49 protein-coding genes, 1 other RNA gene and 1 pseudogene (2 of these 51 cut by a window edge) are annotated in these 57,487 nt (G+C 57.1%); 28 read left to right on the plus strand and 23 right to left on the minus strand.

Annotated elements, in window-relative coordinates; all coding sequences use genetic code 11:
- From KI235_RS30315 to KI235_RS03870, 3 genes are all read left to right on the plus strand, one after another.
- A protein-coding gene (locus KI235_RS30315) for a DUF637 domain-containing protein (RefSeq protein ID WP_258559837.1) crosses the window boundary here: on the plus strand, window positions 1-627 show its 3' portion. Its footprint begins 612 nt before the window's first position; 627 of the gene's 1,239 nt are visible here — the last part of the coding sequence; its start codon lies beyond the left edge, outside the window; its stop codon occupies window positions 625-627.
- A complete protein-coding gene (locus KI235_RS03865; protein ID WP_235582563.1) occupies window positions 620-943 on the plus strand; it encodes a hypothetical protein in 324 nt (107 codons plus the stop codon). The genes KI235_RS30315 and KI235_RS03865 overlap by 8 nt, the downstream gene beginning before the upstream one ends.
- 165 nt (window positions 944-1,108) lie before the next feature.
- A complete protein-coding gene (locus KI235_RS03870; RefSeq protein ID WP_060613273.1) occupies window positions 1,109-1,552 on the plus strand; it encodes a hypothetical protein in 444 nt (147 codons plus the stop codon).
- A gap of 169 nt (window positions 1,553-1,721) precedes the next feature.
- Here the strand turns inward: KI235_RS03870 and KI235_RS03875 are convergent, their stop codons facing one another.
- From KI235_RS03875 to KI235_RS03885, 3 genes are all read right to left on the minus strand, one after another.
- Complete coding sequence (locus KI235_RS03875) at window positions 1,722-2,159, minus strand: hypothetical protein (protein ID WP_060613274.1); 438 nt, start codon at window positions 2,157-2,159, stop codon at window positions 1,722-1,724.
- 197 nt (window positions 2,160-2,356) lie between these two features.
- The gene (locus KI235_RS03880) at window positions 2,357-3,718 is read right to left on the minus strand and encodes a Fic family protein (protein WP_114731534.1); all 1,362 of its coding nucleotides are present in this window, start codon (window positions 3,716-3,718) and stop codon (window positions 2,357-2,359) included.
- 183 nt (window positions 3,719-3,901) lie between these two features.
- Window positions 3,902-4,174 (minus strand): hypothetical protein, encoded by a 273-nt coding sequence (locus tag KI235_RS03885; protein ID WP_039010463.1) that lies wholly within the window; start codon window positions 4,172-4,174, stop codon window positions 3,902-3,904.
- A 446-nt stretch (window positions 4,175-4,620) separates the two neighbouring features.
- Here KI235_RS03885 and KI235_RS03890 point away from each other — a divergent pair, with 446 nt between their 5' ends.
- From KI235_RS03890 to KI235_RS30665, 5 genes and pseudogenes are all read left to right on the plus strand, one after another.
- Window positions 4,621-6,102: a leucine-rich repeat domain-containing protein gene (locus tag KI235_RS03890; RefSeq protein ID WP_212795500.1), complete on the plus strand. Its 1,482-nt coding sequence runs from the start codon at window positions 4,621-4,623 to the stop codon at window positions 6,100-6,102.
- Window positions 6,103-6,201: 99 nt separating this feature from the next.
- Window positions 6,202-7,035 carry an oxidoreductase gene (locus KI235_RS03895; protein ID WP_212795501.1) on the plus strand — a complete coding sequence of 278 codons (834 nt, stop codon included), beginning with the start codon at window positions 6,202-6,204 and terminating at the stop codon, window positions 7,033-7,035.
- Window positions 7,036-7,056: 21 nt separating this feature from the next.
- On the plus strand, window positions 7,057-7,992 hold the full coding sequence (locus KI235_RS03900) for an AraC family transcriptional regulator (RefSeq protein ID WP_003197621.1): 936 nt from the start codon (window positions 7,057-7,059) through the stop codon (window positions 7,990-7,992).
- Window positions 7,993-8,216: 224 nt separating this feature from the next.
- Window positions 8,217-9,911 (plus strand): 2-isopropylmalate synthase, encoded by a 1,695-nt coding sequence (leuA, locus tag KI235_RS03905; RefSeq protein ID WP_212795850.1) that lies wholly within the window; start codon window positions 8,217-8,219, stop codon window positions 9,909-9,911.
- A 19-nt stretch (window positions 9,912-9,930) separates the two neighbouring features.
- Window positions 9,931-10,083, plus strand: a pseudogene (locus tag KI235_RS30665) (AraC family transcriptional regulator); the annotation flags it as partial.
- A gap of 251 nt (window positions 10,084-10,334) precedes the next feature.
- Here KI235_RS30665 and KI235_RS03910 read toward each other — a convergent pair.
- From KI235_RS03910 to KI235_RS03920, 3 genes are all read right to left on the minus strand, one after another.
- Window positions 10,335-12,698 carry a restriction endonuclease subunit S gene (locus KI235_RS03910; protein WP_212795502.1) on the minus strand — a complete coding sequence of 788 codons (2,364 nt, stop codon included), beginning with the start codon at window positions 12,696-12,698 and terminating at the stop codon, window positions 10,335-10,337.
- Window positions 12,695-14,164 (minus strand): class I SAM-dependent DNA methyltransferase, encoded by a 1,470-nt coding sequence (locus tag KI235_RS03915; RefSeq protein ID WP_212795503.1) that lies wholly within the window; start codon window positions 14,162-14,164, stop codon window positions 12,695-12,697. The genes KI235_RS03910 and KI235_RS03915 overlap by 4 nt, the downstream gene beginning before the upstream one ends.
- A gap of 88 nt (window positions 14,165-14,252) precedes the next feature.
- Window positions 14,253-16,622 (minus strand): DEAD/DEAH box helicase family protein, encoded by a 2,370-nt coding sequence (locus tag KI235_RS03920; RefSeq protein ID WP_212795504.1) that lies wholly within the window; start codon window positions 16,620-16,622, stop codon window positions 14,253-14,255.
- A 498-nt stretch (window positions 16,623-17,120) separates the two neighbouring features.
- Here KI235_RS03920 and KI235_RS03925 point away from each other — a divergent pair, with 498 nt between their 5' ends.
- The 3 genes from KI235_RS03925 to KI235_RS03935 all read left to right on the plus strand — a co-directional run bounded on the left by KI235_RS03925 (window position 17,121) and on the right by KI235_RS03935 (window position 19,772).
- Window positions 17,121-18,365 (plus strand): tetratricopeptide repeat-containing protein, encoded by a 1,245-nt coding sequence (locus KI235_RS03925; RefSeq protein WP_212795505.1) that lies wholly within the window; start codon window positions 17,121-17,123, stop codon window positions 18,363-18,365.
- 64 nt (window positions 18,366-18,429) lie between these two features.
- Window positions 18,430-18,909: a TIR domain-containing protein gene (locus KI235_RS03930; RefSeq protein WP_212795506.1), complete on the plus strand. Its 480-nt coding sequence runs from the start codon at window positions 18,430-18,432 to the stop codon at window positions 18,907-18,909.
- A complete protein-coding gene (locus tag KI235_RS03935) occupies window positions 18,909-19,772 on the plus strand; it encodes a DUF4231 domain-containing protein (protein WP_212795507.1) in 864 nt (287 codons plus the stop codon). The genes KI235_RS03930 and KI235_RS03935 overlap by 1 nt, the downstream gene beginning before the upstream one ends.
- A gap of 115 nt (window positions 19,773-19,887) precedes the next feature.
- Here KI235_RS03935 and KI235_RS03940 read toward each other — a convergent pair whose 3' ends face one another.
- From KI235_RS03940 to KI235_RS03965, 6 genes are all read right to left on the minus strand, one after another.
- A complete protein-coding gene (locus KI235_RS03940; protein WP_177063800.1) occupies window positions 19,888-20,355 on the minus strand; it encodes a TIR domain-containing protein in 468 nt (155 codons plus the stop codon).
- Window positions 20,345-20,947: a 7-cyano-7-deazaguanine synthase gene (locus KI235_RS03945; protein WP_177063801.1), complete on the minus strand. Its 603-nt coding sequence runs from the start codon at window positions 20,945-20,947 to the stop codon at window positions 20,345-20,347. Before KI235_RS03945 ends, KI235_RS03940 begins: the two co-directional genes overlap by 11 nt.
- Window positions 20,944-21,642 (minus strand): DNA lyase, encoded by a 699-nt coding sequence (locus KI235_RS03950; RefSeq protein ID WP_212795508.1) that lies wholly within the window; start codon window positions 21,640-21,642, stop codon window positions 20,944-20,946. Before KI235_RS03950 ends, KI235_RS03945 begins: the two co-directional genes overlap by 4 nt.
- A complete protein-coding gene (locus KI235_RS03955; protein ID WP_212795509.1) occupies window positions 21,639-23,021 on the minus strand; it encodes a toll/interleukin-1 receptor domain-containing protein in 1,383 nt (460 codons plus the stop codon). Before KI235_RS03955 ends, KI235_RS03950 begins: the two co-directional genes overlap by 4 nt.
- A 72-nt stretch (window positions 23,022-23,093) precedes the next feature.
- A complete protein-coding gene (locus KI235_RS03960; protein WP_244864280.1) occupies window positions 23,094-24,245 on the minus strand; it encodes a carbohydrate kinase family protein in 1,152 nt (383 codons plus the stop codon).
- Window positions 24,246-24,773: 528 nt separating this feature from the next.
- On the minus strand, window positions 24,774-25,622 hold the full coding sequence (locus KI235_RS03965) for a hypothetical protein (protein WP_212795510.1): 849 nt from the start codon (window positions 25,620-25,622) through the stop codon (window positions 24,774-24,776).
- A gap of 559 nt (window positions 25,623-26,181) precedes the next feature.
- On the opposite strand from KI235_RS03965, the gene KI235_RS03970 reads away from it, so the two are divergent.
- From KI235_RS03970 to KI235_RS03990, 5 genes are all read left to right on the plus strand, one after another.
- The gene (locus KI235_RS03970; protein ID WP_212795511.1) at window positions 26,182-26,718 is read left to right on the plus strand and encodes a LasR-specific antiactivator QslA; all 537 of its coding nucleotides are present in this window, start codon (window positions 26,182-26,184) and stop codon (window positions 26,716-26,718) included.
- 1,067 nt (window positions 26,719-27,785) lie between these two features.
- A complete protein-coding gene (locus tag KI235_RS03975; RefSeq protein ID WP_212795512.1) occupies window positions 27,786-29,186 on the plus strand; it encodes a YfjI family protein in 1,401 nt (466 codons plus the stop codon).
- Window positions 29,179-29,532: a hypothetical protein gene (locus KI235_RS03980; protein WP_011332380.1), complete on the plus strand. Its 354-nt coding sequence runs from the start codon at window positions 29,179-29,181 to the stop codon at window positions 29,530-29,532. The genes KI235_RS03975 and KI235_RS03980 overlap by 8 nt, the downstream gene beginning before the upstream one ends.
- Window positions 29,516-30,496, plus strand: coding sequence for an integrase domain-containing protein (locus KI235_RS03985; protein ID WP_212795513.1), 981 nt, complete (start codon window positions 29,516-29,518; stop codon window positions 30,494-30,496). Before KI235_RS03980 ends, KI235_RS03985 begins: the two co-directional genes overlap by 17 nt.
- Window positions 30,493-30,762: a hypothetical protein gene (locus KI235_RS03990; protein WP_093202012.1), complete on the plus strand. Its 270-nt coding sequence runs from the start codon at window positions 30,493-30,495 to the stop codon at window positions 30,760-30,762. Before KI235_RS03985 ends, KI235_RS03990 begins: the two co-directional genes overlap by 4 nt.
- Before the next feature lie 134 nt (window positions 30,763-30,896).
- On the opposite strand, the gene KI235_RS03995 is transcribed toward KI235_RS03990, so the two are convergent.
- From KI235_RS03995 to KI235_RS04030, 8 genes are all read right to left on the minus strand, one after another.
- Window positions 30,897-32,153, minus strand: a complete 1,257-nt coding sequence (locus KI235_RS03995) for an integrase domain-containing protein (protein WP_177033317.1) — start codon at window positions 32,151-32,153, stop codon at window positions 30,897-30,899.
- Between the two features lie 187 nt (window positions 32,154-32,340).
- Window positions 32,341-32,736: a transfer-messenger RNA gene (gene ssrA, locus KI235_RS04000) on the minus strand.
- A 96-nt stretch (window positions 32,737-32,832) separates the two neighbouring features.
- Complete coding sequence (locus tag KI235_RS04005) at window positions 32,833-33,123, minus strand: hypothetical protein (protein WP_003197648.1); 291 nt, start codon at window positions 33,121-33,123, stop codon at window positions 32,833-32,835.
- Between the two features lie 96 nt (window positions 33,124-33,219).
- Entirely contained in the window at window positions 33,220-36,087 is a 2,868-nt protein-coding gene (locus tag KI235_RS04010) for an FAD-binding and (Fe-S)-binding domain-containing protein (RefSeq protein WP_212795514.1), read from the minus strand.
- Window positions 36,084-36,755, minus strand: coding sequence for a lactate utilization protein (locus KI235_RS04015; protein ID WP_027911991.1), 672 nt, complete (start codon window positions 36,753-36,755; stop codon window positions 36,084-36,086). Before KI235_RS04015 ends, KI235_RS04010 begins: the two co-directional genes overlap by 4 nt.
- On the minus strand, window positions 36,752-38,209 hold the full coding sequence (locus KI235_RS04020; RefSeq protein WP_003197654.1) for a LutB/LldF family L-lactate oxidation iron-sulfur protein: 1,458 nt from the start codon (window positions 38,207-38,209) through the stop codon (window positions 36,752-36,754). Before KI235_RS04020 ends, KI235_RS04015 begins: the two co-directional genes overlap by 4 nt.
- A complete protein-coding gene (locus tag KI235_RS04025) occupies window positions 38,206-39,030 on the minus strand; it encodes a (Fe-S)-binding protein (RefSeq protein WP_003197656.1) in 825 nt (274 codons plus the stop codon). The genes KI235_RS04020 and KI235_RS04025 overlap by 4 nt, the downstream gene beginning before the upstream one ends.
- A gap of 150 nt (window positions 39,031-39,180) precedes the next feature.
- Window positions 39,181-40,875 (minus strand): lactate permease LctP family transporter, encoded by a 1,695-nt coding sequence (locus KI235_RS04030; RefSeq protein ID WP_003197659.1) that lies wholly within the window; start codon window positions 40,873-40,875, stop codon window positions 39,181-39,183.
- A 262-nt stretch (window positions 40,876-41,137) separates the two neighbouring features.
- On the opposite strand from KI235_RS04030, the gene KI235_RS04035 reads away from it, so the two are divergent.
- Window positions 41,138-41,905: an FCD domain-containing protein gene (locus KI235_RS04035; RefSeq protein WP_003197662.1), complete on the plus strand. Its 768-nt coding sequence runs from the start codon at window positions 41,138-41,140 to the stop codon at window positions 41,903-41,905.
- Between the two features lie 118 nt (window positions 41,906-42,023).
- On the opposite strand, the gene smpB is transcribed toward KI235_RS04035, so the two are convergent.
- On the minus strand, window positions 42,024-42,506 hold the full coding sequence (smpB, locus tag KI235_RS04040) for an SsrA-binding protein SmpB (protein ID WP_003197663.1): 483 nt from the start codon (window positions 42,504-42,506) through the stop codon (window positions 42,024-42,026).
- 118 nt (window positions 42,507-42,624) lie between these two features.
- Here smpB and KI235_RS04045 point away from each other — a divergent pair, with 118 nt between their 5' ends.
- Genes KI235_RS04045 through KI235_RS04055 form a run of 3 tightly spaced genes read left to right on the plus strand, consistent with a single transcriptional unit; the run spans window position 42,625 to window position 44,778 of the window.
- Window positions 42,625-44,028: a sodium-dependent transporter gene (locus KI235_RS04045; protein WP_038856078.1), complete on the plus strand. Its 1,404-nt coding sequence runs from the start codon at window positions 42,625-42,627 to the stop codon at window positions 44,026-44,028.
- Between the two features lie 7 nt (window positions 44,029-44,035).
- Window positions 44,036-44,479, plus strand: coding sequence for a type II toxin-antitoxin system RatA family toxin (locus KI235_RS04050; RefSeq protein WP_003197666.1), 444 nt, complete (start codon window positions 44,036-44,038; stop codon window positions 44,477-44,479).
- Window positions 44,476-44,778, plus strand: a complete 303-nt coding sequence (locus tag KI235_RS04055; RefSeq protein WP_003197669.1) for an RnfH family protein — start codon at window positions 44,476-44,478, stop codon at window positions 44,776-44,778. Before KI235_RS04050 ends, KI235_RS04055 begins: the two co-directional genes overlap by 4 nt.
- A 59-nt stretch (window positions 44,779-44,837) precedes the next feature.
- On the opposite strand, the gene KI235_RS04060 is transcribed toward KI235_RS04055, so the two are convergent.
- A complete protein-coding gene (locus tag KI235_RS04060; protein WP_003197671.1) occupies window positions 44,838-45,365 on the minus strand; it encodes an outer membrane protein assembly factor BamE in 528 nt (175 codons plus the stop codon).
- Between the two features lie 97 nt (window positions 45,366-45,462).
- On the opposite strand from KI235_RS04060, the gene fur reads away from it, so the two are divergent.
- Window positions 45,463-45,867 (plus strand): ferric iron uptake transcriptional regulator, encoded by a 405-nt coding sequence (gene fur / locus KI235_RS04065; RefSeq protein WP_003197684.1) that lies wholly within the window; start codon window positions 45,463-45,465, stop codon window positions 45,865-45,867.
- A gap of 77 nt (window positions 45,868-45,944) precedes the next feature.
- Here the strand turns inward: fur and recN are convergent, their stop codons facing one another.
- On the minus strand, window positions 45,945-47,618 hold the full coding sequence (gene recN / locus KI235_RS04070; protein ID WP_003197686.1) for a DNA repair protein RecN: 1,674 nt from the start codon (window positions 47,616-47,618) through the stop codon (window positions 45,945-45,947).
- 241 nt (window positions 47,619-47,859) lie between these two features.
- On the opposite strand from recN, the gene grpE reads away from it, so the two are divergent.
- The 7 genes from grpE to greA form a co-directional block, all read left to right on the plus strand.
- A complete protein-coding gene (grpE, locus tag KI235_RS04075) occupies window positions 47,860-48,426 on the plus strand; it encodes a nucleotide exchange factor GrpE (RefSeq protein WP_013692249.1) in 567 nt (188 codons plus the stop codon).
- A 101-nt stretch (window positions 48,427-48,527) separates the two neighbouring features.
- The gene (gene dnaK / locus KI235_RS04080; RefSeq protein ID WP_003197691.1) at window positions 48,528-50,444 is read left to right on the plus strand and encodes a molecular chaperone DnaK; all 1,917 of its coding nucleotides are present in this window, start codon (window positions 48,528-48,530) and stop codon (window positions 50,442-50,444) included.
- A 325-nt stretch (window positions 50,445-50,769) separates the two neighbouring features.
- Window positions 50,770-51,894, plus strand: a complete 1,125-nt coding sequence (gene dnaJ, locus KI235_RS04085) for a molecular chaperone DnaJ (protein WP_003197693.1) — start codon at window positions 50,770-50,772, stop codon at window positions 51,892-51,894.
- Between the two features lie 9 nt (window positions 51,895-51,903).
- Window positions 51,904-52,710, plus strand: coding sequence for a 4-hydroxy-tetrahydrodipicolinate reductase (gene dapB, locus KI235_RS04090; protein ID WP_013692250.1), 807 nt, complete (start codon window positions 51,904-51,906; stop codon window positions 52,708-52,710).
- A gap of 255 nt (window positions 52,711-52,965) precedes the next feature.
- Entirely contained in the window at window positions 52,966-54,102 is a 1,137-nt protein-coding gene (carA, locus tag KI235_RS04095) for a glutamine-hydrolyzing carbamoyl-phosphate synthase small subunit (RefSeq protein WP_003197697.1), read from the plus strand.
- 105 nt (window positions 54,103-54,207) lie between these two features.
- Entirely contained in the window at window positions 54,208-57,429 is a 3,222-nt protein-coding gene (gene carB / locus KI235_RS04100) for a carbamoyl-phosphate synthase large subunit (RefSeq protein WP_003197699.1), read from the plus strand.
- A gap of 2 nt (window positions 57,430-57,431) precedes the next feature.
- Window positions 57,432-57,487, plus strand: the start of a protein-coding gene (gene greA, locus KI235_RS04105) for a transcription elongation factor GreA (protein ID WP_027911987.1). Its footprint extends 421 nt past the window's final position; the window shows 56 of its 477 coding nt (coding positions 1-56); the start codon lies at window positions 57,432-57,434; its stop codon lies off the right edge, out of view.

A 57,487-nucleotide genomic window follows, 5' to 3' on the forward strand; every position in this document is an offset into this window, starting at 1 on the left:
GTGACCAAACAGCTGGTGGATGAGATTCCGGCTAATGAGAAGATGCTGCATGACGGCAGGAGCGCCGGGCTCGATCGTTCGGCAGCGCTTTGGGTAATTACCCGAGGTAACGAGCGGGCCATCAATACCGGCATCATCGAGAATACGCGCACCGAAAAAGGCGAGGGTGCTGCATTACTGGCGGAGCTTGCGTCGGATGGATTGAATCAGGACCGGGGGCTGTTCTCGTCGACGGCTGGGGGTAAGGGTGGTACAACCGGGGTTAAGGTTGGGGCCGATGGTGCAAAAGAGGTAGCAGGTACAGCTGCGCCGGGCAGGACGAAAGTTGCTGCAACGGAAGGAACGTTTCCAGACGAGGTATTTACCGGGAAGAAACCGCATCAGACGACTCCTGGAATAGGGAGTGTGACACAGGAGAGGTACAACCCCGCGACTGGGAAACTGGAAAAATCTGTGATCGAGTACGACCAGTATGGCCGGCAGGTTAAAAGAACGGATTACACTAATCACGGATATGGGAACCAAGAAAAGCCTGCGGAATATCATTCCGACCCCCACACGCATACCTATGAATATGGTCCAGGCTATGGTTCCAATGGGAAAGAGACGAGGATCAATAATGATTAGTCTTCCAGAGTTGAATGAATTGCTTGTTGCTCACAACTGCTTGCATGCAATTAGTATTCAGTTGAATGTTGACGGGATGGCTTATGATTTATCTCTATCGATTTCGGCCTCTGAAAAGGTAGGGGCTGATGTCGTGAATATCAGATTCATTGATATTTGCCAATTTACGTCCCATGATTTTGGCGGCGGATTAACTCAGTTGATGCACATGAACGTTAATAAGCTGGATTCCGGCTTTGATAGGATGCGTTATCAATTGAGTGATCTTGAGGATAAAAAATTGTCGTTCTACTTCTCATCATTCTCGCTTGATTAGCTGGTGCAAAAGCAACTGGGTAATGAGACTGAAAAGGGGACAGATTTATTTTGTGAGGCGCAGAGGGTCAGGCTCATTGCTTTTCTTGGTTTATAAATAGATCTGTCCCTTTTCTCTCCTTCTTTTCTCTGAGTCGAGATAAAAGCGTGCCTTGGAGGGCCATTGATGCGACACGATGTTGTTTTACGCTTTGTAGTGATGACTTTATTCTGCTTCACGCTGACCGGGTGCATTCATTACGAACATAAAAGCGCAGAAGGAAAACCCTGGGACGAGGTCGCGACAATTCGGCAGTTCGACAAGCATCTGTCGATAGACGAGATCGATGACGATACGTCGCTATATTGGCTAGCCCGCCAAACCGAGTATCGAGTCGGAGCAGGACGGCATAAACTTTCCGTGCAGTACGCTATTGGAACCGGATACTCACGTCCAATTGAAATGACCGTGGATTTGGTCGGTGGCCGTACCTATGGGCTTTATGGCGTTTCTTCGATGAAATGGTGGTATTACGAAGTTCGTGATGTCGAGACAGGGCGTTCCGCGAAAGTTATAGAGCCGGCGGTCACAACGACGCCTTCTGAATCAGCCGGGCAGGCGGTCCAATAATATTATCGTGTAAAGGGCGTTTGCTCTCTGTCGGTTGGCGTAGCCGTTGGCGATGAATAGCGAGGGCTGCTTCGCAGCCCAGCGGGAGCAAGCTCCCTCGCCACAGAAGCCGGATTGTTGATCGCTCGCCCATGACGCAGTTTTATTTTGCTATCCCTTTCTTTTGTGGTTACAGCGGGCACCACGGGTCTTCCCCCTTCGCGCTTTCCAGAATCTTCGGAAAGTTTCGCTCAAAGGCCCAGCCTGAAGCCACGGCAGTCATGGTGGTTTTGCAGGCGGGGTTCTTTTCCGAGACGATCACGTTCATATAGAACTGGCTGCCGTAGATTGTCGGCGCCCATAGCACCATGTCGCTTCTCTTGGCATTGCTGTCGACTTTCAATTGGATGGTATTGACGAGTCTCCCACCCGTTGTGAGCTCGGTCACTTGCGGGTGAAAGCAGTGGTTCAGGTAGCCTTGCACCCGCTCTTCGACCACCGCCCGCTCTTGCGTCAGGCAGTACTCGGGGCTGGTTACGCCAGTGTTCAGCAGCTCGTCCTTGGTATACGGATGCAGTGAGCAGCCGCTCAATAGCAGAAAAACGATCCCTGTAAATTTCTTGTACAAAACTCAAGCTCCATCTGAAAAAGGAAATATTTTCCATCTATTTAAGAGGTGGATGGCCGTGTGGCTGGATAGGTGACTGGCCCAAGGGCCGTCAACTTGTCTATCGTGAAGGTGCTCATCAACACTTTGATGAGTACACCGATGGTGGCGTTCAGCGCGGCGATGCAGAAGGCAAACATCACCTCAGTGATCATCCATCAGTGGCCATGGCGCGACTTCCAGGACATGAACTCCGATGGCCGTAACCCGTAGCGCGCGAGCACCCCTTCGTGCAGTCGACGGAGTTCTTCGACGATCAGTGCTTGCACCTCCGGCTGCTCTCTTTCCGAAACATATTCCGCTACCGAGCGTTGAATACAGAACAACGGGTCAAGTTCTGGGTGAGTGATGATTTCCCGAATGGTCTTCTTGATGAAGTCTCGCCATGCCAGGCGTAAAGGGTCCGGCTCCGCAGGGTCTTGCTTGATTGCCAGATATTCCTGTGTTGAGCGTTCGTAGGCCCAGATATACAGGTCGCGAAGCAGCTCTACCCGAGTCATTTCGTACACGCCCAATGTGGCTCGGCTGTAGGCCTGCTCCGGTACATCCAGAAAGGTCAGCGGACAAAGGTTGGCTCGGAACAAGGGGAGATTCGCTGCCAGTCGGGATGTGCGTTTATTGATGTCGGCAAAGGGCTGCAAGTAGGGCAGGTGCACCATCATGAAGAAAGACTGCTCGAACGGATCAGCGATCTGATTGGCTTTGCCAAGCAGGACATCCAGTGCTTCTTCAATTTGCTGTAGCGTTGAGAGCGGGCGATAGGTGCTTTTCCCGATGTCGACGGCGTGCTGGCGAATTCGGCCCTCGTCTGCTGGGTTGGGTAGCAGGTTTTCGGCCAAGGCGCTATGCAGGTTCATCAATGTGTAACGGTTGAACTCCGCACTCTCGATGTTCTCGACCAAAAGCTCGATAGCTGTTTTATGGTTCAAGATCATCTGCGTTTCTATAGCGGCCTTGCCCTGTGCTGCCTTACCTTGCTCGATGAGTTGTCGCGTGTCGAGCCGTGAGTAGGTGTTCCCTTCCAGATGGCTTGATGCCCACGACAGATCAATCAACAAGCGATTCAGGACCGCCCGGCTGTAAGTGCCTGCTGGCTCCGTCGCATCTGCGGTTTTGCCCATCCTGTGCAATTGGCGCCGCAACGACTCAGGTAAGTACCCTGTCTCGTTAGGACGATAGGCGTCCAGAAAGTCACGTTGGTAGCCCACCGGCTTGCGCGCTTCTGTGGGCTGGTTGATATAGGCGAGTATGTCCCGGCTGTCTGCAGATAATGGAATGAAGGCAGGGAAGGCATCGGTGTCAGTATTCAGGGCGTGGGTTTCGGCCTGGTGTTCTATTGCGAAATAACGTCGTGCCCTGCCTTCTCCCTGTGCAGTGATTTGGCTGCTTTCGACCAGGTTTGCAAGGATGCGCTGCGCCGTTCGCCGGGCGATTTCCGGGTGCTTGGTCAAAAGCTCTGAGAGGCTCGCCCCGCTCCTGGATGCCAGGATACTGTTCAGTATGTCGGTGGTCGAAGGCATGGTTATGTTGGCGCTGTTAGAGAAGATTTGGCGCGATTATGGCGCAGTTCTCAGAATCGCGCCATTTTGGATTGAAAATGTGGCGCAGTTCTTGGCGAACTGCGCCACAGCTCATCGGAGCAGATAAATGTAGTTGCTTCCGACGGTTGGGGCTACGTTATGGCCATAGTCGCCCGTCTTCACTTACTCCGCCGCCTGCGACCGCAATCGTCTGCCAATCACATCCATCACATCACACCCATCGCGCAACGCGATCGTCAGCATTTTGCAGAAGTCGGAAAGCACCAGCGTGTCGGAACTGATCTCCGAGCGGAACGCGATGTTTTCCAGCAGTTGGGTCACGGTGCGGATGCGGTAGTCGGCGGTTTCGAAGAGGACGTCGAGTGGGGCTTGGGTGTCGATCAGCAGGGTAGCGGGGATGCAGTCGATGCCGGTGATGGGCATGTATCGGTTCATTGGTAGGACCTCATTCAGTTGAAAGGAGCTACCTCGTTGCCGGGTCGCCAAACCCGAGTCGCCATTGGGGCGACGAGGAACTATAGGCCGCTCCGCTCAAGCGCCACAAGACACCGCTTTCCGAGCTTCATGTAGGAGCTTTGGCCTTTCAGCGGCGGTATTTCCCTACATCGCTTTGTGGCTATCAACAAGGTCGAAACCAGTCGTCCATTAGGCACATCGTCATGGCTGAGAGAGGACTGTGGCGAGGGAGCTTGCTCCCGCTCGGTTGCGCAGCGACCGCAAAATCGTGGGGCCGCTTCGCAGCCCAGCGGGAGCAAGCTCCCTCGCCACAGGGTGAAAGCATATGGCGCTACCCAGCCCTGACAGCCTCTTCAGCAAGACTCCTTTTTATGCTTCCCTAACGCTCATATTCCCTTTCAATCCCTTTCGCAGACTCCTAGACCGTGCACACCCCCAACCGCAACACTCTAATCGCCCAACTCGCCACCAACCCCGATGACACCACCACGCGTGCTTCGCTCTATCGCGATCTGCTCGATACCGGGGAGGCATCACTGGAAGGTTTACGCATCGCGGCGGGCCTGGGCGATCCGGCGGCTAAGGTGGTGATGACTCAACTGAACACCATGGCCCACACAAACCGCCCCGGCCCTTTGCTGTCGCACCTGCGTGGCCTGCCGGTCGACCATCTGGAGTTGAACAACGCCGAACCCCAGTGGTGTGACGCCCTGGCCGGGCTGCCCTTGCGCACCTTGGTGCTCAACAGCCCGAGGTTTATCTGCGGGCCGGAGACGTGGCAGCGTTTGCCCGCCAATGCCCTCGAAACCTTGGAGGTCAGCAATTTTTCCCGCGACGATAACGCCAATTGCCTCCCGTCGCCCGCACGCTTGCGCCGGCTGAAATTGCAAACCTACGGCGAAGACTTCGACGACAGTTTCCTCCGTCAACTGAGCGACAGCCCGTTGCAGGAATTGTCGTTGAACCGTTGCGATGAGATGACCGACGACGGCCTTCCTGCACTGTCGCGCCTCAAGCTGCGCTCCCTGACCTTGCAACGCGTGGGCGAGCTGACGTCTCGTGGCATGGCGCACTTGGCAAGTCATCCCCTTGAACAGTTGTCCCTCAGTGGCAGCGGCGCGATCCTCGACGATCCGTCCTGGCTTCGCGACCTGACGGGATTACGCTCGTTGAGTCTGGATGACTGTTATGCAAGCGAGAACGTGTTGCAGGCGATTCGGGGGCTGCCCCTGGAAAAGCTTTCGCTGCACTCTGCGTTCATCTGCGAAGACGATCTTGAAGTGCTGGAGGGAATGCCGCTCACAGACCTGGACCTCAAGTGCCTACGGCAAGTGATCGAGCGGCTCGATTTGCTGCACGAGTTTCCCCTGAAGCGCTTGGGACTCTCCGATGTGCAGGGCGTCTGCGCCAGTACGTTGAGTGATCTGCGCGGGTTGCAGTTGGAGTCCCTGGACCTGTCCTTGAACGACATCACGTCGAAGGCGCTGAAACAACTGGCCGGGCTGCCGCTGAAACGGCTCGATCTGAGTTATTGCCAGGGCATTGATGGCAAAGTCTTGCGCAAACTCGTTGAGTTGGGATTGCCGTTGGAGCAACTTGAAATAAGTGGTCTGAACCTGCGCGACGCCGACTTGGCCTGTTTGCGGGACCTGCCGCTGCAGCGCCTGGGCTTGCTTGACAGCTCATGGCTGACTGACGCCGGGGTGGCTCATCTTGCGCGTATGCCGCTGCGGGACCTGACACTCGGCGCTGATCCAGGGCAATCGCGGATCACGTCGGCCGTGGTGCCTGTGTTGGAGCAACTTCCGCTGCAAACACTGTGGTTGCCCAACTGCGCGGGGATCGATGCAAACGGTTGGGATCGTTTGGCCAGGTTGCCAGCCCACGTGACCGGTCCGGGAATCTGACGCGCTGATAGGAATAGGCAATGCCCCAAGGCAAACCGGCATAGGTGGGCCATTTTTCGATCGTTACCATGGCCTCCTGTTTATCCAGTGGAGTTCGCCATGCACAACAGAAAAACCCTCTTCATCACCGGCGTGAGCAGCGGCTTGGGCAACGCCCTGGCGCAAGAGGCGCTCGCAGCAGGCCATCGTGTCATCGGCACCGTGCGCAGTGAGGCGGCGTTGCAGGCCTTCGAAGCGCTCTCCACGGAGCGTGCCCATGGCGTGATCCTGGACGTCACCGAGTTCGAGCGAATCGATAGCGCAGTAGCGGAGATCGAAGCCGCTCACGGCCCGGTCGATGTGCTGGTCAACAATGCCGGCTACGGCCATGAAGGCATTTTCGAAGAATCGCCGCTGGAGGAGATGCGTCGCCAGTTCGACGTCAACGTGTTTGGCGCGGTGGCGGTGACCAAGGCCTTCGTGCCGTACTTTCGCCAGCGCCGTGCCGGTCATATCCTCAATATCACTTCCATGGGCGGCACCATTACGATGCCGGGCATTTCTTATTATTGCGCGAGCAAGTTTGCCCTCGAAGGCCTCTCCGATACGCTGAGCAAGGAGCTGCTACCGTTCAACATCTTCGTGACCGCAGTGGCGCCTGGTTCGTTTCGCACCGACTGGGCGGGGCGTTCGATGCAGCGTACGGCACGGAGCATTGCCGACTACGACGCCAGTTTCGATCCGATACGTAAAGCGCGCGTGGAAAAAAGCGGCAAGCAACTGGGCGATCCACGGAAAGCGGCGCAAGCGATGTTGCAGATCATTGCCAGCCCGACGCCACCCGCGCATTTGCTGTTGGGCAGCGATGCACTGAACCTGGTGCGCGACAAACTCAGTCGTGCGGCCAGTGAGATCGATCAATGGGAAGCGCTGAGCCGTTCGACCGACGGTTGAGCAGCCAGCAAAGGGGCATCAATGACTCAGGCCTCAAACACCTCGCGCATGGTGCAGTTGATGGAACAGCTTGCGCCGGTCGAGGGCTACAACCTCAGCGCGCTGGAGGACATCCGTTTTCTGCGTTCGAACCGGCCGCTGACGCGCACGCCGGTGTTGTATGAGCCCGGTATCGTGATCCTGTGCCAGGGGCGCAAGCGCGGTTATCTGGGGGAGGACGTCTACGTGTATGACGCCCAGCACTATCTGGTGGTGTCTGTCCCTGTTCCATTCACCATGGAGACCGACGCCACCGAAGCTGAGCCCATGCTGGCGGTCTACATGCGCCTCGACTTACAGCTGGCCAGCGAGTTGATGCTGCAAGTCGACGAGACCCTCGGCCCCAGTGATGCCCAACCCAAAGGCATGTACGCCTCGCCCATGGACGATTTGCTGCGCAGCTCGACGCTGCGTCTGCTGGAAGCCATGAGTCGCCCGGGTGAAGCGCAAATACTGGGACCGTCGCTGGTACGGGAAATCTACTACCGGATCCTGACCGGCGAGCAGGGCGGCTCGATGCGCGCCGCGCTCAGTCGCCAGGGGCACTTCGGCAAGATCACCCGGGCGATCCGCAAGATCCACAGCTGCTACCACGAGCACCTGGACGTCGAAACGCTCGCCCATGAAGCCAACATGAGCATCCCCAACTTTCACCTGCACTTTCGCAGCGTGACGGACTCCACGCCCATGCAGTACTTGAAATCGACACGCCTGCACCAGGCGCGATTATTGATGCTGCGCAACACCATGAGCGCCTCGACGGCCGCGTTCAACGTCGGCTACGAAAGCGCCTCGCAATTCAGCCGCGAATTCAAGCGGATGTTCGGGCGAACGCCTCAGGCGGAGATTGAATGGATGAAGGCGACTTATGCGTTGCCTGCGCCTGTTGCGCCGTCTGTTTATGTTTCGTCGCATTAGGGGTGGGCTGGATCCTGTTAGAGCTGAAATTGTTCAAATATTTAGAGTTTGAGCATAAATAACCAAGGTGTTAAATTTTATTGGTTATTTTTTGTTGTTTTATCCTTCTGTTGATGTGAAAACGCAATTTGCATCAAGTTATGTTCATTTATGATTGGATCCAATGTTCGGTGGTCTCAGATGCCGAGCCTGCCCCCTATGGACGTATCAAAAGGATAAGCACCATGATGCTGAAGGATCCTTCCAGCAAATATCGACATTTCACCACCGTGGATCTGCCGGACCGCACATGGCCCGGTAAGGTCCAGTCCGTTGCGCCCAGCTGGTGCAGCGTCGATATGCGCGATGGCAATCAGGCCTTGATCGAGCCGATGAATGCCGAACGCAAGCGTCGTTTCTTCGACCTGTTGGTCAAGGTCGGTTTCAAGGAAATCGAAGTAGGTTTTCCAGCCGCTTCGCAGACCGATTTCGATTACGTGCGCGAACTTATCGAAACGGGAGCGATTCCCGATGACGTGACGATTCAGGTCATGACGCAAGCCCGCAGCCATCTCATCGAGCGCACGTTCGAGGCATTGAAGGGCGTTCCCCGCGCTATCGTGCATGTGTACAACGCGACCGCCCCGGTGTTTCGAGACGTGGTATTCGGTGTTGACCGCGCCGGGTGCATCGAGATTGCCACCCAGGCCACTCGCGAAATCAAACAGCACATGGACAACAATCCCGAGACGCAGTGGACGTTCCAGTATTCCCCCGAGACCTTTTGTTTCACCGAGTTGGATTTTGCATTGCAAGTCTGCGAGGCGGTGACGGATGTCTTTGCACCAACGCCTTCCAACAAGATGATCCTGAACCTACCGACTACCGTCGAAGTCTCCACGGCCAATGTCTTCGCCGATCAGATCGAATGGTTCTGCCGGCATTTCAGCCGTCGTGACAGCGTGATCATCAGCGTTCATCCGCACAATGACCGGGGCACCGGGGTTTCCACCGCCGAGCAGGCCTGCCTGGCCGGTGCCGAACGGGTCGAGGGCACGCTGTTCGGTAACGGCGAGCGAACCGGCAATGTCGATATCCTCACCCTAGCCATGAATCTCTACACCAGCGGTATCGATCCGCAGCTGGATTTCTCGGACATCATCCACGTCCAGCGCGAGGTGGAACACTGTAATCAGCTGCCCACGCATCCTCGCCATCCTTACGCGGGCGAGCTGGTGTTCACGGCCTTTTCAGGGTCGCATCAGGACGCGATCAAGAAAGGTTTTGCAGTGCGCCAGGCCAATCCCGATGGCTTCTGGGAAGTGCCTTATCTGCCTATTGATCCGGCGGATATGGGGCGCAGTTATGAGGCGGTCATCCGCGTCAATAGCCAATCGGGCAAAGGCGGCGTGGCCTATCTGCTTGAACAGCATGGGGTCGTGATGCCGCGCCGGTTGCAGATGGAGTTCAGCAACCTGGTCCAGCAAGAGGCGGATGGATCGGGCCAGGAGATCAGTAGCGAGATGATCCTTGCGTGCTTTACCCGGCACTATCTGGATGAGGGCACGCCCTACACGTTGTTGCAGCCTAAATTGGTCAGTGAAGGCGCTGTGACTTACCTGGAGGGTGTGCTTGACATGGGGGGCACCAAGTTCGACCTCAGCGGTGAGGGCAACGGTCCGCTGGCGGCGCTGGTCGATGCATTTGCCCAGCGTGGCGTTCACTTCGATATCGCCGATTATCATGAGCACGCTGCTCGCGATGGGGCTCAGGCCGAAGCACTGGCCTATGTCGAGATTCGCGTGAATAACCGGCTGCTATTTGGCGCCGCGCGCGACGGCAGTAGTTTGCTGGCGTCCCTCAAGGCGGTGACAAGCGCCGTCAATCACGCATCGCGCCTGGGGCTGCTCAGCGTGATGAGCGCTGCGGTGCCTTGCTGACAGGGCTGCGTGTACAGCCCTGGCGACGTTGGCCGGTAACTACGGTCATGGGGACATAGTGGCTTCGCATTGGCATGCCGAAGGGCAACTGGTGTATGCCATCAATGGCGTGATGTTGGTCTCGGTGGCCGGTACGACGTGGGTCGTTCCCTCCGGCCATACTCTTGGGTTGGAGACGCGCAGGGGCGGGAGCAGGCGTGGGAGAGTTTTGGTATGGCACAAAAAAAGACGTCCGTGGACGTCTTTAGATGATGAAGTGGTGGCCGGGGTAATCTGAACTGGGTTTTTAGCTATTTGATTTAATTGATAAATGTGAGTTCGTAATTTTCTTTGGAATACCAACTGGAATACCGCGAGAAGTTGGATTGAGCGATATGTGTCGTATCCATATCTTGCAGAGGACGGCCAAAAAGGATCATCTGTTTACTCGAAACCGGGCAAGCTGAGCATGCCGCCTGTGGTGCGTTTGCCAAAGCCGGTGGGCATCAGGATTTTGTGCTTCTTCATCTCTGCGAGTACCGCCAACCATTCGGTTTCGCCAAAGCGCAGTTTGGTGTCGTTCCAGCTATGCATGACTTCGTTCACGATGGCTTCATCGGAAACCGGGCGGCCCTCGAGAATAAAGTCGTTCCATGCGGCATAGAGCGTCACTGTCATTTCGCAACGATCCGTATCCCAGTCCCGCATTAACTCGATGACCTGCTCAATGGTGGTACGTTCAGCGGCCGACCAGGCGCTGCTATACGCCAGCCGATGCTGTCCTGCATGGGAAAGCGGGCGGTAAGCATGGCCAACAGTCTCGCGCTCGATGCGCTCATACCACTGATGGATTTGCATCTCACCTTCGACCTTAGTCATCAACTGGCGATCGTGGGGGCCAGCGGCGTCGCGCAGGTAGTTACCTTGGATCGCGGCGAGCCTGGCCGTGTGTTCGGCCAAGTAAATCACCTTCTGCAGCTTGCGTTGGCCGAAGGTGCGAAGGCTATGTAGCTGATGAGTGATTTCTGCGGCGAGCAGGGTGCGGGCTACTTGCCGATCCGTGGCGATGGAACCCTGCTGGGCATCTTCAGCGAGGGAGCGTTCGACCAGGGTGCTAGCCAACTGTTCGTTCAACTGGCGGACCTGGGTGAGACGGGTTTTGAGTTGGTCGCAGAGGGCCATTAGTTGGTCGACTTTGGCGACGATGCGCAGTTGTTCTCCGAGCGGTGGTAATGGGAACGCGCATGCTCGAAGTTGGGTCATGTTGATGGAAGCAAGGTTGGTGGTCTGCTTTGATGAGCCCGCGAAATACTTTCTTGCTGAGGCCGAGTTCAGATACATCTCTGCCCAGCGTGGCTCCCAATCCTTAACCACGGCACGCGCCCGGAAAACATGGTTTTGGTTAAGGCACTCGGGCAACTCATCACGCCAAATTGCCGTACGTCCGACTTTATCCCAATCACCACCTTCTGTAATCAACAGGTCACCGTTCCGAAGTAGGTACTTTTCGACTTCGTCTTCTGGGACTTCGACTTCCTTAATCTGCTCCATTTCCAAGCGTCCACGCTGGACATTTGCCACGCGGAGGTAAGGCTTGGATAGCAGCTTGCGGCCGCTAAGTTTTCGTCCAAGTGTGATACCGCCGGATACATGCAAAACATCATCAATGGTTTGCCACTCCCAGCAGGTAGGGACTTCAAAAGGCGGCTCCGATCGCAAATCAGCAGCCAGATCCTTTTGTTTACGAGCCTTTGATTTTGCCAGATAGTGTTGTTTTTCGGCTTGGATGCGTTTTACAAACTCACTCGCCGGTTCATCGCTGGGATCTTGCGAAACCAATTTACCCATCACGGCCAGTTGCAGCAGAGTTTGTTTGAGGGCGTCGATGCTGGGTTCGGTGGTGAATAGGGTGTGAAAGTGTTCGGCCAGGCGCTGCCAGTTGGTGGTGAACTCGGCGGCGTCGCTAGCTTGGGTCAGACTGTCGAGCAGCGCTTGCACGAGTTGGGCGTGGGCGTTTCCTGCGTTGGCCTGCTCGGCTTCCAGTCGATCGCATAGGTCCATCAGTTCATCGACTTTAGCGACGATACGATATTGCTCGTTGAGTGGCGGAACCGGAACAAACAGGCGGGGTATGTCACCCAGATTCAGCTTATTTGTATGGCTGCCTCCAGCCTTAATCTGATCATACTGACGGTACATCAAGGGACTTGATAGCACGCAATGAAAATACCGAGAAAACTCCGTTTTCTTTGGCAGTTTCAATAGTCCCACGCTCACGAATAAGCTGAAAGGAACTTCGGTATCCACAATGGTTGGCCGTCCAAGAGTGCCAATCCGACATAGCAAAATGTCGCCCTGTTCAGGGTTGCAGCGTGCATTAATCGCTGTGTGCTCTTCCTGCGAAATGTATTTGCAGTTACTAAAAGAAATAGTTGTCCCATCAATGTCTTTCACAGAAATGAACGGGACGCCGGAGCTTATATACGTGGGCGTATGATGGGTTCCATCAGTGATAAGCAATGTGAGCGTCGCTGTACTGGCCCACTCCCATCCGGCAGGTAACTCAAAGAGTTGCTTCTCTTCAGCTATCGTCGACGGTGTTTTTTGCTTCTTTATTTGGCCCTCAGCCACAAGTTCTGCCTTTTCCTCGGCAATGCGCTTAAGGAATGCGCTGGCTGGTTCATCATTCGGATCTTGCTGCACCAACTTACCGCGCACTGCCAGTTCCAGGATTAACCCACGCAGTTTCTTTATACCATTGGGCGCACCGGCCAGCAGCGGCAGATTGTCAGTAAGCAATGTTGTCATTCCTGACGCTCCAGAGCTTCGGCCAATACGGCTTTAATCTGGTCGCGCAGGTCGCCGATTTCGTGTTGCAGGCTGGCGTAGTTGCGCAACAGTTCGTCAGGGGCGTGACTGGTTTGCTCACCGATATAAGGGTTTTTGCAGTCTAGGTTCCAATTGCTCGCCTCCAGTTCCGCAACGTTGACCTTCCATGCGAATTGGTTCCCCACCCGCGCGGCAAAGCCATCGGTTTCTTCGCCCCACCAGGCTTCTTCCACAGCGAATTCTTCGATACGCATGGGACGAGTTTTGGAGTAGTTTTTCACCCCAGCAGGATACTGGTGCTCGTAAAACCACACCTGCTTGGTCGGCGTACCTTTGGTGAAAAACAGCAGGTTGGTCTTGATACTGGTGTAGGGATTGAACACGCCCTTGGGTAAACGAACGATCGTGTGCAGATTGCACTCGGTCAGCAGCTTTTCCTTGATCCGCCTCTTGATGCCGTCGCCAAATAGAAAGCCATCAGGAAGAACCACAGCGGCGCGGCCACCGTCTTTCAGCAGTTGCATGATCAGCACCAAAAACAGATCTGCGGTCTCTCGAGTTCGGAAGGCAGCAGGGAAGTTTGTCTCAATGCCGTCTTCTTCCATTCCGCCAAATGGTGGGTTGGCAACGATGCAATGCACGCGCTCACTCGGCCCCCAACTGATCAACGGTTTGCTCAGCGTGTTGTCGTGGCGGATCTGGTGGGGTACCTCGATGCCGTGTAGGATCATATTGGTAGTGGCCAACAGGTGCGGCAGCGGCTTTTTCTCAACACCGAAGATGCTGGTTTGCAGGATGCGTTCGTCTTCGGCGGTTTCTACATAGCGGCTGCGCTTGTGCTCGATGGCACAAGTGAGGAAGCCGCCTGTCCCGCAGGCCGGATCCATAACCTTTTCGTTCAGCTTAGGATCGACCATGCGCACCATAAACTCGGTGACCGGACGCGGGGTGTAGAACTCGCCGGCGTTGCCAGCGTTCTGCAGGTCTCGCAGCAGTTGCTCGTAGAGGTTGCCGAACTCGTGGCGTTCCTGTGCCTTGTTGAAGTCCACACCTTCCTGAATTTTGTTGATCACCTGGCGCAGTAGCTGGCCGGACTTCATGTAGTTGTAGGCGTCTTCAAACACGCTGCGCACCACAAAGGCAGAAGGCGTGTTGCTGTACTCATTCAGGTTCTGCAACTGGGGGAATAGGTTGTTGTCGATAAAGTCCTTGAGCGCCTCGCCGGTCATGCCTTCCGGATCGGCGGCCCAGGTACGCCAGCGGCAACTGTCGGGAATGGGCGAACGGTAGTTGTCATCCATTACCTCCCATTCCAGCTCGCGGTCATCGAAGATCTTCAGGAACAGCAGCCAAACCAGCTGGCCGATACGCTGGGCGTCGCCGTCTACGCCAACGTCTTTGCGCATGATGTCCTGGATGGACTTGATGGTGGAGCTAATGGACATGAAGTTCTCTCAACGCGTACCGCAAGGGGGGCGAAATTCTACAGGATAGTGTGGACGGCTGCTTTGGCAGGTCGCCGGCAGTTGGCCGTTAGCTTGCGTAAAGTTCGTCTTCCAGTTCGTGGATAGCTTTGTTGTAGCCAGCCTTGCCGCCAAAGGCTTTGACCAGCTCGATGGGCGCACCGAACTGGCTGAAAGGGTCAAGCTGCAGGATTTTGATATCCTCAATATGCTCGATGCCGGTATCGGCGTATTTATCTAGTAAAGCCTCCAGTACCTGGCGGGCTGCGCCAGAATACTTGGCGAAATAGTTGCGCTTTTTTACCTGCTCAGCACGTTCGCGGCGTGATAGGGCAGGTTGATCGAAGGCGACGTGGCAGATCAAGTCGAACGGATCGAGGGGCTTGCCCTGTTTCTTTTCCACTTCCTCCGCCAAGGCCTCCCACATCACTCCCTGGACGGCCATCTCCTCGATGATGACTTTCTTTTGCTCGGAATCACTCCAACGCCGAAGGAAGTCATCCAATGAGGCGAACTGCTTTTGTACGCAGGTGCGGGTGTAGTCGTGCAACGATTCGGTGATCAGTCGGCCATCCGGGCCGTAATACTGCACACGCTCGGCGATGACATAAATCTGGACATTGTCGATGACGTACTTGATGCGTTTTTTGCCCTCATCTTCGCCGGTAAAATCCAGATCATCGCCCTCGTTATCGTTGCCTGCGGTGATGTCATCTTCGTCGGCAAGCGGGTCATCCGGTGGTGGTACGGGAGAGTCATCACCTTCTGGGGCGTAGATAACCACCGGGTCGCCGTCGAAGGCAGGGTCGGCAAACAGCTCGGTGGCCTTTTTGAAGTCCATGATAGTGAACCAGTACTTGCCGTAGTCTTCGTTGATGCGAGTGCCGCGACCGATAATTTGTTTGAACTCTGTCATCGATTTAATGTGCTGGTCGAGCACGATCAGCTTGCAGGTCTGAGCGTCGACGCCCGTGGTCATCAGCTTGCTGGTGGTGGCAATCACCGGGTAGCGCTCTTCCGGGTTGATGAAGTTGTCCAGCTCGGCCTTGCCTTCCTGGTCATCGCCGGTGATGCGCATGACGAACTTGCGATTCTCGGCCACACGCTCGGGGTTGAGGTTGACCAGTGCCTGGCGCATGCGCTCGGCGTGGTTGATGTCGTCGCAGAAGACGATGGTTTTCTGAAACGGATCGGTGGCCTTGAGGAGTTCGGTAACTTTTTGCGCCACCAGTTGGGTGCGCGCCTCGATAACCAGGGAGCGGTCCATGTCTTTGAGGTTGTAGATGCGGTCTTCGATCAGCTCGCCATTCTTATCGAGCATTCCTTTGGGTGGCCGCCAGCCTTGAAGGTCTTTATCGAAGTCAATACGCACCACTTTGTAGGGGGCGAGGAAGCCGTCTTCGATGCCCTGCTTCAAGGTGTAGCTGTAAATTGGCTCACCGAAGTAGGTGATACTGGAGACCTCTTTGGTTTCCTTCGGTGTGGCGGTGAGGCCGACATGGGTGGCGCTGGAGAAGTAGTCGAGGATTTCACGCCAGGCGGAATCCTCGGCGGCGCTGCCACGGTGGCATTCGTCGATCACGATCAGGTCGAAGAAGTCGCGGGAGAACTGCTTGTAGATGTTCATCTCTTCTTCAGTGCCGGTGACGGCCTGATAGAGCGACAGGTAGATCTCGTAGGAGGTATCGATCTGACGTTTGGCGATCTTGGTCATCGCCTGGCCGAAAGGCTTGAAGTCGTTGTTCTTAGTCTGGTCGACCAGGATGTTGCGGTCGGCCAGAAACAGGATGCGTTTCTTCTGTTTCGATTTCCACAGCCGCCAGATGATTTGGAAGGCGGTGTAGGTCTTGCCGGTCCCCGTGGCCATCACTAGTAAGATACGGTCTTGGCCACGCGCTACGGCTTCGACGGTGCGGTTGATGGCATTCATCTGGTAATAGCGCGGCATGCGCCCGGAGCCGTCGTCGTAGTAGGGAGCTTCGATCTTGTGTTGGGCTGTAGTATCCAGCCCCTTCCACTGGCAGTAGCGGTGCCATAGTTCGGCAGGGCTGGGGAATTGATCAAGGGTGAGTTCGGTTTCTACCTGGCTGCCTGTGCCACTGCGGTCGTGAAACAGGAAGCCATCGCCATTGCTGGAGAACACGAACGGTACGTCCAGGGCCTCTGCATAGCCCAGGGCTTGCTGCATGCCGGAGCCAACGGTGTGCTTGTTGTCCTTCGCCTCGATTACAGCGATAGGTAGGTTGGCCTGATGGTAGAGGATGAAGTCTGCGCGGCGTGCTTCGCCGCGGCTGTGAAGTTTGCCTCGGACGATAATGCGGCCTTTGGTAAAGCTGACTTCCTCGCGCACCTGCTTGTGCATGTCCCATCCAGCTTGCTGAACGGCTGGGGCGATGTACTTGCTGCAGATGTCCCGCTCGGAAAGCGACTTTTTGTCCATAACCCCAATTCCCTTTCAAGCCGGCCTGGTCGCTCCATTCCGGCACAGCTGATCGTGCTCGATGGGCGTAAATGTACCTTGTTTGATGGTGGCTAGGGGAATGATCAGATTTTTGTGGTTTATGCCCTTCCGTACAAAATGTACATCGATCGCGGTTCGTCAGGGTTAACGTGTATGGTTGAGTCGAATCATTCACGTTGAGCAATTTTTCACCCGTTGACCGAAAGAGTTTTGGCTATCTCATCAGGCCGCAGAAGACTTACAGTTAAGCTACCTGGGGCTGTTCGGCAAGCCAGCTGCTAGACGCCCAAGTCACTTACGATTGAAAAAGCCATGTCTTGGGGGGGCGAAGAGTCTTTGGGGCGCTTTTTGTCGTGATATCATAAAGCCTGCTATGCGAGTGTCGCTGGATAGATCCAGGAGTGGACTCCTACCTGATCTCCTCAACCCTGTATCCATCACGCCTTGACTGTTGTGTTGTTAAAAGGAATTGCACAGATGCAGGTTTGCTTCGTCGTGATGGGATTTGGCAAGAAAACGGATTACGAAAGCGGTCGCACACTGGATCTGAATGCCACCTACGAGACTATCATTCAGCCCGCCGTTACCAGCAAAGGCCTGCGTTGCGTAAGAGCAGATGAAATCACGCAGTCGGGAATTATCGACGTCCAGATGTACGAGATGCTCCTGCGAGCAGACCTTGTCATTGCTGACATTTCTACCGGAAACGTGAATGCTGTTTATGAGCTCGGTGTTCGGCATGCCCTGCGCCCGAACTCAACGATCATCATGAATGAAGACCAGGGCAAGCTTCATTTTGATCTCAACCATGTCAGCACTCTTCGATATGCTCATTTTGGCGAAGACATAATGGGTCGCGAGGTAATCAGGGCGAAGAAGGCCTTGGAAGACCTTATTGACGCCGCGATGAAGGGGGCTGTCGATAGTCCTGTCTACACTTTCCTTCCTAAACTCGTTTCTCCTCGGATGTCGGATGATCAATACGAGGAAATGATTGATGAGGCGGAGGCGGCTCAGAAAAAATTATCGCATCATATGCATGCCGGTGAAAAATTCATGCGGCAAAGCGATCACGTTGCCGCTGTCGCAGAGTTTAGCGCTGCGCGGGAGATGAAACCTGAGGAGCCCGACATCCTGCAAAAACTCGCATTAAGCACCTACAAATCAAAATTACCAGACGAGATTTCGGCGTTGCATGCAGGATTGGTTGTTCTAGAGCCTCTTAAGCCTGAACTCTCCAATGACCCGGAAACTTTGGGTATAGCCGGTGCCATCTATAAGCGACTTTGGTTATTTCAAAACGATAGGGCCGCTTTAGATCTCGCCATACGACTCTACGGCAGGGGGTTTGAGGTCCGGCGTGACTATTACAATGGTGAGAACTTTGCCCTGTGCTTTGAGTATCGAGCACAAGAGCATGCCGAGCATACAGAAAAAGTCTATGACTTCATGAGTGCTCAGAAGATTCGTCGATCAATCATGAAATCGCTGTCAGCTGTGGAAGCATCCCCTGATTTTTTTGACAGGCCGGATAAACGCTGGGTTTATGCCACATTGGCAAATTGCTACTTTGCTTGCGAAGAGCCCGCAACGGGGATGACGTACGAGCAAAAATTTATAGGGGCGGCCACTGCTCAATGGGAGTTGGACACCTATTACATGGGGAAAGAGGAGCTGATGGCTATCCAGCCTGAAAGGCTATCCGCACTGACGCGCGTATAGATATAGCCTTTAACTTTCAGGGGTTGCCTAAAAATTTTAGCCGTTTTGAAAGGGAAAAGTAAACATGGGGTTGCCAAGGACGTTTGTCAGCTTTAGTAGTACGGATCTTCATATGTACAATATTATGTGTGCATGGAAAAAAAATAAACACATTGATTTTAATTTTGCAGACTGTCAGCTTGAAGTTGCACTCAGGTCTGAAGATGAAGCTTATATCAAACGCAAATGCCGTGAGCGTATAGATATGGCGGGTACATTTGCGCTCTTGATAGGCGATGATACGCGCTACAAATTCAAATATGTGGGCTGGGAGATTGAAGTTGCCCTCGAGAAAGAGTGCCGAATTATAGGCGTTAATCTCGACGGTAGTCGCAAAATGAATCCCAACTCTTGCCCTGCGGCGATGCGAGACATTGGGGCTGTCTTCGTACCTTGCAGGGCCCGGATCCTTGCCCACGCGCTGGATAATTTTACGAAGCAAGATCACGGAGATTGGTCCTATGGGGACGCGATGTATACAAAACTTGGTTATGAGGCCCAGTGATGAAAGAGTCAGATTTTCCGGGAATTTATCAGGCGGCTGACACTCTTTCTGGCAATGCCCAGGCCCATTTCTTCACCGCGTTGGTTTTGAATTTGCTGTCCTTGGTTTTGGCTGCAGTGGTGTCAGTGGTCAATTACCCGCACTGGGTCTCAGCCGTTGTACAGGCGTTACTCCTGGCAGGGGCTATGGCAAGCTCCGTATACCTTGCTTTGGTCAGGCCGGAGCGTCTGTGGTACTCCGGTCGCGCTGTAGCCGAGTCCATCAAGACGCTAGTCTGGCGCTACGTCTCGCGGGCGGAGCCTTTTCACGAGGCGGATGACGTCTCTAAGACGCTGCTGCTCGAAAAGCTCAAACAGGTTGTGAAACAAAATAAAGCTATCTCAGATAAGCTCATCACCCATCTCAAGGAAAAACAAATTTCTGACATGATGGTGCAGTTGAGGTCTGGCTCTTTCGATGAACGACGAAATACCTATATCCAGCATCGGATCAACGATCAGTTGGCTTGGTATGAGAAAAAAGCGACGTTCAACAAGCGAGCGTCTTCAAGATTTTTCGCAACATTAGTGCTGATCAATGCAATCGCTCTGCTATGTGCATTGATCAAGATTGCCAACGTGCAATATCAGTATTTTCCAACGGACATATTGATCGCCATCGCGGCGAGCCTGTTAACTTGGATGCAGGCTAAGCGCTTCTCGGAGCTTTCCGCATCCTACGCGCTTACCGCCAATGAGATTGGCATCGTTCGCGAGCAAGCTGATGATTTGGTGTCTGATGGTGCCTTATCGTCATTCGTTGGAGATTCGGAGAACGCGTTTTCGCGCGAGCATACGCAGTGGGTAGCGCGTAAAGACAACTGAAGCGAGTTACTGGGACCGGGCGGAAGGTGGTTGCGGCTTAAGGCAACGGTCTTTATCTGGTGAGCGGGTCAAGGCTCGTCTGTTCAAGACGATGCCTTGTTTCGCTGGTGTGATGCTATTTTAACTCTGCTGCCAGGTTAGACCAGGGTACTGTTTTAATGCCGTAATCCGATACCCATTTCGGTGGGGGAGCTCCTAAATGCTGTCCTGAATGCACAGCGACAACCTTCTTTCCTAACTCAAGGCTTTTTTCGACTTCCCATTTCACCCAGTGGCTTTGGGCAGTAGAGTCCGAGATGAAAACGACCGTCACTGACGCTCGGTTGATCCGCTCCGCAATCTTGCGTTTGATGTACTCCGCCTGTTCACTGTTGTAGGCCTCACGAACGGAGTGGTCATTGAACTCAAGGTCATTATTTTCATTTTTCGCTTGAGCCCTGAGCAGATTGACCTCATTCATGTCTTCGGTAGCGAAGCTGATGAATACGTTCCGTTTACCTTCTTGAAGCGCTTCTTTAGCCTTCTGCTCCAGTGATCTCACATCACCCAGCCGACTCCATCCTCCAGAGCTGCTACCGCCCATCGCTGATCACCTCGAACTTAAACTCATTGCAAGAAATACAATTTCCGCAAGGTACCTCGTCACCTATGTGGCAAGAGTAGGTGCCTGAAATTCCCTTTTCTGCAGCCAAAGCCACCACATCTGGTTTAGTAAAAACAGATAGTGGTGCAAGCACTTTTATTGTTCTGCCCATGCACAGCGATATCATTCGTTCCGCTTCGGCAAGAAAGCCAGAGGTCTGATCAGGGAACAAGCTGGTGCTTTCGTGCAACAGCCCAATCGAAATCGCGTCAGCGTTTTTCTGATGCGCGTAAGCGGCTGCGGTCAGCAGAAAAAGCATGTTGCGCCCTGGCGTGAATGCATCATCAATGATGTGTAATGAGGTATCGGTCAGGCCTGAACGTATCAATTTGCCAAAACCGCCCAAACTCGCAATCTCGGGCTCTGGGAGGCCCAGAGTCTTCATCGCGACCCGGCAAGCTGCCAGTTCTCGATCGCGTGCACGCTGACCATAATCGACAAATAGAGGGAAAATTTGGAGCCCTTCCTCCTGCGCAAGTTTTGCAACCAGCGTGGAGTCCAGCCCGCCGGAAACGAGAGTAACGATGCTCATACTAAAACAGCCTCCTGCTTTCTGTTTGCGACTCGCATGACGATCCAAATTGCCCAGTCTAGTAGGCCCACGGAGCAATCCAGCTGTCGCGCGTGATCCCGAAGCTTTTTTTCGTGCTTACCGTATTGATTCAAGCCAGATATTGATGTCTGTGCGCCCGAGTAAATCCCTTGGGCAGACATGTAATTGAGCACATGACGATCCAGTATCGCCAAGTCGTAAGTCACCCCGCAGTTGCGCAGAAACATACTGGCCTGTTTCGGCCCGACACCGTTGGCATGAGCAACCAGCCAAGTACGAGCATCATTGGCATCACCACTGATCAATGACTTGAGCGAACCTCCTGCGTTGCTGACAGCTGCTCGGGTAGCAGCTAGCTGTTCGGCTCTTGCCTTGGGAAACCGGTAGTTGCGCTTCTTACCGTCGACATCCAGCGGCTCACGAAGGAGCTCATACAGGCAAAGGCTTAAGCGATCAACGTCCTGATCACCGTCATGAAGCAGCCCCTGCTGATCGATTGCATCTGCGGCAGCCATCGCTAGGGAATATGGGACTTGACTGCTCAGGATGCAGCATGAGAGCTCCCACCAAAGGTGGCGTTCATTGGAGACCGCGCCCACCTCAATACGCGAGCGAATGTCTGGGCAGACCGCAGAGACTGCCCTCGACAGCGCTTCAGGGGAATAGGTGGTCATGTAAAAATCTCCGGGAACAGCTTTTTCAGGTCTTCTGAGGTGAAGGAGTTCATGACGCCCAGTGCAAACAATCGTGCGTCGTTTGTCGAGATGAAGTCACGCATGTCCCGGCCAAACTCTTTATAGTACTCCAGATTATAAAGGGCGACCCGACCTGCATATTCAATCTCAGGTGTAGCGTCCACCAGATCGAGGAATTGCGTGCGGGTAGCTTTATCTTGAAAGAAATCGAAATGCTGAAAGTGGTGCAGACGGCCTTGGACGGGATCCACCGCAAATCGGCACCACTCGAGGCCGTCGAATGTATCGGCGCCGGCGGCCACCAGTACTGCGATGCTCCACGGGTTCCCTGTTCCCAACAAATGGATCGGTTGGTAGTAGGGTAGGCAATCTAGCTCCTTTCGGAGCTTTTTCATCGTTTTAGCCCGCATTGCCAGGCCTGCGCCCAGCTCCCTCTCTGGAAGTGCGATGACCTGCGGGCGAAGTTGTTTGGACACTTCTCTGACGATTTCAGGAAGCCTCGCCAGGCCTTCCTCGCCCTGATCTACATGGATGATGGGAAATACAGGAGCAGGAGTGCATTTTGAATCCCGCTTTACAGCAGAGATGATTTGCTCAATCGCTTCTCGTGGATCGCTGCTAGGGTTCATTTCATCAAAGCTGAACGCCCAGTCATGCGGAGTGTCCTTCAACGCCTTGTGGAAGTCTTTTGGCTTCCATTGCTCGTCCTCCAAGCGCTGAGCCTCATAATTCCCTGAATCGATTAGCACAAGTCCTCCATTGTCACGGTAGGATTTGATCTGGCTGATCATCTGGGCGCGGTTGGCCGAGTTCACGAGATCATAGGCTGAAACGAGAATCGAGGAAGTGCTATGTGCTTTAAGCACCTTCAGCGCGTCGACCGGATCAAACTGGGTTTCGTGCGAGGACACAGACATAAAAATGTTGGGAATAGGCAGCTTTTCACCCGCTGAGACCTGGATTCGCTCCTTTTCGCGTCCTTCGACGACGGTCCCGATTTTCGTATGCAGAAGCTTCACGCCAGGATGTTCAGCCTCACCGTTCCACTGACGAAAATCGATGCTGCTGTAGTGGCCGTATGGGTAGGGGGCATCACTGTCGTCCAGCTCCAAGGGGATAATGATTTTATTGTACTTTTCCCCTAATCTCAGCTCCTCTGTCACAGCCGGTTTGTCGGCATAAACCGAATAAAGCGCGACGATGCACTTCGTTTTCGCGAGGTTCGTTTTTATGGCGCGATTGTAGTCACCGACGATGTGGTCGTCCCACCACACCTTCCAGCGACGGGCGAGAAGGTCGTACACCTTCTGCGCTGTTTCACGATTTTCTCGTGCATAAATAATGTACACATCGGACATGGGGCGATCAGGTCTCGGCTAATTACATTCCATTGCATGACCCAGAGGGTGATGCCTCAAGTTCGTTACTGCTTATCTATTTTTTTTGGATTTGGCTGCCCAAGCAGTCAAGTACATTGCCGTCGTGAAGTCGTCAGTAATCCAGTCGCTATCGGCTACGGAGTTAGGTGTATCGGCACGTTCATGCAGTGTCACAAGAGGTATGGCAGTGGCCTTGGCAACCTGTATGCGAGACAGAGATTCAAGTGACAAGCCATCATCAATAACCAGTATTGCGCTAGCGCTCGTATTGTTCGATCCAAACTCAAGCTCGGGGCAATGCACGTCCATCCCCAGCTCGCGTAATGCGAATCGGGCCTCCTCCATGACAAAACGTTGCCCCAGCGTTTCAGTCGCGCCCTCAAGGGAAACTGAACCACCCGCCGCCCCGGAAACTGGCAGCAGCCGCGACATCAGGGCTCGGTCGAACCCAAAGTTTCGGGTTGCGCAATATAGAGAGACTGAGCGAGACGCTAGGTCAGCTGCTTTTGCAGCCTCAACACCTTCTTGGGCCCAATGGAGTGCGAACATTGCGCTGAATACGTCGCCCGTTCCTATTTTGAATACCCTGGAAGAGCGATATGCCGGGATGTGGGAGGAATGTCCCGAGCGTTCATACACTATTGCGCCGCGAGTGCCGCCTTTAACTACCACGATCGCTGCGCCTTGCTTCTTCATGAGCTCAGCGGCTGCTTCATCCGGTTCGGCAACGCCGGTCGCGTGCTGTAACTCCAGCTCATTCAACACGACTGCAAGTTCGTCGGCCGTCGATCCATTGGCTGCAAAAGGCTGGGGATTACGCCATGTCTGAGGGTCGTAGACAGCACGGTTGGCTTTCACGACTGCGTCCCCCTCAAGGAAGCCGAACCGCAGCACTGCTTCACCCGAAACGTTGAGTGAAGGTTGACGCTTAATGTGGGCGGGGGCTGGTTGTATGTAAGGCACAGAGAGCGGATGAAAATAGGCAAAGGCGATCGGCGAAGGTCGTGAGGTGATGCTCAAACGTATGCCTTGGTTACGCAGAGCAGCGAGAGCCAGTTGGTCAGATGGTGAGGCATACGTGTGCAGTTCGACATCTGAACAATTGGCTGCGACGGCGGCAGCCGCGCGGGCTCCGGAGCCGAAAGTTGCGTCCCAAAATGGCATGTCGCAGAGCTCACGGTAAAGACCACCAGCAATTTGCATTCCTTTGCCCCTAATCTGCGTGCTGAAAGGACTTCAGCAGTCGCGCCATCCCCACTCGCCGATTCGTCTGGGCGCTGGATTTCCCTGTAAACACATACTGTCGGAATTTGGACGTTGATATTACCGGCGCGAAGACAAAATGCCATCAATGCTGTCTTAACTCAACATTTGCCCGCTGACATTGCTGTGGCACATTTGGCCGCTGATCGAGGATTGAAGGCTTGCGCTTTCGAGTGGGTTCGGAGCAGAGCGACGGAAATAATCCGACCTGTCACTACAAACTGACAAATATGGTCTGGGTCTGCTATCGACCTCATCAGCTCTTGCTGTGGAGTGGGGCATTAAATTTGGAGATTACCAGCGAGGCGATCTTGGCGGACCCGGTCCGACTGTGCCCATGGCGCGGCGGATCGACTAGCGTTGTGCCGGGCGTCGTTAAAGGTGTTGGCATGATTCCGGTGCAAGAAATGGCCGGGCAGACTGTCAATCTGCCCTACTCTGAGAGTGAAGATCTGTAACCTTCTGTAGCTACTGCGTGAGCTCTCGCAGGCGAACAGAAAGTGCAGTACTCAGTAAGGTGAGTTGATCGTTGCTATATCGGATGAATCGGATGTGACGTAAATCGAAGGGGATATCCGCAGGATCGTTGGTCAGAATTATCACTTCTTTGCCCCAGGCGTGTGCTAATCCAAGCTCATAGAAAACGTTAGCATTTTTTTCAGAGCAGTCGAAAATTACAACACTTGACCTATCAATGAGATTTGCCACGTCATCAATAACCGCAGGATTTTCCCAAATGTTATCGGCGCGGGTGCATGCCAGTCCGACTCCCAGGCAGGCACCTTGGATTGCATGGAACACTGTTGTGTATGCCGGAGCAAAAGGCATCATCACCGAAACCAGGCGCGGATCTACTTGGGGGTGAGCTGGAAGCCTGAAGACCGTCGGAGCTCTGGTTGCTTGTCTCAGTTCCGTGTGGATGACCCGGTATAGGTCTACATCCTTTACCGCCCAATGACCCCGATTGAACTCTGTCAGTCCGCGCCCGGATGTTGAGATATGTAGGTTGCGCGACAGACGATGAATTTCAGCGTGTGGGATTGGCGGCGTGCCTCGCTCAAAGACAACCTCAAATTCAACATCTCTGCCAACTATTCTCGGGTTTAGAACTCTGCCTACATGTGCAAATTGCGGCTCATTTCCTTGATCTTCTTGAGCGAACAATGCGGGTTGATTTTGAAGCGCTGAAAAGTCTGGTCCTGCAGCGGTAGTGAATGCGCTTCGAATGACCTCGTCGGTGTACTCAAAAAGCCGCTCGGATCTCATTGAGTTAAGGCCTTCTGTCCAAGGGCCGTATTGCATGATGAAGTTATACATCTCAAATCCTTTTATTGGCGTGTTGGCGGCGAGCGATGACCGGCGAGCTATGGCCTGACCGATTCTATCAGCGTGGCCAGAACCTGTAGTTAGGAGTCGTTGGGTCAGATTTGAAGCGGTATGTAGCCACCAAATACCGGCGAGCGTCAGCGTCTGGCAGGCAGCCTTCATTAGGATGCATAGCTTGTTGATACTGCATGCTTGTTTTGTCACTGCTTCACATTTACGCTTTGTCCGTCGCGGTCAGTCCCGTGGCCGGGTGTCAGAACCTGAATTGTTCGAGGCGCATGGCGCCATAGCCAGCGATTAAGTGCTTACAGAGGCTTAGCTGCTGCTTTTCTATGGCGGTCCGTGCGGGGCAGGCTTCGGCCTGGCCGGTTCCCTCGGACGCCGGTTTCTGACCCCCGTACGGTCCGCCACCCATTCCGTGTCAGAACGGCTGGGTGGACGGCTCCTTAACTGTCCGAGGAGATAAGGAAAATGACCTGTCCCCCTTTTAAGCTCGTGCGCCGCCCTGGCCGTTTTTTTAGTACCGCAAACTATCTCGGAGGATTCCGTGATGTTTGATCTCTCGCTTCTCATCGGCCTCCCCAAACCCAACAGCATCGATACCGCGTTGCTTACCCCTGAAGATGCCGCGATTAAACTACGGCAGGCTGCCACTCTTCGGCTTAATGGAGCCCAGAGTATTCTGCTTCATTTTCCGCAAGACGTTGAGCTGGCGGTAGAGCTGTTGGATGACGCGGCAGTGCTGTTCGACAAAGCATTCCGATATCTGTCGGGTATCCCTGCTCAGCGCGTTCATCAACAGATTGGTGAGTACGTCTCTGTCCCTTCCGCTGAAGGCTGTCCCGGTATCCGAACACCATGGGGCAATGAATTTCGCCCGATGATTGAGGACGGCGTTCGATGCGCTGAGACCTGGCTCGATGGCTCATCATTGCCGCTGTGGTGGGCACTGGCGCAAAACCGAAAGCATCATCGTCCAGGTGATCCCCAAGAAGCATTTGAAGCAGGCTTTCTGCTGCGGTTGCAGCAGACGCTGATCATGCGACGTGAAGCCGTCACCTCCCAATCAACCAGCTTTGATGCCTGAGTCTGTAATTGACGTTTGAGATTTGCTTTTTCCGCCAAACCCTCCGATCAAGCGATCTTTGATCGCGTTGATCGGAGGGTTCACTCGCTTTTTTCTCGAAGCCACGTCGTGCCACCGTCTTATTTTGATATCTGATTAGCGCCACATATTCTTTTACCGTCGGTAATCGCCCGCGCGATTCTACTAAGCGCAGCGCCGTTTAAGTGTCAGGACGGATCGTTTCGTTGAGGCGTGGATCTAGGTTTAGCGACAACGGCGACAATGGCGACAACCCATGCAGGCCGGGCCTGGAGCGTGGCGACACTAGTGGCGACAGTCGCCACTTTCTGAGCGCTTTGTTCGTGACTCTTGACCGCCTTTTCGAGTAGGTATAAAAATTGGCGCACGGATCGCTGTAGTTGACAGCACCTGCCCAGGTAGCCTGAACCTTCAAGGCTACGCCACTTGCGTGGTGGTTCTCCCCAAGTGCGATTAGCGTCCGGCGGCTCGCACAGTCACAGCGATGTGATGGATGCCTACTCGACTGATCTGTCCACTGCGGCAGACGATGGACGTTCCTCGCTGCGCTGCAGCAACCTCACCTCTTGGCACACTTCGCTGCTCCAGACCTCGCCCGTCTCTTTCTCCAGGAAAGAGACGGGCGCTCGTACCATTGCTGCAAGCCACGTCGTACAGGACATTGCCGCAACTCTCCCCGTGACAATCGGCCTGACAAAACCGATTCGTCGCCATCCGCAACAGCACAGGCACCGGTGCCGCAGCCAATGGACAGGCCGCACCTGACTCACAGTCAGGCATGCCCCGGGTGTCGATGTTGTTGCCTTCTCCCCCCCAGGATTTCCAGGTGCCGAACTCGTCAGTCGGCACAGCCTCCACCCGCCCGTATCTTCGGATACGTCTAAGGAGGCCAGATTCATGGGGTCATGCCCTTGCTCCCGGTCGTAAGGAGCCGTTCGTTCCGCGTCAGTGAACACCTCACAGGCCGCAGGGGCCTTGATCCCTGATAACACTCAACAGCCGTGGCGGGAGTACGTGAGGACATCCAGCAATCACCGAGGAGAGGGCCCATGCAGCAGTTAGATCCGAAGCTTGAACTACCACGACCACCTCGACCGTTGATTGAGTCGAACCCCGTGCCCCAGCCTTATCCCGTGCAGGCACTGGGTGGGATTCTTGGGCCTGCGGTTGAGCGCATGGCCGAGGTCATCGGCGTGCCCCAAGCACTGGCCGCGCAATCGGTGTTGGCGGCCTCGGCCCTGGCGACTCAAGGTCATGCGGGCTTACAATTCGACGGGAGAAACTATCCTCTGTCGTTGTACTTGATCACGGTGGCTGCCTCCGGTGATCGCAAGACCGCGGCAGACCGATCCGCACTGCTGCCAGCGCGCCAATGGGAGCGTGAACAGTGGCAACACTATCGTGAACAGCTCTCCCGGTACCGTGCCGCACAGCGACAAGCGCAGCGTATCAATCCTACCGATCCGGCCCCCACAAACAGCGTACCGCTCGAAGCGGAGCCTTCGGCCCCTCGGCTGATCACCACAGACCCGACGATCGAGGCCCTGATCAAGGGGCTCTGCCATGACTTGCCGAGCATGGGGCTGTTCTGTGACGAGGGCGGACAATTCCTTGGCAGCAGCACCATGAGTCGGGACAACCGTTTGAAAGCGGTCACGACCTTGTCGTCACTCTGGGACGGTAGCCCGATTGATCGTGCTCGCTCTATGGCAGGCGAAAGCCTGCGAGCATATGACCGACGCCTGAGCCTGCACCTGATGCTGCAGCCGTATTTGGCCATGCAGTTACTCAGTGACCCGTTGCTGCAGGGGCAAGGCATTCTAGGGCGCTGCTTGATGACTTGGCCCTCCAGTCTAGCCGGGCAACGTAGCTACCAGGCTGTCGACTTGTCCAAAGACGCCGCCCTCAAGCGCTATCATCACCGCCTTTCGGCTCTGTTTTATCAGCCTTGGTCACTTTCCGCTGACGGAGCCTTGCAGCTGTCAAAGCTGAGCCTCAGTTCGCTGGCGCGTCGTCGCTGGATTGATTTGCATGATGCTATAGAAGCTCAGCTGGGGGAGTTTGGCGAGCTGGCCAGCGTACGGCCCAGCGGATCAAAGGCCGCCGATAACCTGCTGCGCGTCGCCGGCATTCTTGCAGTTGTGGAGGAGAGCAGCGTCGTGGAGGTCGACCATATCCAACGTGCCTCCGCTTTAGTCGGCTACTACCTCACCGAGATCCAGCGCCTGACTGAGCAGGAGCCAGTGTGTCGAGTAAAAGAGGAGGCAGACCGGCTGCTGCGATGGCTACAGGTCAAAGATTGGAAGCGTTTCAGTATTCGTGAATTGAATCGCAACGGTCCCCGCTTTGCCCGCAAGAGCAGTCGTCATGCCGCCAAGCTGCTGGTCGAGTTGATTGATCATCAGTGGTTGATCACCGATGGCCACACCTTCGAGGTGCGCCATGTTTAATCTTGATGAAGCGCTGCGCAACCATCTGGCTCAGCGTCAAAAGGAGCCCAAAGCGCGATTTGTCGCCGCTACTGTCGCCACTTTGTCGCCACGCTCAAAACCAGGCAGGACAAGGGTTGTCGCCGCTGTCGCCAGTGTCGCCACCACCCATAAAGCTATCGCCTCTACGACAGCCATTATTCAGTGGTTGAAAGAGGAGGGTGCGCATCTTTACGTCACCGACAACACGCTGTGTTTTCGCCCGACTGATTGGGCTCAGTTCGCGATTGTAAGTGCGCACTGGCGAGCCCTTTTGCATGATCTCGCGGCAGTCGATCAGGAACAGAAAAATGGCTCGGGTCGGTAAGCGAGCGGGGCGTAATTTCGGTTTCGGTCGCCAGCTTAGCTATGCTGGACCGCAAGCACTGAAAGACCTGTTTGGCGACGGTCATTTTGCTACCGTCAAAGCCCATAGTGATCGCTGGCAGGCGTTCGTGAATTGGTGTCGATCCGATGAAGGACCGAGGGTCAACGACGCGCGCCAGATAGACCGCGAGATCCTCATGCGGTACGCCGTCCACGTGCGGGAGCAGGTTGATCAGGGCAACGTCGGCATCGCTACCGCGCAGAACCGACTGTCCAGCGTGAACCGAACGATGGCTGCGCTGCGCGGTGATCAATACGTCAAAATCCCGAGTCCAAGTAAGGCGCTTGGCTTGCAGCGCTCAAGCGTGCGTAGTGAGGCGCCACAAGGCCAAGAACGTGTGCAGGTCAGGCTGATTGCGCAAGCGCTGTCAGAGCGACAGCAACTGAGGGTGAGTGCCATCGTGCTCCTCGCTCGGGAGACCGGCATGCGCCTGCGTGAAGCGATCTTGGCGGACTTGCCCCGGCTGCAACGTGAGGCTCGGCAACTGGGCAAGATCAATATCCAGGACGGCACCAAAGGTGGTCGATCAGGAGCATCGGCACCGCGTTGGATTGCGGTCACGGATCAAGTTCGTGGCGCCCTCGACAGGGCCAGCGAGGCCTCACCCAAGGGCAGTCGGAACTTGTTAACACCTGATGAAAGCTACAAAGATTTCTTACAGACAATCGTGCGACCGGCGCGGGACATCATGCATGAGCATGGATTGAAAGGCTTTCATGAGCTGCGGGCGGCTTACGCCTGTGAGCGCTATGAACAACTGACCGGCTTCTCCGCGCCCGTCAATGGCGGTCGTGGTCAACGAGAGGATCGAGCACTCGATCAGCGTGCACGTCAGCAGATCAGCCACGAGTTGGGGCATAACCGCATCGACGTGGTGAGTGCCTACATCGGAGGTCGTCTATGAAGTCCGAGTTCGATATGGCGTTGTTTCTGAGTCCCGTGCTCAAAGGTGCGCATGCCACGCGGCAGCGGCATATCAGGCAGGCAGAAAGGATGCACGAGGCGATTCGTGAGCGCTGGAGTTGTGCGACCCCTTGGTCCTGGAAGGAAAAGCACACCAGGTGGTTTTTAGAGCACTACCTGCGTTGCTCAGCACCAGCGACCATCTATTACTATGAGTTAACAGCAGGGCTGATCCGTCGCAGAAAGGCGCAACTCGTGGTTGTCTGATAGATCTTTAAGCGTGAGCCCCTAAGTATGGGAATGCGGAGCCTTCCCATACTTAGGGGCTTGGCCGAAGAAGCGCAGGAATGCGGCTGATTTAGCGACAGTCGCCCTGCTGCACGGCACGAATTGTCGCCTGCTCAGCGTATCGGCACGACGTTACGGTCCCTGGTTTGATTGATGGCGGATGCCGACAGGCTGCCGGTGGCTGCCTTCTGGATATGTTCACTCCACCAGGCCATCATAGGGCGCCGGCGTTCGATGTAATCCGCCCGGTTGTAGGCGCTTCGAACTTCGTCTTTATCGACATGCGCCAGCGCGACTTCGATTAGCTCCGGATCCCATCCATGCTCATTCAGAATTGTGCTAGCCATGGAGCGCATGCCGTGGCTGACTAAGCGGTCCTGAAAGCCCATTCGTTTCAATGCCATGTTGGCTGTCTGGCTATTCGCGTGGGTGCGCGGATTTCTATCTGACGGGAACACATATTCCCTGTGGCCGCTATGGGGCTTAAGCGTCTCCAATAACGAGAGTGCATGTTCGGTCAGCGGGATTGTGTGCGGACGACGCTTTTTCATTCGCTCCGGAGGGATGGTCCAGATGCGTTTTTCGAAGTCTATGTCTTCCCATCGGGTAGTCGCCGCTTCGGCAGGGCGGGTCATAGTGTGTAGCTGCCATTCGATCAGGCAGCGGGTCGTCCGCTTGATGCTGGCGTTCGCGATTTCCATCATGAGCTCCGGAAGCTCATCTGGTGGTAGCGCTGCCATGTTCTCTTTCTTAGGTTTCTTGAACACCGCTCGAATGCCGCTGAGAGGGTTGGCAAAGATCATTCCGGAATTGACCCCGTAGGTCATGATCTCGTTAAGGCGCTGGCTCACTCGCTTAACTGTCTCGAGGCTGCCTTTGGCCTCAATCGGACGAAGGAGCTTGATGACCATTGGGGCGCTGACTTCGGAGAGAGGCGTTGATTTCATGCTCGGAAAAACATGCAGTGTGAGGGAGCGCCAAATGTCTTCGGCATACGCCGGCGTGACGGAATCCTTCTTCAGCTCGAACCAGGCGGTGGCCACGTTCTCGAAGGTGTGTTCCGTTTCCGCTCGTTTGGCTTCCTGTAGCTCATTGCGCTGAGCTTTTGGATCGATGCCCTGTGCAAGCAGCTCTCTGGCCTCAACGGTTTTCTTCCTCGCTTGCGCAAGAGAAACCTCGGGATAAGAGCCGAGTGCCATGTTGATTCGATTTTTGGTGACGGGATGCCGGTAGTTGAAATTCCACTGCATCGAGCGATTGACCCTGACTCGCAGTTGGAGCCCGTCGCCATCCGTGAGTACGTAATCCTTGTCTTTCGGTTTGACCGCCTTGAGCTGGCGGTCGGAGAGGCGGGTGGTTTGAGCGCACATGAGAAGTACTCCATGACACCTTTTGGTATTCCCAAGATTAGCGCCGGGGAGCCGGGAATACCATTGGGAATACCAAACTGCCTGGAACTCAAAAAGCCTGGAAAGCCTCCCGTGGGCCTGAAACCCCCGTATTTACTGGATTTAAGGCACAAAAAAAGACGTCCGTGGACGTCTTTAGATGTTGAAGTGGTGGAGCCGGGGGGATTTGAACCCCCGTCCGCCAGTACTCCGCTGTCGGTACTACATGCGTAGCCGTGTCTATTAAGTTAACCCTCAGCGACCCGACGGGCAGGGTGCTTTGGGCGAGTTGTGTAAGTTTTAGCCGCTTCGTCCACAACGTACTGCACGGCGATTCTGTTCTATATGACAATCACTTTGGGTTTACAGACATCCCCTAATGATTGCTGGACCCGAAGGTACCAGAAGCTCAGGTCTAAGGCTGCTTACGCAGCGATAGCGAATTCCTGGCCGTAGTTTTCGTCATTGGCAACTATAGAAGTTGCAACAGTGGATTTACGAGTTCTGTTACCAACTCGGCATGCACCTAAAGTTTCGCAACCGGCGTCGAATCCTAAACGGCCCCGAACCTGTCGCTCCATGAAGCTGGAGGAGTGGCAGGCATTTGCAGTGTACGCCAATCCGCGACTGAGGCCAACCCGAAGGTTGGCCGGACGCGACATTACTGCTGATCGCCTTTGGTGTTGTTCTGCAGTTTCTGAAGAGCTTGGGTGGTCAGCGAGATGCATTCCTTCGTGCCTTGCTCGGTACCTTTGGCCTTGGCAGCGGTGGCCTGTTGGACAGTGGCATCGATGTCAGACTTCATGCTTTCACTCATTTGCTCGCTGCTGACCTTGGCGTCCTTGATTTTTTGCAGATTTATTTGGCAAAGGTCTGCCTGGCTATCTGCAAACACCGGAGAGGCCAACATCGCAGCGGAAATGAACAAGCCAGCAAGTGCGGTGCGCTTCATGTGTATCTCCTTGAACGTATGGTCTCGGTGCCGCTGGACAGTGGCGGCCAGGCCGAGTCAGTGGATGGCCCAGCGCAGCCGGGCCTATTCAAGTGACTACAGCGACGCGCAGGAATTCGATTTTTCTTCGAGTCCCATCGCAAGGTCCTCACCGTTGACGGGCTTGGAGCGGGTGACACGGTCCACCAGATACACCAACCCGTGGTAGTCAATTGCGCCGTGTTGGGTAAGACCGATCTCACAGGTGCGGCTGGTGGAAATCCCTTCGCTGCAATGCTGTACCGCGTCCTTCAGTGAGCGCAGCGAGTGGGCGTTCAGCTCTGGCGTGGAGAAGCCCTTGTCGCCGGCGAAACCGCAACAATGGATGCCTTCCGGGATGACCACGTTTTTACTGCACTTGCGCGCCAGGTCGATCAGCGCCTGGCTTTCGCCAAGGTGCTGCGTGCTGCACGTGACGTGCACGGCGATGGGCGCCTCCTGGGGAATGAAGTCGAGCCGATCCATCAAGTGGGTACGGATGAAGCGAACCGGGTCATACAGGTCCAGGCGCACGTCGCCAAGGTCCTGGACTAGCCGCAATGTGCAGGGGCTGGTGTCACAGTAGATGGGGTCGAGCCCGCCGCGACTGGCGTGCAGCAGGGCGCCGATCAGTTCCTGGCGCTTTCGCTCGGCCTGTTCGGCGTAGCCTTTGGAGGCAAAGGGTTGGCCGCAGCAGAGGCTGTCCACATTGTCTGGAAAGACCACCTGATAACCGGCCTTTTCCAGCAGGCCGCGGGTCTTGTCGTACAGCGACATCTGCTCCTTGTCCGCTGCCGCCGGGCCCATGACCCGCGACACGCACGCCGCCAGGTACACGACTCTCGGCCGTTCGTCCGACACGGCGGGGCTGAAACGGATGGCCTTTTCCGGCTGGGGCATGGCGTTGGTCCACTGTGGGACTTGGCCTTTGGACAGCCGCGTCAACGAGGCCGACAGTTTCGCCAGGCGGGGCGCGCCCAGCAGCATGCGCGCACCGTTGGCGACGTGGAGGGCGAAGCGTGCGCCTTGCAATGTGGTGGCGAAATTTCCTTCAATCCAGTTGGCGGTTTTCGTCTTTGTTGCGTCACGGCTGCGCAGTTTTTTCACTAGCTCGCCGGTATTGATGCCTACCGGGCAACGTTGTGCACACAGGCCCGTGGCGGCGCAGGTATCGATGCCCTGGTATTGGTAGGCACGTTCCAGTTCGGTGGTGTCCGTGCCGGCGCGTTTTTTGGCTTGGATATCCCGCCAGATCACGATGCGCTGGCGCGGGCTCAAGGTCAGGTCCTTGGACGGGCACACCGGCTCGCAGAAACCGCACTCGATGCACTTATCCACAATCTCATCGGCGGCCGGCAGCGGTTTGAGGTGCTTGAGGTGGATCTGCGGGTCTTCGCTGAGCACCACGTCCGGGTTGAGGATGCCGTTGGGGTCGAGCAGGCGTTTGAGCTGCCACATCAACTGATAGGCGTCACTGCCCCATTCCAGCTCGACGAACGGCGCCATGTTTCGTCCGGTGCCGTGTTCGGCTTTCAGCGAGCCGCCGAATTCCACCGCCACCAACTGCGCCACGTCATCCATGAACGCCTGGTAGCGTGCGACTTCTTCAGGGTTGTTGAAGCCTTGGGTGAAGACAAAGTGCAGATTGCCTTCCAGCGCGTGTCCGAAAAGGATCGCTTCGTCGTAGTGATGTTTGTCGAACAACTCGATCAGGCGGTTTACGCCAATGGCCAGTTGTTCCACCGGAAAGGTCACGTCTTCGATGATCACCGTGGTCCCGGTTTTGCGCACCGCACCCACGGCCGGGAAGGTGTCTTTGCGGATCGCCCAGAGCCGGGCGTTTTCCCGTGGGTCCTCGGTAAAGTCGACCTGTTTTTCCACCGGGAAACCGGCCAGCGAGGCCATGATCCGGGCCAGTTGCTCTTGCAGTAAAGATGAAGAGGCAGCGCGGGATTCGATCAGCAAGGCGCAGGCATTGATCGACAGATGCTGTACGAAATCCGGCATTCCCGGTTTGTCCTGCACCGAGCGCAGGCTGCGGCGGTCCAGCAGCTCCACGGCCGAGACTGGCTGGCTTTTCAGCACGGTGACGGCGTTGCAGCAGGTTTCCACATCGGGGAAGACGATCAGGGCCGAGGCTTTGTTCGGATGGTCGATGACGGTGTTGTAGGTCACCGCACTGATGAAGCCGAGAGTGCCTTCGGAGCCGACCAGCAGGTGGCTCAAGATATCCACAGGCTCATCGAAGTCCACCAGGGCATTGAGTGACAGGCCGGTGGTATTTTTCAGACGATATTTGTGCCGAATTCGCGCAGCCAATTCAGTGTTGGCGCGGGTCTCGCGGCCCAGAGTCGCGAGGCGTTCCAGCAGTTCGCCATGGCTTGTACGAAAAGTCGCCACGCTGCTGTCGTCTTCGGTATCCAGGCGCGTGCCGTCGGCCAGTACCAGGCGAATGCCGGCCAGGGTGTGATAGGTGTTCTGCGCTGTGCCGCAGCACATGCCGCTGGCGTTGTTGGCGACGATGCCGCCGATTTTGCAGGCGTTGATCGACGCCGGATCTGGGCCGATCTTGCGCCCGAACGGCGCCAGCCAGGCGTTGGCCTGGGCGCCGATCACGCCGGGCTGCAAACGGATCTGCGTGCCCTGTTCACGAATCTCGCGCCCGTTCCAGTTATCCCCGAGCACAATCAGCACCGAATCGCTGATGGCTTGCCCGGACAGGCTGGTGCCGGCGGCGCGGAAGGTGACCGGGACCTGGTCGCGTTGGGCCAGTTTCAGCAAAGCAATCACTTCATCTTCGGATTCGACGCGTACCACCAGTTTCGGAATCAGCCGATAGAAACTGGCGTCGGTGCCGAAGGCCAAAGTCGACAGCGGATCGTCGAAACGGCGTTTCTGCGGGATCAGTTGTTGGACGTCGTGTAGGAAAGGGGCCGGAAGGGTCATTGGTCCTCCAGAATCAAAACCACCAGATCCTTCGGACCATGGGCGCCATAGGCCAGGACTTGCTCGATGTCGGCGGTTTTCGACGGGCCCGATACCAGCAGGGCATTGGTGGGCATGCCTTGGGCCCACTCGAATTCCTGCTGCACCTCATAGAAGTTGTCACGGATTTCGCTGGCCTTGAGCAGGGCGAAATGCACCGGTGGGACCAGGCTCATCAGTCGAGGCTCTTCCCGGGTTGGCCAGAGAATCAGGCTGCCGGTGGCGGCGATGGCGCCAAGGGTGCCGGTCAGGCTGGCGGGGGTGTCGTTGAACAACTCGGCTTTCCACTCTTCTACCGGGCGGTCGTAAGCCTTGAGGGTTGGCAGGTCCGGATTGTTCGCCCAGAATTTTGTGATTTTTTCCCCGTGCGCGGTGGTCGGGGCGATGAGCAGGCTCGGCAATTGACGGTCGCGCAGCAATTGCGCGAGCAGGGTCGGCCAGCCTTCCTCGGACGTCAGGTGGATTTCGGTGTGCACCGCCTCCATCAGCTTGCGCAATTGCGGGATACGTTCTTCGGGCGCATAGCGGTAGGTCTGCGTCACCAGCTCGACGTCGAAGTTGTCGGCAACGGGCGTGGCGCCGGTCAGACTTTTACGCAGCTTGGCGAGGATATTGTCCTTGGCGCTCATCGGCGGTCTCCCTGCTGGTTCAGGTGTTCGCGGGCCAGGTCATGCAATGAGCGGGCGGCGGGTTTGGGGGCGCTGTGGTTCTGGGTCCATGGCCCGACGTTGTTGGGCGTCAGGGCGCGCAGGCGCGTGGCGAGGAACCCGAACAGCCGATACAACCGTGGCGAACTGTTGAGTCGAGCCCAGGCGTTCCAGATGAAGCGTTCCTTGGGCGAGTATTTGCTGCCCTGGCCGCGCATCACCTGATGGGGGCTGTCCGGCGCCTTGACGTTTTCTTCCCGCAGCCGCCGCAGCAAAGCCGGGATCGGAATCTTCACCGGACACACTTCACCGCAGGCACCGCACAGCGAAGAGGCGCTCGGATGGTCCGGCACCTTGGCCAGGCCGACCATGTGCGGCGTGATGATTTTTCCGATAGGTCCCGGGTAAACCTCGCCGTAGGCATGACCGCCGATTCGGGTATAGACCGGGCAATGATTCATACAGGCGCCACAGCGGATGCAGTTCAGCGTCTGGCGCAATTCGCTATCGGCAAACGCCTGGCTGCGACCGTTGTCGAGCAGGACCAGATGGACTTCCCGGGGGCCGTCCAGTTCGTCAGGCTTGCGCGGGCCGGAGATCATGTTGACGTAGGTGGTGATCGGCTGGCCGAGGGCCGAGCGGGTCAGCAGCGACAGCAGCGGCACGACGTCGCGCAGGTTCTCGACGACTTTTTCGATGCCGGTCACGGCAATGTGCACCGGCGGCACAGTGGTGGACATCCGCCCGTTGCCTTCGTTTTCCACCAGCAGCAGCGTGCCGGTTTCAGCGACGGCGAAGTTGACGCCGGAGACGCCGATGTCGGCCTCGAAGAATTTCTGCCGCAATACCTTGCGACCGATCTGAATGAGTTGGTCAACGTCCTTGGTGTACTCCACGCCGAGTTTGTCGTGGAACAAGGACGCGACCTGACCGGCATTCTTGTGGATCGCCGGCATAATGATGTGTGAAGGCTTCTCGTGGTCGAGCTGGACGATGTATTCCCCCATGTCGGACTCAAGACATTCAATGTCCCGAGCCTCGAGGAAATGGTTCATCTCCATCTCTTCGCTGACCATCGATTTGCCCTTGATCACTTGCCGCGCCTCGTGAGCGCGGATGATCGAGAGGACGATGCCATTGGCTTCGTCCACCGTTTCCGCCCAGTGCACGTTCACACCGTTGCGGGTCAGGTTGCTTTCAAGTTGCTCGAGCAGGTCGGGCAGCTTCGATAACGCACGGGCGCGGACGGCATTGCCCAGCACACGCAGGTGTTCTCTTTCGTGGGCATCGCTGAAGGACGTTGCCCGCTTGGTCATCAGTGAATCCATCGCGCTGCGAAAGTTGTTTCGCAGTTGCGTGTCGGCCAGGGCCTTGTGGGCTCGGGCGCGAAAATCTTCCTGCACCTCAACGGTCGGAATCAGCGTCGGCGTGCTCATGCGACACCTCCGCTACGCTGCCAGAGGAAGCTCGCCAGGTGCTGGCCGCGTAACGCCTCCTGCTGTTTTTCCAGTGCGCCGTTGATGTTCATCAGGCAGCCACAATCGGCACTGATGACCTTGTGCGCGCCGGATTCCTTCAGCGCTCGGGTCTTGTCGGCCACCATCGCGCCGGAAATATCCGGCATGCGAACGCTGAACGTCCCACCAAAGCCACAGCATTCGCTTTCGTGGCTGTGGTCGACTCGTTCCACATTGCGTAACTGCGCCAACAACGCGCGGCCGTGCAGGTGGGTGTTCATTTCACGCCGTGCCGAGCAGGACGTGTGCAGCGCAACCTTCACCGGCTCACCGCTGTCGTTCAACTGCACCTTGCAGACAAACAGCAGGAATTCAGCCAGTTCATAGGTCCGGGCCGCCAGGGCCTGGACCTGTTTGAGCGTGTCGGGCTCATCCTTGAACAGGTCGGCGTAATGCTCGCGCAGCATGCCGGCGCAGGAGCCCGAAGGCACCACCACCGGATAGTCTTCGGCAAACAAGGCCAACTGCGCCCGTGCCACTGTCCGCGCCTGCTCGGTGTAGCCCGAGGTGTAGGCCGGTTGGCCGCAGCAGCTTTGCCCTTGCGGGTAGTCCACCCGGATTCCTTCGCGCTCCAGCAGATGAATCGCATCCATCCCGGCTTCGGGATAGAACAGGTCCACCACGCAAGTGCCGAACAGGTAGACCCTTTGCGGTTTCTCGCTGGGGTACTGCCGAGGCTCGGGCAATGGCGGGGCGACACGGGTCGCGTTCGGCACGGCGTTGTAAAAAAGCTCGCTCATCAGGCGTGTCTCCGGGTGGTCCCGGTTATCCGTCCGCTGAGGCTGCTGAATATAGACAGGAAATCTTTCAGCAGCCTTGCAGACCCGGTGGTGAATAGCAGACGCCGAATCACGGTTCGGCGTCGGTTTTTTCAGTATTGCGTGTAGGACTTAATGAACCAGCATGCCGGTAAACCAGTAGGCCTGGGCCAACGTGATCAGGCCGACAATCGTTGCAAAGAATAGGCTGTGTTTGAGGGTGAAACGGAACAGATCCGATTCCTTGCCCACCAGCCCGGTCGCCGCGCAGGCCACCGCGATCGATTGTGGCGAAATCATCTTGCCGGTCACGCCGCCGCTGGTGTTGGCCGCGACGAGCAAGGTGTCGTTGACGCCGAGCTGGTGCGCGGTGGTGGCTTGCAGCGAGCTGAACAGGGCATTGGACGACGTATCGGAACCGGTCAGGAACACACCCAGCCAACCCAGGAACGGCGAGAAGAACGGGAACGCCGCGCCCGTGCCGGCCAGCACCAGGGCCATGGTCGACGACATGCCCGAGTAGTTGGTGACGAACGCGAATGCCAACACCATGCCGATGGACAGGATCGGCCAGCGCAGCTCGAAAAGCGTCTCTTTAAAAGTGGTAAGACCAGTTTTGATATTGATCTTCAGCACCAGCATCGAGATCAATGCGGAGAAGAAAATCGCCGTGCCGGTGGCGGAAATCGGATCAAGCTTGAACACGGCCGGAATGGCAGTGGGGTTGATCACGATGGGCGCGACCTTGATCACCATCTGGTCCAGGTGCGGGATGGCGAAGTTGAACACCCAGCCGTACATCGAACCGCCAGCGGCGAACATCGCCTTGAACGGCTTGAGGGTCCAGATCGTCACCAATACGGTCAGGATCAGGAACGGCGACCAGGCCTTGATGATTTCCCCCAGGCTGTAGGGCGAAGCGACGGTGCTGCGCGGTTGGCCGAAACCACCGGCGCTGGCGGTGACCGTGGTGCTGGAGGTGGCGCCGGCAATCTGGGCGCCAGCGGTACGCTTGGGCTGCCAGACTTTCAGGAACAGCGTCAGGGAAATCAGGCTGGCCAGGGCGGAGGTGATGTCCGGCAGTTCCGGGCCAATGAAGTTGGAGGTGAAGTACTGGGTGATGGCGAAGCTCAGGCCTGCCACCAGTGCTGCTGGCCAGGTTTCCCGCACGCCGCGCAGGCCGTCCATCATGAACACCAGCCAGAACGGCACGAACAGCGACAGCAATGGCAGCTGGCGACCGGTCATGGCGCCGATCTTGAAGGCGTCGATCCCGGTGACCTGACCGGCCACGATGATCGGAATGCCCAACGCACCGAACGCGACCGGGGCGGTGTTGGCGATCAGGCACAGGCCGGCGGCGTACAGGGGGTTGAAGCCCAGGCCGACCAGCAGGGCGGCAGTGATCGCCACCGGGGCACCGAAACCGGCGGCACCTTCCAAAAATGCGCCGAAGCAAAAGCCGATCAACAGCACTTGCAGGCGTTGGTCATCGGTAATCGACAGCACCGAGCTGCGAATCACCTCGAACTGGCCGCTCTTGACTGTCAGTTTGTAGAGGAATACGGCCGCGACGATGATCCAGGCGATGGGCCACAGACCGTAGGCAAAACCATAGCCGGCGGCTGCGAAGGCCATGTCGGCGGGCATATTGAAAGCGAAAATCGCCACGGCAATCGCCAGGGCCAGGGTGATGCTGCCGGCCACATGCCCCTTGAGGCGAAACACCGCCAGGGCCAGGAAGAAAAATACGATGGGAATGACGGCCGCGAGTGCGGACAAGCCGAGGCTGCCGAGCGGGCTGTAGAGCTGTTGCCAGGTTTGCATAATGGGTGGGCCCCTAATTGTTGTTGGTCAGGCACTGCCAGCGGGTTTGGTTAATTGGTAATACCAATTTACAATCGCTGTTGGCTAGGGTAAAAGCCTTGGTTGTCATGTGTCAATTTGCCGCCCTGAAACTTTCGTCGAATAAGCGGTGCAGAGCGCATCTGATCCGGTTGTGCAAAACGGCTTTGATGGGTGTGGACAAGGCCCGGATGGGCCAGAATAGAGAGCCCGGCGAGCCGTCGGGATCGTGGAGAATTGAGTTATGGGGTTTGATCAGATTCGTCAGCGCCGTTTGTCTGACGATATTGTCGAGCGGCTTGAAGGCATGATCCTTGAGGGCACGCTCAAGTCTGGTGAGCGGCTGCCGGCCGAACGGACCCTGGCTGAGCAGTTCGGTGTGTCACGCCCTTCGTTGCGCGAGGCGATCCAGAAGCTGGCGGCCAAAGGCTTGTTGGTCAGTCGCCAGGGCGGCGGCAACTATGTGGTGGAGTCGCTGGGCTCGACGTTCAGTGATCCACTGCTGCAATTGTTGGAAAGCAATCCCGAAGCGCAGCGCGACTTGCTTGAGTTTCGTCACACCCTGGAAGCGTCCTGTGCTTATTACGCGGCGCAGCGGGCCACGGATGTAGACCGCGAGCGGCTGACGGCGGCATTCGACGAGCTGCAGGACTGTTACTCGCGCCACGACGAGGTGAGCCGGGCGGAGGAGGGCGCGGCGGATGCCCGGTTTCACCTGGCGATTGCCGAGGCCAGTCATAACGCGGTGTTGCTGCATACCATCCGCGGCTTGTTCGACCTGCTCAAGCGCAATGTGGTGACCAACATCGGCGGCATGTACAAGCAACGCAGTGAAACCCGCGACATGTTGATCAGCCAGCACCGGGAGTTGTACCAGGCGATCATGGGCGGGCACGCCGAACAGGCGCGGGAAGTGTCAAGCCGGCACATCTTGTATGTGCAGGAGGTTCTGGAAGAGGTGCGTCAGGAAGTGCAGCGCGTGGCGCGGGCGGAGCGGCGTAAAGGGATGTAATCGCGCCTGTGGACCCTGTGGGAGCGAGCTTGCTCGCGAAAGCGGTCTGTCTGACACATCACTGCCGGATGTGTCGACGCCATCGCGAGCAAGCTCGGTTCCCACAGTTGATCCCGGGCTAGTCTTCCTTGCCCTTGTTGCGCACCGCGCGCTGCAGCTCGCGGCCGGCATCGCGTTCGCGTTCGGTATCGCGCTTGTCGTATTCCTTCTTGCCCTTGCCCAGGGCAATCTCGCACTTGATCAAGTGCTTGCTCCAGTACAACGACGTGCAGACGCAGGTGTAACCCTTCTGCTGCACGGAGGCGAAAAGTTTTTCCAGCTCGCGCTTGTTGAGCAGCAGCTTGCGCGAGCGCGTCGGGTCGGCGATCACGTGGGTGCTGGCGGTGGTCAGTGGCGTGAAATGGCTGCCCAGCAGCCAAGCCTCGCCGTCCTTGAGCAGCACGTAGCTGTCGACCAGTTGCGCCTTGCCGGCACGCAGGCTCTTTACTTCCCAGCCGGCCAGGACCATGCCAGCCTCGAAACGTTGTTCGATGAAGTAATCGTGTCGCGCCTTTTTATTTTGCGCGATGGTCCCTGTGGGGTGTTTCTTCTGTTTAGCCATAGGGGCGGCATTATAGGCAGTTGCGTGCGTGTCGGCTACGGTGAAGCAGCGTGCTTGAGCACGTTGAGTGAATCCCGGACAATGCGGCCTCTTTTTTGAATGCTTGGGCGTGATCACGATGTCGACAGACAAGGTTTCTGTCCACGGCAGTTGGGCTAGCCGCTGGGTTTTTATATTCGCTGCAACCGGTTCTGCGGTGGGGTTGGGCAGTATCTGGAAATTCCCCTACATGGTCGGCGTCTACGGTGGCGGTGCCTTCGTACTGATGTTTCTGGCGTGCATCGCGCTCATCGGCGCGCCGGTAATGCTGGCCGAAACCCTGATCGGTCGTCGGGCCCGGCAAAGCCCGGCCAATGCCTTGAAGGTGCTGGCGGTGGCGGCGGGGCACTCGCCCAAGTGGTCGTGGGGCGCCTTCGCCGGGATGATCACGGCGCTGTTGATTCTGTCTTTCTATAGCGTGGTCGGCGGTTGGTCGCTGGACTACATCATCGACATGGGGCGTGGGGATTTTCAGGGTGTGACGCCTGATCAGGTAGGCGCCTACTTCGGCAATGTGATTGCCGATCCCTGGAGGCTGACCCTCTGGCACACGATTTTCATGGTGCTCTCGGCGGTGGTGATTGCCCGGGGTGTGGTTGCCGGGCTTGAGCGCAGCCTGCGGATCATGATGCCGTTGCTGTTCGTGATGATCCTGGTGCTGCTGGGCTACAGCATGACCACCGGGCATTTCATGGAAGGCGTGCATTTCATGTTCGACTTCCAGCCGGAGAAAGTCCTGGATGGCCTGCTGCCGGCCATGGGGCATGCGTTTTTCTCCCTGAGCGTCGGGGTCGGTTCGATCATGATCTATGGCGCCTACATGCCCAAGAATGCATCCCTGACCCGGACCGTTGTCGGTGTCGCGCTGTTGGATACCTTCGTGTCGCTGTTGGCGGGGGTGGCATTGTTTCCGATTGTGTTCGCCGCCGGCCTGAACCCCAGTGAGGGGCCGGGGCTGATGTTTGTCAGCCTGCCTTTTGCCTTCGGCAGCATGGCGTTCGGCCAAGTGATGGGCGTGGTGTTTTTCCTCCTGGTGGCCATCGCAGCCTGGAGTTCGGCCATCTCCCTGTTGGAACCCATGGTGGCTTACCTGGTTGAACGGACCCGGCTCAGCCGCGCCTGGGTAACCTTCTGGTTGGCCTTCACCTGCTGGTTTGTCGGCCTGGGCACGGTGTTTTCCTTCAATATATGGAAGCAAGCGAAGTTTTTCGTGAACGAAGACGGGCTGTTCCATCTCTACCAATGGGGCGCAATCGGAGGGCTGGATTTCTTCGGCGTGATTGATTTCTTCACCTCACGGATCATGCTGCCATTGGGTGGTTTGTGTTTCGTAGTGTTTGCAGGATGGATCATGGGGCGTGAAGCGGTGCGTGATGAATTGTCGCTGCGCAGCCCGGTATTGTTTGGTTTGAGCCTGTTCTTGATGCGCTACGTGGCGCCCATCGGCATTCTCGTAGTGTTTGCCGCCCAGCTGTGGAAGTGACGCTTACATGACGACACATATTCAACGCTCGGCCTTGCTGCCCTATCCGGCGCAGGCGCTGTATGACCTGGTCAACGATGTGGCGAGCTACCCGCAGTTCTTGCCGTGGTGCTCGTCGGCCGAGGTGCTGGAGAGCTCTGAAACCCATATGCGCGCCAGCCTCAACATTGCCAAGAGCGGCTTGAGCCAGCGCTTCGTTACGCGCAATACGCTGGTGCCGGGACAGTCCATCGAGATGAATCTGGAAGAAGGGCCTTTCAACCAGCTCCACGGTGTCTGGGTGTTCAAGCCGCTGGGTGAAAAGGCCTGCAAGATCAGCCTGGACCTGTCGTTCGACTACGCCGGTCCTCTGGTGCGGGCGACGCTGGGGCCGCTGTTCAATCAAGCCGCCAATACCCTGGTCGATGCGTTCTGCCAGCGGGCCAAGCAGAATGCAGAGCTCAAGCGTTGATTGAGATAGAAGTGGTGTATGCCTCGACGGAGCGTCAGGTCTTGCGCACCTGCGTGGTGCAGGAGGGCGCGAGTGTTCGCGCCGCACTGGCGGCATCGGGCATTGCCGATGTGTTTCCAGAGCTGGATCTGGCGACTTGCCCGGTAGGAATTTTTGGCAAGCTGGTTGCCGATCCAGAGCATCAGGTGGTGCAGGCGGCCGATCGACTGGAGATCTATCGCCCGTTGTTGGCCGATCCGAAGGAAATTCGTCGCTTGCGCGCGGCGAAGGCTGCCCAGGCACGCCAATCGGAGCAATAACCTGGCTTGAATGGCAGGCAATAAAAAACCCGGCATGCCGGGTTTTTTTATGTCGCAATTTATTGCGGCGAGGTGTCCAGGGGCTCTGGTGTCGGCACGGGTACGGTCTCGACTTTGTCCACGTCCTTCTGGATCTGGTCCAGCAACGAACCTGGCTTGACCGGTTTTTCCGGTTTCGGCTGTTCGGCCTTCTGGGTCGGATCAGTAACGGTGTTGTCGCTGTCCTTGCCCAAGATGGCCTCGTCACGGCTCACGCCAGGCATGAAATCGCCCGACAGGCTGACGAGTTGGTCGTTGGGGCTAAAGATAACGCTGATGCGTTCCTGCTGGCGCTCACCGCCGCCTGGCTGCAAGCTGTACAGGTAATCCCAGCGATCGGCATGGAACGTGTCGGTCAGCAGGGGATTACCCATGATAAACCGTACTTGCCGGCGGGTCATTCCCGGGCGCAACTGGTCTATCATGTCCTGCGTGACGACATTGCCCTGCTGGATGTCGATTTTGTAAACCCCGGGGAATGAACAACCGGCGAGTGCGAGCAGTCCCACAAAGGTGAAACTGGTTAGCAAGAGCTTGGTGTTTTGCATCGGTGGGCGACTTCCACTATCTTGGCTGGGACAACGTAAACGCCGATCATACCCGCATTAAGAGAAGCTGCGAAGCAGCATCGCGAGAAAGCTGACCATGGTTGAAAATAGCGAACTACGCAAAGCCGGCCTCAAAGTGACCCTGCCACGGGTCAAGATTCTACAAATGCTCGATTCCGCCGAGCAACGCCACATGAGTGCTGAAGATGTCTATAAGGCACTTATGGAGGCTGGTGAGGACGTCGGTCTGGCCACGGTTTACCGTGTTCTGACCCAGTTCGAGGCAGCTGGCTTGGTGGTGCGGCACAACTTCGACGGAGGCCATGCGGTCTTCGAACTGGACGACGGCAAGCATCACGACCATATGGTCAACGTCGAGACGAGCGAAGTGATCGAATTCTTCGACGAAGAAATCGAGCGGCTGCAGAAAGCAATCGTCGACAAGTATGGCTTCGAGATGGTTGATCACAATCTTGTGCTGTACGTACGCAAGAAAAAGTAAGCATGTCGCGCGGACTATTACGGTTCGTGAAACGAACGAAGGCGACCCCAGGGTCGCCTTCGTGCTTTCTGCCGTTCTCAGATTTTCGCGGTAACGACCATTTTTTTCGCGTGGGCCAGGGATTCCTTGGTGAGGTCGATGCCCCCGAGCATTCGCGCCACTTCTTCCACGCGCTCGTTTTTGTTGAGCTTGGAGACGGCGGTGCGAGTGGCATCCTCGCCGCGTACCTTGTGCACAAATAGATGCTGGTGTCCCTGGGCGGCGACCTGGGGCAGGTGAGTCACCGTCAGCACCTGGCCGCGTTCCCCCAGCCGGCGCAGCAACTGGCCGACAATTTCCGCGGTTGGGCCACCGATGCCCACGTCAACTTCGTCGAATACCAGCGTCGGCACACGAGAGGTCTGCGCGGTGATGACCTGGATGGCCAGGCTGATTCGTGACAGCTCGCCGCCGGACGCGACTTTGGCCAGGGCCTTGAGCGGTTGCCCGGGGTTGGCGCTGACCAGCAGTTCCACTTGCTCCAGGCCATTGGGCTGGAGCTCGTCGCCAGCGTTGGGGCGCAATTCGATGGTGAAGCGTCCGCCCGGCATGCCCAGGCGCTGGATTTCCTGTTCCACGGCGCTGGCCAGCCCTGTTGCGGCGTGCTGCCGCAGTCCGCTGAGCTCCTTGGCCTTTTCCTGGTAATGACGGGCATAAGAAGCCAGTTCGTCCCCCAGGCGCTCGATGGATTCATCGTTGGCGTTCAGGGTTTCCAGTTCTTCCAGCAGGCGCTGCTGGAGTTCGGCAACATCGGTCGGTTGGATGCGATGCTTGCGCGCCAGTGTATAGATAGTGTCCAGGCGCTCTTCCAGGTACTGCAGGCGGGCCGGGTCGGCATCGAAATGATCGAGGAACCGATTCAGTTCCCCGACGGCTTCTTCGACCTGGATCTGCGCACTCGTCAGCAGGTTGGTCGCTTCGTTCAGGGCGCCCACCGAATTGTTCACGCTGGAGAGTCGGTTCAGGCTCGCTGTCAGTGCATTGAGCACATTGCCTGAATCGCTCTCGCTGCATTGTTCGACCACTTGCCGGCAAATGCCCAGCAGTGCTTCGGCGTTGGTCAGGTTCTTGTGTTCCTGCTCCAGCTCTTCCAGTTCATTTTCACCCAGGGCCAGGTTCTCCAGCTCTTCGAGCTGGTAGCTCAATAACTGGTGACGGGCACGTTGTTCGTCGCCGGAATTGGAGAGTCGATCCAGTTCCTGGCGGGTCTGGCGCCAGCGTTGGGCCGCCAGTTGGACCTGTCGGGCCAGGTCCGTGGCACCGGCGTATTCATCCAGCAAGCGGCGATGGGTGTCGGTCTTGAGCAGGGATTGGTGTTCATGCTGGCTGTGAATGTCGATCAGCAGCTCGCCGAGGGCCTTGAGGTCGCCCAGGGGGCAGGGCGTGCCGTTGATGTAGCCTCGGGAGCGGCCTTCAGCGGTGATGACCCGGCGCAGGATGCACAAACCGTCGGTGTCCAGGTCGCGTTCGGCCAGCCAGGCGCTGGCCTCGGGGATGTCGACCAGGTCGAACGTCGCCAGGATGTCGGCCTTGTCCGCTCCGGGGCGCACCACGCCACTGTCGGCGCGGTCGCCCAGCGTCAGGCCCAGGGCATCGAGCATGATCGACTTGCCTGCGCCGGTTTCACCGGTGATCACGCTCATGCCTCGATCAAGTTCGAGATCGAGGTGTTCGACGATGGCGTAGTTGTGTACGGACAGGTGCACCAGCATAAGGCCGCTCCCAGGCTTTAGGTCTGGTTATTTATACAGTGTTTTGTTTTGGCCTGACAATGCCCACGCTTAGCTCGATTTGCTTGGACAAATGATTTTCTTAGCGCTGCGGGGAATGGTTATGCAGCTGCTTTTTGTAAGGTTAATTCGTCAGATGGCCCTTGAAGCTGCAAAACCCGACCCCATATACCGGGGCAGAAGCGCGAGTTGAGCTCGCGGACGAAGTTGAGAGGAGAAATCTATGGCTGACGAACAGACGCAGGACACGCAAAATCTAGACGCCAATCAGGCTTCCCAGGATTCCGGTGAAGATCTGGCGGCACGTGTACAAGTGCTCGAGGAGCAACTGGCCGGTGCGCAGGATCAGGCGTTGCGTGTAGCAGCCGACCTGCAGAATGTCCGCCGTCGCGCCGAGCAAGATGTAGAGAAGGCTCATAAATTCGCCCTGGAGCGTTTCGCCGGCGACCTGCTGCCGATCATCGACAGCCTGGAGCGTGGCCTGGAGCTGTCCAACCCGGATGACGAAAACATCCGTCCGATGCGTGAAGGCATCGAGCTGACCCTGAAAATGTTCCAGGACACCCTCAAGCGTTATCAGCTCGAAACCCTTGATCCGCATGGTGAACCCTTCAACGCCGAGCACCACCAGGCCATGGCGATGCAGGAAAGTGCCGACGTCGAGCCAAACAGTGTGCTGAAGGTTTTCCAGAAGGGCTATCTGCTCAATGGTCGCCTGCTGCGCCCGGCCATGGTCGTGGTCAGCAAGACGCCAGCGCCGGTTTCGCCTTCTATTGATGAGCAGGCTTGAAATCGGTCGTAGCGGCCCCATCTATATGTCAAGCGTTTAAGTGCTACCGCAGTTAGCCACCACTGCTGCGGCAACAAAATCCAAGTTCCGGGAGAGTTAACATGGGCAAGATTATCGGTATCGACCTGGGGACCACCAACTCGTGCGTCTCCGTGCTGGAAAACGGCAAGGCCAAAGTCATCGAAAACGCTGAAGGCGCGCGTACCACGCCGTCGATCATCGCTTACGCCAATGATGGCGAGATTCTGGTTGGCCAGTCGGCCAAGCGTCAGGCAGTGACCAATCCGCATAACACCCTGTACGCGGTGAAGCGTCTGATCGGTCGCAAGTTCGACGAAGAAGTCGTCCAGAAAGACATCAAGATGGTTCCTTACAAAATCGCCAAGGCTGACAACGGCGACGCCTGGGTTGAAGTGAACGGCCAGAAAATGGCGCCGCCACAGATCTCGGCTGAAATCCTCAAGAAAATGAAGAAAACCGCCGAAGATTACCTCGGCGAAGCGGTGACTGAGGCGGTCATTACTGTTCCTGCCTATTTCAACGACAGCCAGCGCCAGGCGACCAAAGACGCCGGCCGCATCGCGGGCCTGGACGTAAAACGTATCATCAACGAACCGACTGCGGCCGCTCTGGCCTACGGTATGGACAAGGCCAAGGGCGATCACACCGTGATCGTTTACGACCTGGGTGGCGGTACCTTCGACGTTTCCGTGATCGAGATCGCTGAAGTCGACGGCGAGCACCAGTTCGAAGTGCTGGCAACCAACGGTGACACGTTCCTCGGTGGTGAAGACTTCGACATCCGCCTGATCGACTACCTCGTCGACGAGTTCAAGAAAGAAAGCGGCATGAACCTCAAGGGTGACCCGCTGGCCATGCAGCGCCTGAAAGAAGCCGCTGAAAAAGCCAAGATCGAACTGTCCTCGAGCCAGTCGACCGACGTGAACCTGCCGTACATCACTGCAGATGCCACCGGTCCTAAGCACCTGAACGTAAAAATCTCCCGCGCCAAGCTCGAAGCGCTGGTGGAAGACCTGGTTCAGCGCACCATCGAACCTTGCCGCATCGCCATGAAAGACGCCGGTATCGACGTTGGTTCGATCAACGACGTGATCCTGGTTGGCGGTCAGACCCGTATGCCACTGGTTCAGAAGCTGGTCACCGATTTCTTCGGTAAAGAAGCACGTAAAGACGTCAACCCTGACGAAGCTGTTGCCATGGGTGCTGCTATCCAGGGCGCGGTGTTGGCTGGTGACGTGAAAGACGTTCTGCTGCTCGACGTCAGCCCGCTGACCCTGGGTATCGAAACCATGGGCGGCGTGATGACCGCGCTGATCGAGAAAAACACCACGATTCCTACCAAGAAATCGCAAGTGTTCTCGACTGCCGATGACAACCAGGGCGCAGTGACCATTCACGTGCTGCAAGGTGAGCGTAAGCAAGCCGCACAGAACAAGTCCCTGGGCAAGTTCGACCTGGCCGAGATTCCACCAGCACCACGTGGCGTGCCACAAATCGAAGTGACCTTCGACATCGACGCCAACGGCATCCTGCACGTCGGCGCGAAAGACAAGGCTACTGGCAAGACCCAGTCGATCGTGATCAAGGCCAACTCCGGTCTGTCCGAGGAAGAAATTCAGCAGATGGTTCGCGATGCTGAAGTCAACGCCGAGGAAGACCGCAAGTTCGAAGAGCTGGCCAGCGCTCGCAACCAGGGCGATGCCTTGGTGCACTCGACTCGCAAAATGATCGCTGATGCTGGCGAAAAAGTGACCGCGGAAGAGAAGGCCGCCATCGAAGCGGCCGTGGTTGCCCTGGAAGCTGCCGTCAAAGGCGACGACAAGGCCGCCATCGAAGCGAAGATCGAAGAGCTGTCCAAGGTCTCCGCGCCAGTGGCTCAGAAGATGTACGCCGAACAGGCTCAGCCTGCAGAAGGCGCGGCTGCGCAGGGCGAATCGGCCGAGAAAGCCGACGACGTCGTTGACGCCGAGTTCGAAGAAGTGAAAGACCACAAGTAATCGCTTGTTGGTCGGCCGGTTGACTGCATTTGTGCGGTGGCTGGTAGGATGTCGCCGCGCGGGAGCTTGCTCCCGCGTTGGCGTGTCTGGAGCCAATGAATTTTTACAGCATGCGACAACGCTCGGATGCTGGCGGTGCGTTCGGGAATGCTCCTGCTTTCCGGCGATGGGCACTGCGTTTTGGCCGGGGCCCTGGCTGAAATATTTAAAGACCAGGATCGTTGATGAATTGACGTGAGTTGGGTCCGGGCCTGTATTGGGGCTCAACGAGTTTGGCAAGGTTCAGGAGAGGTTTGCCGGACGTCCTATAAGAGTGCAAAGACTAATGGCAAAGCGTGACTTTTACGAAGTATTGGGTGTCGAGCGGGGGGCCAGCGAGGCAGACCTGAAAAAGGCCTATCGTCGCCTGGCGATGAAGCACCACCCGGACCGTAATCCCGGCGACAAAGCGTCGGAAGAGATGTTCAAGGAGGCCAACGAGGCCTACGAAGTACTGTCCGATTCGAGCAAGCGCGCGGCTTACGACCAGTACGGTCATGCCGGCGTCGACCCAAGCATGGGTGGCGGCGGTGCCGGTTTCGGCGGTCAGAACTTCTCCGATATTTTCGGTGATGTGTTCAGCGATTTCTTCGGTGGCGGTCGCGGCGGTGCCCGTGGCGGCGCCCAGCGTGGCAGCGATTTGCGCTACACGCTGGAGTTGAACCTGGAAGAGGCGGTGCGCGGTACTACCGTCAATATCCGTGTTCCAACGCTGGTCAATTGCAAGCCGTGCGATGGCTCGGGTGCCAAGAAGGGCTCCTCGCCCGTTACGTGCCCAACCTGCGGCGGCATCGGCCAGGTCCGCATGCAGCAGGGCTTCTTCTCGGTGCAGCAGACCTGTCCGCGTTGCCATGGCCAAGGCAAGATCATTTCCGATCCGTGCGACTCCTGCCACGGTGAAGGGCGTGTCGAAGAGTACAAGACGCTGTCGGTCAAAGTGCCGGCCGGTGTCGACACTGGTGACCGCATTCGCCTGTCCGGCGAAGGCGAGGCGGGTGCCCAGGGCGGCCCGACTGGCGACCTGTATGTGGTCATCAACGTGCGCGAGCATGCGATTTTCCAGCGCGACGGCAAGCACCTGTTCTGCGAAGTGCCGATCAGCTTCGTCGATGCGGCCTTGGGTGGTGAGCTTGAGATCCCGACCCTCGACGGTCGCGTCAAGCTGAAAATCCCCGAGGGCACGCAGACCGGCAAGCAGTTCCGGATTCGTGGCAAAGGCGTCGCGCCAGTGCGTGGCGGCGGTGCGGGCGACCTGATGTGCCGCGTGGCGGTGGAGACTCCGGTCAATCTGGGTCGGCGTCAGCGTGAGTTGTTGGAAGAATTCCGCAACTCGTTGGCGGATGACAACAGCCACTCCCCGAAAACCACTGGTTGGTTCGAAGGCGTGAAGCGCTTCTTCGGCGACCTGTAAGGAGTTCGCATGCGACGTATAGCTGTGATGGGCGCTGCGGGGCGCATGGGCAAGGCGCTGGTCGAGGCGGTGCAGCAACGCTCGCCGCTTTCCGGCCTGACGGCGGCCATCGTTCGGCCCGACAGTACGCTGGTAGGCGCCGATGCGGGCGAGTTGGCCTCGTTGGGGCGTATCGGCGTGCCGATGTCCGGCGGCCTGGAGAAAGTGCTCGACGAGTTCGATGTGCTGATCGATTTCACCCTGCCGGAAGTGATGCTGAAAAACCTCGCGATCTGCCGCAAGCACGGCAAGGCCATGGTGATCGGTACGACGGGTCTGGACGCTGGGCAAAAACAATTGCTGGCCGATGCGGGCAAAGACATTCCGATCGTGTTCGCCGCGAACTTCAGCGTGGGCGTGAACCTGTCGCTGAAGCTGCTGGACATGGCGGCCCGGGTCTTGGGTGACGATGCGGATATCGAAATCATCGAGGCGCATCACCGGCACAAGATCGACGCGCCTTCGGGTACGGCCTTGCGCATGGGTGAAGTGATTGCCGATGCTCTGGGTCGCGACCTGCAGGAAGTGGCCGTGTATGGGCGCCAGGGGCACACCGGTGCGCGTGAGCGCAGCACCATCGGTTTCGCCACTGTGCGCGGTGGTGATGTGGTGGGCGACCACACCGTGCTGTTCGCCACTGAGGGTGAGCGCCTGGAGATCACCCACAAGGCGTCGAGCCGGATGACTTTCGCCAAGGGTGCTGTACGTGCCGCGCTGTGGCTGGATGGCCGCGAGCCTGGTTTGTACGACATGCAGGACGTTCTCGACCTGCGTTGATGCCCTTAAGTGCGGGGTTCAGGTTATACTGAGCCCCGTTTTACACCGCTTCGCGACGGCCTGTCGCATTCCCCTGCCTTTAAGGCTCATTAGCGGTGGACCAAAAAAGCCTTTTTCTGTAAGCTACAGCTTTAGTGTGTCCACTAAAAGCGCGCAGAATAATTCAGTGAAGAAGCGGGGTGACGTGTCCATACGTCACTCCGCTTTTTTACAACCTGCGATCGCCCTTTCAGGCTTTATTTACGGGAGGTCTTCTTGACTAAGCCAGCCATACTCGCCCTTGCTGATGGCAGCATTTTTCGCGGCGAAGCCATTGGAGCCGACGGTCAGACCGTTGGTGAGGTGGTGTTTAACACCGCAATGACCGGCTATCAGGAAATTCTTACCGATCCTTCCTACGCCCAACAAATCGTTACCCTGACTTACCCGCACATCGGCAACACCGGCACCACGCCGGAAGACGCCGAGTCTGATCGTGTCTGGTCCGCCGGCCTGGTCATCCGTGACTTGCCGCTGGTAGCGAGCAACTGGCGTAACACGATGTCCCTGTCCGATTACCTGAAAGCCAACAACGTTGTGGCGATCGCCGGTATCGACACCCGTCGCCTGACCCGCATCCTTCGGGAAAAAGGCGCGCAAAACGGCTGCATCATGGCCGGCGACAACATTTCCGAAGAAGCCGCCATCGCCGCTGCCCAGGGCTTCCCTGGCCTCAAGGGCATGGACCTGGCGAAAGTCGTCAGCACCAAGAAGCAGTACGAATGGCGCTCCACGGTCTGGGACCTGAAGACCGACAGTCACGCGACGATCGAGGCTTCCGAGCTGCCTTACCACGTGGTGGCCTACGACTACGGCGTCAAGCTGAACATCCTGCGCATGCTGGTCGAGCGTGGTTGCCGCGTCACCGTGGTGCCGGCCCAAACCCCGGCCGCCGACGTCCTGGCCCTCAAGCCCGATGGCGTGTTCCTGTCCAACGGCCCGGGTGACCCGGAGCCTTGCGACTATGCGATCCAGGCGATCAAGGACGTGCTGGAAACCGAGATCCCGGTATTCGGTATCTGCCTCGGTCACCAGTTGCTGGCCCTCGCTTCGGGCGCCAAGACCTTGAAGATGGGTCACGGCCACCACGGTGCCAACCACCCCGTGCAGGACCTGGATACCGGCGTGGTGATGATCACCAGCCAGAACCACGGTTTCGCGGTGGACGAAGCCACCCTGCCGGCCAACGTGCGCGCGATTCATAAGTCGCTGTTCGACGGCACGCTGCAAGGTATCGAGCGTACCGACAAGAGCGCGTTCAGCTTCCAGGGCCACCCTGAAGCCAGCCCGGGCCCGAACGATGTGGCGCCGCTGTTCGATCGCTTCATCAATGAGATGGCCAAGCGACGCTGACTGCGTGAAGCCCGAAGGCGGCCCCGAATACGGCGGCCCCTTCGGGCGCTACAAAGATTGTTCGACGGCCTAGCCGACTGACCTGCGGATTTGAGTGACAAACCCATGCCAAAACGTACAGACATAAAAAGCATCCTGATTCTCGGCGCTGGCCCGATCGTGATCGGCCAGGCCTGCGAATTCGACTACTCCGGCGCCCAGGCCTGTAAAGCCCTGCGCGAAGAGGGCTACCGCGTCATCCTGGTGAACTCCAACCCTGCCACCATCATGACCGACCCGGCCATGGCCGACGCCACCTACATCGAGCCGATCAAGTGGCAGACCGTTGCCAAGATCATCGAGAAGGAACGCCCGGACGCGCTGCTGCCGACCATGGGTGGCCAGACCGCGCTGAACTGCGCCCTGGACCTGGAGCGCGAAGGCGTCCTGGAGAAGTTCGGTGTGGAAATGATCGGCGCCAACGCCGACACCATCGACAAGGCCGAAGACCGTTCGCGCTTCGACAAGGCGATGAAATCCATCGGCCTGGACTGCCCACGCTCGGGCATCGCCCACAGCATGGAAGAGGCCAACGCCGTCCTGGAACGCCTTGGCTTCCCCTGCATCATCCGTCCGTCCTTCACCATGGGCGGCACCGGTGGCGGCATCGCCTACAACCGTGAAGAATTCGAAGAAATCTGCGCCCGTGGTCTCGACTTGTCGCCGACCAAGGAACTGCTGATCGATGAATCCCTGATCGGCTGGAAAGAATATGAAATGGAAGTTGTCCGCGACAAAAAGGACAACTGCATCATCGTCTGCTCCATCGAGAACTTCGACCCGATGGGCGTGCACACCGGTGACTCGATCACCGTCGCACCAGCCCAGACCCTGACCGACAAGGAATACCAGATCCTGCGTAACGCCTCCCTGGCGGTACTGCGCGAGATCGGCGTGGAAACCGGCGGCTCCAACGTCCAGTTCGGCATCTGCCCGAACACCGGTCGCATGGTGGTCATCGAGATGAACCCGCGGGTATCCCGTTCGTCGGCCCTGGCTTCCAAGGCCACTGGTTTCCCGATTGCCAAGGTCGCTGCCAAGCTGGCCGTGGGCTACACCCTGGACGAGCTGTCGAACGACATCACCGGCGGCAAGACCCCGGCGTCCTTCGAACCGTCCATCGACTACGTCGTCACCAAGCTGCCACGCTTCGCCTTCGAGAAGTTCGCCAAGGCCGATGCCCGCCTGACGACTCAAATGAAGTCGGTCGGTGAAGTCATGGCCATCGGCCGGACCTTCCAGGAGTCCTTGCAGAAAGCCCTTCGCGGCCTGGAAGTGGGCGTCTGCGGTCTTGATCCGAAGCTGGACCTGGCCGACCCGGAAAGCATGAGCGTGCTCAAGCGCGAGCTGACCGTGCCGGGCGCCGAGCGTATCTGGTACGTGGCCGATGCCTTCCGTGCCGGCATGACCGTCGAGCAGATCTTCGGCATGAACATGATCGACCCTTGGTTCCTGGTGCAGATCGAAGATCTGATCAAGGAAGAAGAGAAGGTCAAGACCCTGGGCATGTCCAGCATCGACCGCGACATGATGTTCCGCCTCAAGCGCAAAGGCTTCTCCGATATGCGCCTGGCCAAGTTGCTGGGTGTGACCGAGAAGAGCCTGCGTGCGCATCGCCACAAGCTGGAAGTGTTCCCGGTCTACAAGCGCGTCGACACCTGCGCGGCCGAGTTCGCCACCGATACCGCCTACCTGTACTCCACGTACGAAGAAGAGTGCGAAGCCGCGCCATCGACGCGCGACAAGATCATGATCCTGGGTGGCGGTCCTAACCGGATCGGCCAAGGCATCGAGTTCGACTACTGCTGCGTACACGCGGCACTGGCCCTGCGCGACGACGGTTACGAGACCATCATGGTCAACTGCAACCCGGAAACCGTGTCCACCGACTACGACACCTCCGATCGCCTGTACTTCGAGCCAGTGACCCTGGAAGACGTGCTGGAAATCGTCCGCGTCGAGAAGCCGAAAGGCGTGATCGTCCAGTACGGCGGCCAGACTCCGCTGAAACTGGCGCGCGCCCTTGAAGCCGCTGGCGTGCCGATCATCGGCACCAGCCCGGATGCGATCGACCGCGCCGAAGACCGTGAGCGCTTCCAGCAGATGGTCGAGCGCCTGAACCTGCGCCAGCCGCCAAACGCCACCGTGCGCAGCGAAGACGAGGCGATTCGTGCCGCCGCCAAGATCGGTTATCCGCTGGTGGTGCGTCCGTCCTATGTACTGGGCGGCCGTGCGATGGAAATCGTCTATCAAGAAGACGAGCTCAAGCGCTACCTGCGTGAAGCGGTCCAGGTCTCCAACGACAGCCCGGTGCTGCTGGATCACTTCCTCAACTGCGCCATCGAAATGGACGTGGATGCGGTCAGCGACGGCAAGGACGTGGTGATTGGCGCGATCATGCAGCACATCGAACAAGCGGGTGTTCACTCCGGTGACTCCGCTTGCTCGTTGCCGCCTTACTCGCTGCCGGCGCACATCCAGGACGAGATGCGCGAACAGGTCAAGAAAATGGCCCTGGAACTGGGCGTTATCGGCCTGATGAACGTGCAACTGGCCCTGCAGGGCGAAGACATCTACGTCATCGAAGTCAACCCGCGCGCTTCCCGGACCGTGCCGTTCGTCTCCAAGTGCATCGGTGTTTCCCTGGCGATGATCGCTGCCCGGGTAATGGCTGGCAAAACCCTGAAGGAACTGAATTTCACCAAGGAAATCATTCCGAACTTCTACAGCGTGAAAGAGGCGGTGTTCCCGTTCGCCAAGTTCCCTGGCGTCGACCCGATCCTCGGCCCTGAGATGAAGTCCACCGGTGAAGTGATGGGTGTGGGCGATACCTTCGGTGAAGCTTTCGCCAAGGCCCAGATGGGCGCCAGCGAAGTGTTGCCGACTGGCGGCACGGCGTTCATCAGCGTGCGTGATGACGACAAGCCACTGGTTGCAGGTGTAGCCCGTGATCTGATCAACTTGGGCTTCGAAGTGGTCGCCACTGCCGGTACTGCCAGGCTGATCGAAGCGGCAGGCCTGAAAGTGCGCCGCGTGAACAAGGTGACCGAGGGGCGTCCGCACGTGGTCGACATGATCAAGAATGACGAAGTCACGCTGATCATCAACACCACCGAAGGTCGTCAGTCGATCGCCGATTCCTACTCCATTCGTCGCAATGCGCTGCAGCACAAGATCTATTGCACCACGACCATTGCTGCGGGCGAAGCGATCTGCGAAGCGCTCAAGTTCGGTCCCGAGAAGACCGTGCGTCGCTTGCAGGATCTACATGCAGGATTGAAGGCATGAGCATAACCAAGTACCCGATGACAGTTCAGGGCGCGAAGGCCCTGGAAGAAGAACATGC

It is taken from the genome of Pseudomonas sp. St386, assembly GCF_018325865.1.
Classification (GTDB): Bacteria; Pseudomonadota; Gammaproteobacteria; order Pseudomonadales; family Pseudomonadaceae; genus Aquipseudomonas; species Aquipseudomonas brassicacearum.

What these genes read in the sequence shown, in the direction of transcription:
- KI235_RS03865 (WP_235582563.1), top strand. Translation starts at nt 620, where the DNA reads ATGATTAGTCTTCCAGAGTTGAATGAATTGCTTGTTGCTCACAACTGC.
- KI235_RS03870 (WP_060613273.1), top strand. Translation starts at nt 1,109, where the DNA reads ATGCGACACGATGTTGTTTTACGCTTTGTAGTGATGACTTTATTCTGC.
- KI235_RS03880 (WP_114731534.1), bottom strand. Translation starts at nt 3,718, where the DNA reads ATGCCTTCGACCACCGACATACTGAACAGTATCCTGGCATCCAGGAGC.
- KI235_RS03885 (WP_039010463.1), bottom strand. Translation starts at nt 4,174, where the DNA reads ATGAACCGATACATGCCCATCACCGGCATCGACTGCATCCCCGCTACC.
- KI235_RS03895 (WP_212795501.1), top strand. Translation starts at nt 6,202, where the DNA reads ATGCACAACAGAAAAACCCTCTTCATCACCGGCGTGAGCAGCGGCTTG.
- KI235_RS03900 (WP_003197621.1), top strand. Translation starts at nt 7,057, where the DNA reads ATGACTCAGGCCTCAAACACCTCGCGCATGGTGCAGTTGATGGAACAG.
- leuA (WP_212795850.1), top strand. Translation starts at nt 8,217, where the DNA reads ATGATGCTGAAGGATCCTTCCAGCAAATATCGACATTTCACCACCGTG.
- KI235_RS03910 (WP_212795502.1), bottom strand. Translation starts at nt 12,698, where the DNA reads ATGACAACATTGCTTACTGACAATCTGCCGCTGCTGGCCGGTGCGCCC.
- KI235_RS03915 (WP_212795503.1), bottom strand. Translation starts at nt 14,164, where the DNA reads ATGTCCATTAGCTCCACCATCAAGTCCATCCAGGACATCATGCGCAAA.
- KI235_RS03920 (WP_212795504.1), bottom strand. Translation starts at nt 16,622, where the DNA reads ATGGACAAAAAGTCGCTTTCCGAGCGGGACATCTGCAGCAAGTACATC.
- KI235_RS03925 (WP_212795505.1), top strand. Translation starts at nt 17,121, where the DNA reads ATGCAGGTTTGCTTCGTCGTGATGGGATTTGGCAAGAAAACGGATTAC.
- KI235_RS03930 (WP_212795506.1), top strand. Translation starts at nt 18,430, where the DNA reads ATGGGGTTGCCAAGGACGTTTGTCAGCTTTAGTAGTACGGATCTTCAT.
- KI235_RS03935 (WP_212795507.1), top strand. Translation starts at nt 18,909, where the DNA reads ATGAAAGAGTCAGATTTTCCGGGAATTTATCAGGCGGCTGACACTCTT.
- KI235_RS03940 (WP_177063800.1), bottom strand. Translation starts at nt 20,355, where the DNA reads ATGGGCGGTAGCAGCTCTGGAGGATGGAGTCGGCTGGGTGATGTGAGA.
- KI235_RS03945 (WP_177063801.1), bottom strand. Translation starts at nt 20,947, where the DNA reads ATGAGCATCGTTACTCTCGTTTCCGGCGGGCTGGACTCCACGCTGGTT.
- KI235_RS03950 (WP_212795508.1), bottom strand. Translation starts at nt 21,642, where the DNA reads ATGACCACCTATTCCCCTGAAGCGCTGTCGAGGGCAGTCTCTGCGGTC.
- KI235_RS03955 (WP_212795509.1), bottom strand. Translation starts at nt 23,021, where the DNA reads ATGTCCGATGTGTACATTATTTATGCACGAGAAAATCGTGAAACAGCG.
- KI235_RS03960 (WP_244864280.1), bottom strand. Translation starts at nt 24,245, where the DNA reads ATGCAAATTGCTGGTGGTCTTTACCGTGAGCTCTGCGACATGCCATTT.
- KI235_RS03965 (WP_212795510.1), bottom strand. Translation starts at nt 25,622, where the DNA reads ATGTATAACTTCATCATGCAATACGGCCCTTGGACAGAAGGCCTTAAC.
- KI235_RS03970 (WP_212795511.1), top strand. Translation starts at nt 26,182, where the DNA reads ATGTTTGATCTCTCGCTTCTCATCGGCCTCCCCAAACCCAACAGCATC.
- KI235_RS03975 (WP_212795512.1), top strand. Translation starts at nt 27,786, where the DNA reads ATGCAGCAGTTAGATCCGAAGCTTGAACTACCACGACCACCTCGACCG.
- KI235_RS03980 (WP_011332380.1), top strand. Translation starts at nt 29,179, where the DNA reads ATGTTTAATCTTGATGAAGCGCTGCGCAACCATCTGGCTCAGCGTCAA.
- KI235_RS03985 (WP_212795513.1), top strand. Translation starts at nt 29,516, where the DNA reads ATGGCTCGGGTCGGTAAGCGAGCGGGGCGTAATTTCGGTTTCGGTCGC.
- KI235_RS03990 (WP_093202012.1), top strand. Translation starts at nt 30,493, where the DNA reads ATGAAGTCCGAGTTCGATATGGCGTTGTTTCTGAGTCCCGTGCTCAAA.
- KI235_RS03995 (WP_177033317.1), bottom strand. Translation starts at nt 32,153, where the DNA reads ATGTGCGCTCAAACCACCCGCCTCTCCGACCGCCAGCTCAAGGCGGTC.
- KI235_RS04005 (WP_003197648.1), bottom strand. Translation starts at nt 33,123, where the DNA reads ATGAAGCGCACCGCACTTGCTGGCTTGTTCATTTCCGCTGCGATGTTG.
- KI235_RS04010 (WP_212795514.1), bottom strand. Translation starts at nt 36,087, where the DNA reads ATGACCCTTCCGGCCCCTTTCCTACACGACGTCCAACAACTGATCCCG.
- KI235_RS04015 (WP_027911991.1), bottom strand. Translation starts at nt 36,755, where the DNA reads ATGAGCGCCAAGGACAATATCCTCGCCAAGCTGCGTAAAAGTCTGACC.
- KI235_RS04020 (WP_003197654.1), bottom strand. Translation starts at nt 38,209, where the DNA reads ATGAGCACGCCGACGCTGATTCCGACCGTTGAGGTGCAGGAAGATTTT.
- KI235_RS04025 (WP_003197656.1), bottom strand. Translation starts at nt 39,030, where the DNA reads ATGAGCGAGCTTTTTTACAACGCCGTGCCGAACGCGACCCGTGTCGCC.
- KI235_RS04030 (WP_003197659.1), bottom strand. Translation starts at nt 40,875, where the DNA reads ATGCAAACCTGGCAACAGCTCTACAGCCCGCTCGGCAGCCTCGGCTTG.
- KI235_RS04035 (WP_003197662.1), top strand. Translation starts at nt 41,138, where the DNA reads ATGGGGTTTGATCAGATTCGTCAGCGCCGTTTGTCTGACGATATTGTC.
- smpB (WP_003197663.1), bottom strand. Translation starts at nt 42,506, where the DNA reads ATGGCTAAACAGAAGAAACACCCCACAGGGACCATCGCGCAAAATAAA.
- KI235_RS04045 (WP_038856078.1), top strand. Translation starts at nt 42,625, where the DNA reads ATGTCGACAGACAAGGTTTCTGTCCACGGCAGTTGGGCTAGCCGCTGG.
- KI235_RS04050 (WP_003197666.1), top strand. Translation starts at nt 44,036, where the DNA reads ATGACGACACATATTCAACGCTCGGCCTTGCTGCCCTATCCGGCGCAG.
- KI235_RS04060 (WP_003197671.1), bottom strand. Translation starts at nt 45,365, where the DNA reads ATGCAAAACACCAAGCTCTTGCTAACCAGTTTCACCTTTGTGGGACTG.
- fur (WP_003197684.1), top strand. Translation starts at nt 45,463, where the DNA reads ATGGTTGAAAATAGCGAACTACGCAAAGCCGGCCTCAAAGTGACCCTG.
- recN (WP_003197686.1), bottom strand. Translation starts at nt 47,618, where the DNA reads ATGCTGGTGCACCTGTCCGTACACAACTACGCCATCGTCGAACACCTC.
- grpE (WP_013692249.1), top strand. Translation starts at nt 47,860, where the DNA reads ATGGCTGACGAACAGACGCAGGACACGCAAAATCTAGACGCCAATCAG.
- dnaK (WP_003197691.1), top strand. Translation starts at nt 48,528, where the DNA reads ATGGGCAAGATTATCGGTATCGACCTGGGGACCACCAACTCGTGCGTC.
- dnaJ (WP_003197693.1), top strand. Translation starts at nt 50,770, where the DNA reads ATGGCAAAGCGTGACTTTTACGAAGTATTGGGTGTCGAGCGGGGGGCC.
- dapB (WP_013692250.1), top strand. Translation starts at nt 51,904, where the DNA reads ATGCGACGTATAGCTGTGATGGGCGCTGCGGGGCGCATGGGCAAGGCG.
- carB (WP_003197699.1), top strand. Translation starts at nt 54,208, where the DNA reads ATGCCAAAACGTACAGACATAAAAAGCATCCTGATTCTCGGCGCTGGC.